The organism is Acinetobacter sp. NigerLNRRAM0016 (assembly GCF_054112845.1).
Genome location: NZ_JBSYVT010000016.1, coordinates 1 through 57,671 on the forward strand (window position 1 = coordinate 1; position 57,671 = coordinate 57,671).

Annotated in this window: 52 protein-coding genes (1 of these 52 running past the window's edge); 26 read left to right on the forward strand and 26 right to left on the reverse strand. The window is 41.3% G+C overall.

Annotation, left to right across the window (positions count from 1 at the left end):
* Positions 1–1,024 (forward strand): YbfB/YjiJ family MFS transporter (locus ACWQ4X_RS11175; RefSeq protein ID WP_457903689.1); only part of this gene is annotated, 1,024 nt, incomplete at its 5' end.
* 194 nt (positions 1,025–1,218) lie between these two features.
* Here the strand turns inward: ACWQ4X_RS11175 and ACWQ4X_RS11180 are convergent.
* The 3 genes from ACWQ4X_RS11180 to ACWQ4X_RS11190 all read right to left on the reverse strand — a co-directional run bounded on the left by ACWQ4X_RS11180 (position 1,219) and on the right by ACWQ4X_RS11190 (position 3,591).
* Positions 1,219–1,779, reverse strand: coding sequence for a M23 family metallopeptidase (locus tag ACWQ4X_RS11180; RefSeq protein ID WP_457903690.1), 561 nt, complete (start codon positions 1,777–1,779; stop codon positions 1,219–1,221).
* A 572-nt stretch (positions 1,780–2,351) separates the two neighbouring features.
* Positions 2,352–2,792: a hypothetical protein gene (locus tag ACWQ4X_RS11185; protein WP_457903691.1), complete on the reverse strand. Its 441-nt coding sequence runs from the start codon at positions 2,790–2,792 to the stop codon at positions 2,352–2,354.
* A 460-nt stretch (positions 2,793–3,252) separates the two neighbouring features.
* The gene (locus tag ACWQ4X_RS11190) at positions 3,253–3,591 is read right to left on the reverse strand and encodes a hypothetical protein (protein WP_457903692.1); all 339 of its coding nucleotides are present in this window, start codon (positions 3,589–3,591) and stop codon (positions 3,253–3,255) included.
* Between the two features lie 618 nt (positions 3,592–4,209).
* Between ACWQ4X_RS11190 and ACWQ4X_RS11195 the strand changes: the two genes are divergently transcribed.
* The gene (locus tag ACWQ4X_RS11195) at positions 4,210–4,998 is read left to right on the forward strand and encodes an rRNA large subunit pseudouridine synthase E (RefSeq protein ID WP_100241573.1); all 789 of its coding nucleotides are present in this window, start codon (positions 4,210–4,212) and stop codon (positions 4,996–4,998) included.
* Positions 4,999–5,106: 108 nt separating this feature from the next.
* On the forward strand, positions 5,107–6,522 hold the full coding sequence (locus ACWQ4X_RS11200) for a hypothetical protein (protein WP_457903693.1): 1,416 nt from the start codon (positions 5,107–5,109) through the stop codon (positions 6,520–6,522).
* 106 nt (positions 6,523–6,628) lie between these two features.
* Here the strand turns inward: ACWQ4X_RS11200 and ACWQ4X_RS11205 are convergent, their stop codons facing one another.
* Positions 6,629–8,860 (reverse strand): NADP-dependent isocitrate dehydrogenase, encoded by a 2,232-nt coding sequence (locus ACWQ4X_RS11205; protein WP_142769082.1) that lies wholly within the window; start codon positions 8,858–8,860, stop codon positions 6,629–6,631.
* A gap of 466 nt (positions 8,861–9,326) precedes the next feature.
* Between ACWQ4X_RS11205 and paaI the strand changes: the two genes are divergently transcribed.
* Both paaI and uraH read left to right on the forward strand, forming a co-directional pair.
* Positions 9,327–9,740 carry a hydroxyphenylacetyl-CoA thioesterase PaaI gene (paaI, locus tag ACWQ4X_RS11210; RefSeq protein ID WP_457903694.1) on the forward strand — a complete coding sequence of 138 codons (414 nt, stop codon included), beginning with the start codon at positions 9,327–9,329 and terminating at the stop codon, positions 9,738–9,740.
* 131 nt (positions 9,741–9,871) lie between these two features.
* A complete protein-coding gene (uraH, locus tag ACWQ4X_RS11215) occupies positions 9,872–10,270 on the forward strand; it encodes a hydroxyisourate hydrolase (RefSeq protein WP_457903695.1) in 399 nt (132 codons plus the stop codon).
* A gap of 82 nt (positions 10,271–10,352) precedes the next feature.
* Here the strand turns inward: uraH and ACWQ4X_RS11220 are convergent, their stop codons facing one another.
* Positions 10,353–12,056, reverse strand: coding sequence for a M61 family metallopeptidase (locus ACWQ4X_RS11220; RefSeq protein WP_457903696.1), 1,704 nt, complete (start codon positions 12,054–12,056; stop codon positions 10,353–10,355).
* Between the two features lie 179 nt (positions 12,057–12,235).
* On the opposite strand from ACWQ4X_RS11220, the gene ACWQ4X_RS11225 reads away from it, so the two are divergent.
* The 5 genes from ACWQ4X_RS11225 (at position 12,236) to ACWQ4X_RS11245 (ending at position 17,847) form a co-directional block, all read left to right on the forward strand.
* A complete protein-coding gene (locus ACWQ4X_RS11225; RefSeq protein WP_457903697.1) occupies positions 12,236–13,546 on the forward strand; it encodes a D-alanyl-D-alanine carboxypeptidase PBP6B in 1,311 nt (436 codons plus the stop codon).
* 129 nt (positions 13,547–13,675) lie between these two features.
* A complete protein-coding gene (locus ACWQ4X_RS11230) occupies positions 13,676–14,959 on the forward strand; it encodes an NAD(P)/FAD-dependent oxidoreductase (protein WP_457903698.1) in 1,284 nt (427 codons plus the stop codon).
* A gap of 135 nt (positions 14,960–15,094) precedes the next feature.
* Positions 15,095–15,577: an FKBP-type peptidyl-prolyl cis-trans isomerase gene (locus tag ACWQ4X_RS11235; RefSeq protein WP_016167486.1), complete on the forward strand. Its 483-nt coding sequence runs from the start codon at positions 15,095–15,097 to the stop codon at positions 15,575–15,577.
* A gap of 138 nt (positions 15,578–15,715) precedes the next feature.
* Positions 15,716–17,131: a cryptochrome/photolyase family protein gene (locus tag ACWQ4X_RS11240; protein WP_457903699.1), complete on the forward strand. Its 1,416-nt coding sequence runs from the start codon at positions 15,716–15,718 to the stop codon at positions 17,129–17,131.
* Positions 17,132–17,721: 590 nt separating this feature from the next.
* Positions 17,722–17,847 (forward strand): hypothetical protein, encoded by a 126-nt coding sequence (locus ACWQ4X_RS11245; RefSeq protein ID WP_264757391.1) that lies wholly within the window; start codon positions 17,722–17,724, stop codon positions 17,845–17,847.
* A 53-nt stretch (positions 17,848–17,900) separates the two neighbouring features.
* Here the strand turns inward: ACWQ4X_RS11245 and yaaA are convergent, their stop codons facing one another.
* The gene (gene yaaA / locus ACWQ4X_RS11250; protein ID WP_457903700.1) at positions 17,901–18,680 is read right to left on the reverse strand and encodes a peroxide stress protein YaaA; all 780 of its coding nucleotides are present in this window, start codon (positions 18,678–18,680) and stop codon (positions 17,901–17,903) included.
* Positions 18,681–18,805: 125 nt separating this feature from the next.
* Between yaaA and ACWQ4X_RS11255 the strand changes: the two genes are divergently transcribed.
* Together ACWQ4X_RS11255 and ACWQ4X_RS11260 are read left to right on the forward strand one after the other, a co-directional pair.
* Positions 18,806–19,435, forward strand: a complete 630-nt coding sequence (locus ACWQ4X_RS11255) for an alpha/beta hydrolase (RefSeq protein ID WP_457903701.1) — start codon at positions 18,806–18,808, stop codon at positions 19,433–19,435.
* Positions 19,436–19,869: 434 nt separating this feature from the next.
* Positions 19,870–20,310 (forward strand): DUF2147 domain-containing protein, encoded by a 441-nt coding sequence (locus ACWQ4X_RS11260; RefSeq protein WP_457903702.1) that lies wholly within the window; start codon positions 19,870–19,872, stop codon positions 20,308–20,310.
* A 130-nt stretch (positions 20,311–20,440) separates the two neighbouring features.
* Here ACWQ4X_RS11260 and ACWQ4X_RS11265 read toward each other — a convergent pair whose 3' ends face one another.
* The 3 genes from ACWQ4X_RS11265 to pheA form a co-directional block, all read right to left on the reverse strand.
* On the reverse strand, positions 20,441–20,815 hold the full coding sequence (locus tag ACWQ4X_RS11265) for a hypothetical protein (protein ID WP_100241584.1): 375 nt from the start codon (positions 20,813–20,815) through the stop codon (positions 20,441–20,443).
* 116 nt (positions 20,816–20,931) lie between these two features.
* Complete coding sequence (locus tag ACWQ4X_RS11270) at positions 20,932–23,178, reverse strand: bifunctional prephenate dehydrogenase/3-phosphoshikimate 1-carboxyvinyltransferase (protein ID WP_457903703.1); 2,247 nt, start codon at positions 23,176–23,178, stop codon at positions 20,932–20,934.
* 172 nt (positions 23,179–23,350) lie between these two features.
* Positions 23,351–24,460, reverse strand: a complete 1,110-nt coding sequence (pheA, locus tag ACWQ4X_RS11275) for a prephenate dehydratase (RefSeq protein ID WP_100241586.1) — start codon at positions 24,458–24,460, stop codon at positions 23,351–23,353.
* Between the two features lie 441 nt (positions 24,461–24,901).
* Between pheA and ACWQ4X_RS11280 the strand changes: the two genes are divergently transcribed.
* Complete coding sequence (locus ACWQ4X_RS11280) at positions 24,902–25,420, forward strand: type 1 glutamine amidotransferase domain-containing protein (RefSeq protein WP_142769091.1); 519 nt, start codon at positions 24,902–24,904, stop codon at positions 25,418–25,420.
* A gap of 46 nt (positions 25,421–25,466) precedes the next feature.
* Here ACWQ4X_RS11280 and ACWQ4X_RS11285 read toward each other — a convergent pair whose 3' ends face one another.
* Positions 25,467–26,609, reverse strand: coding sequence for an acyl-CoA dehydrogenase family protein (locus ACWQ4X_RS11285; RefSeq protein ID WP_457903704.1), 1,143 nt, complete (start codon positions 26,607–26,609; stop codon positions 25,467–25,469).
* Between the two features lie 156 nt (positions 26,610–26,765).
* Complete coding sequence (locus tag ACWQ4X_RS11290; RefSeq protein WP_100241589.1) at positions 26,766–28,112, reverse strand: dicarboxylate/amino acid:cation symporter; 1,347 nt, start codon at positions 28,110–28,112, stop codon at positions 26,766–26,768.
* A gap of 446 nt (positions 28,113–28,558) precedes the next feature.
* Here ACWQ4X_RS11290 and ACWQ4X_RS11295 point away from each other — a divergent pair, with 446 nt between their 5' ends.
* A complete protein-coding gene (locus tag ACWQ4X_RS11295; RefSeq protein ID WP_457903705.1) occupies positions 28,559–29,554 on the forward strand; it encodes a glycosyl transferase family protein in 996 nt (331 codons plus the stop codon).
* A 100-nt stretch (positions 29,555–29,654) separates the two neighbouring features.
* Here ACWQ4X_RS11295 and ACWQ4X_RS11300 read toward each other — a convergent pair whose 3' ends face one another.
* Positions 29,655–29,927: a YeaC family protein gene (locus ACWQ4X_RS11300; RefSeq protein ID WP_457903706.1), complete on the reverse strand. Its 273-nt coding sequence runs from the start codon at positions 29,925–29,927 to the stop codon at positions 29,655–29,657.
* Positions 29,928–29,929: 2 nt separating this feature from the next.
* Positions 29,930–30,835, reverse strand: coding sequence for an NAD(+) kinase (locus ACWQ4X_RS11305; protein WP_100241592.1), 906 nt, complete (start codon positions 30,833–30,835; stop codon positions 29,930–29,932).
* A 189-nt stretch (positions 30,836–31,024) separates the two neighbouring features.
* Between ACWQ4X_RS11305 and mrcB the strand changes: the two genes are divergently transcribed.
* Entirely contained in the window at positions 31,025–33,424 is a 2,400-nt protein-coding gene (gene mrcB / locus ACWQ4X_RS11310) for a penicillin-binding protein 1B (RefSeq protein WP_457903707.1), read from the forward strand.
* A 16-nt stretch (positions 33,425–33,440) separates the two neighbouring features.
* The gene (locus ACWQ4X_RS11315; protein ID WP_457903708.1) at positions 33,441–33,989 is read left to right on the forward strand and encodes a tetratricopeptide repeat protein; all 549 of its coding nucleotides are present in this window, start codon (positions 33,441–33,443) and stop codon (positions 33,987–33,989) included.
* 39 nt (positions 33,990–34,028) lie between these two features.
* Here the strand turns inward: ACWQ4X_RS11315 and ACWQ4X_RS11320 are convergent, their stop codons facing one another.
* Positions 34,029–34,928: a thiamine phosphate synthase gene (locus ACWQ4X_RS11320; RefSeq protein ID WP_457903709.1), complete on the reverse strand. Its 900-nt coding sequence runs from the start codon at positions 34,926–34,928 to the stop codon at positions 34,029–34,031.
* Between the two features lie 140 nt (positions 34,929–35,068).
* Here ACWQ4X_RS11320 and hemP point away from each other — a divergent pair, with 140 nt between their 5' ends.
* Positions 35,069–35,239 carry a hemin uptake protein HemP gene (gene hemP, locus ACWQ4X_RS11325; RefSeq protein WP_100241596.1) on the forward strand — a complete coding sequence of 57 codons (171 nt, stop codon included), beginning with the start codon at positions 35,069–35,071 and terminating at the stop codon, positions 35,237–35,239.
* A gap of 111 nt (positions 35,240–35,350) precedes the next feature.
* Here the strand turns inward: hemP and ACWQ4X_RS11330 are convergent, their stop codons facing one another.
* The 4 genes from ACWQ4X_RS11330 to ACWQ4X_RS11345 form a co-directional block, all read right to left on the reverse strand.
* Complete coding sequence (locus tag ACWQ4X_RS11330; RefSeq protein WP_457903710.1) at positions 35,351–36,688, reverse strand: sensor histidine kinase; 1,338 nt, start codon at positions 36,686–36,688, stop codon at positions 35,351–35,353.
* Complete coding sequence (locus ACWQ4X_RS11335) at positions 36,689–37,354, reverse strand: response regulator transcription factor (RefSeq protein ID WP_142769099.1); 666 nt, start codon at positions 37,352–37,354, stop codon at positions 36,689–36,691. It lies immediately after the preceding gene.
* Positions 37,355–37,453: 99 nt separating this feature from the next.
* A complete protein-coding gene (locus tag ACWQ4X_RS11340) occupies positions 37,454–37,816 on the reverse strand; it encodes a NirD/YgiW/YdeI family stress tolerance protein (protein WP_457903711.1) in 363 nt (120 codons plus the stop codon).
* 190 nt (positions 37,817–38,006) lie between these two features.
* Positions 38,007–39,764, reverse strand: coding sequence for a GspE/PulE family protein (locus tag ACWQ4X_RS11345; RefSeq protein WP_142769101.1), 1,758 nt, complete (start codon positions 39,762–39,764; stop codon positions 38,007–38,009).
* A 251-nt stretch (positions 39,765–40,015) separates the two neighbouring features.
* Between ACWQ4X_RS11345 and ACWQ4X_RS11350 the strand changes: the two genes are divergently transcribed.
* Together ACWQ4X_RS11350 and ACWQ4X_RS11355 are read left to right on the forward strand one after the other, a co-directional pair.
* On the forward strand, positions 40,016–41,275 hold the full coding sequence (locus ACWQ4X_RS11350) for an MgtC/SapB family protein (protein ID WP_457903712.1): 1,260 nt from the start codon (positions 40,016–40,018) through the stop codon (positions 41,273–41,275).
* 253 nt (positions 41,276–41,528) lie between these two features.
* Entirely contained in the window at positions 41,529–42,461 is a 933-nt protein-coding gene (locus tag ACWQ4X_RS11355; RefSeq protein WP_457903713.1) for a sensor domain-containing diguanylate cyclase, read from the forward strand.
* On the opposite strand, the gene tsaA is transcribed toward ACWQ4X_RS11355, so the two are convergent.
* Positions 42,447–43,175, reverse strand: coding sequence for a tRNA (N6-threonylcarbamoyladenosine(37)-N6)-methyltransferase TrmO (gene tsaA / locus ACWQ4X_RS11360; RefSeq protein ID WP_457903714.1), 729 nt, complete (start codon positions 43,173–43,175; stop codon positions 42,447–42,449). The two genes, ACWQ4X_RS11355 and tsaA, sit on opposite strands and share 15 nt — an antisense overlap.
* Before the next feature lie 105 nt (positions 43,176–43,280).
* Between tsaA and ACWQ4X_RS11365 the strand changes: the two genes are divergently transcribed.
* Positions 43,281–44,060 carry a ferredoxin--NADP reductase gene (locus tag ACWQ4X_RS11365; RefSeq protein WP_100241604.1) on the forward strand — a complete coding sequence of 260 codons (780 nt, stop codon included), beginning with the start codon at positions 43,281–43,283 and terminating at the stop codon, positions 44,058–44,060.
* 453 nt (positions 44,061–44,513) lie between these two features.
* On the opposite strand, the gene ACWQ4X_RS11370 is transcribed toward ACWQ4X_RS11365, so the two are convergent.
* Positions 44,514–45,080 carry a TetR/AcrR family transcriptional regulator gene (locus ACWQ4X_RS11370; RefSeq protein ID WP_457903715.1) on the reverse strand — a complete coding sequence of 189 codons (567 nt, stop codon included), beginning with the start codon at positions 45,078–45,080 and terminating at the stop codon, positions 44,514–44,516.
* A 260-nt stretch (positions 45,081–45,340) separates the two neighbouring features.
* Between ACWQ4X_RS11370 and ACWQ4X_RS11375 the strand changes: the two genes are divergently transcribed.
* Complete coding sequence (locus ACWQ4X_RS11375; RefSeq protein ID WP_374529007.1) at positions 45,341–46,180, forward strand: hypothetical protein; 840 nt, start codon at positions 45,341–45,343, stop codon at positions 46,178–46,180.
* Positions 46,181–46,329: 149 nt separating this feature from the next.
* Positions 46,330–47,118, forward strand: a complete 789-nt coding sequence (locus ACWQ4X_RS11380) for a DUF2071 domain-containing protein (RefSeq protein WP_457903716.1) — start codon at positions 46,330–46,332, stop codon at positions 47,116–47,118.
* 27 nt (positions 47,119–47,145) lie between these two features.
* Here the strand turns inward: ACWQ4X_RS11380 and ACWQ4X_RS11385 are convergent, their stop codons facing one another.
* Positions 47,146–47,787 carry a cation transporter gene (locus tag ACWQ4X_RS11385; protein ID WP_457903717.1) on the reverse strand — a complete coding sequence of 214 codons (642 nt, stop codon included), beginning with the start codon at positions 47,785–47,787 and terminating at the stop codon, positions 47,146–47,148.
* A 63-nt stretch (positions 47,788–47,850) separates the two neighbouring features.
* On the opposite strand from ACWQ4X_RS11385, the gene ACWQ4X_RS11390 reads away from it, so the two are divergent.
* The 3 genes from ACWQ4X_RS11390 to ACWQ4X_RS11400 all read left to right on the forward strand — a co-directional run bounded on the left by ACWQ4X_RS11390 (position 47,851) and on the right by ACWQ4X_RS11400 (position 49,982).
* Positions 47,851–48,255 (forward strand): MerR family DNA-binding protein, encoded by a 405-nt coding sequence (locus tag ACWQ4X_RS11390; protein ID WP_457903718.1) that lies wholly within the window; start codon positions 47,851–47,853, stop codon positions 48,253–48,255.
* An 80-nt stretch (positions 48,256–48,335) separates the two neighbouring features.
* Positions 48,336–49,730 carry a prephenate-dependent tRNA uridine(34) hydroxylase TrhP gene (gene trhP, locus ACWQ4X_RS11395; RefSeq protein WP_457903719.1) on the forward strand — a complete coding sequence of 465 codons (1,395 nt, stop codon included), beginning with the start codon at positions 48,336–48,338 and terminating at the stop codon, positions 49,728–49,730.
* A 3-nt stretch (positions 49,731–49,733) separates the two neighbouring features.
* Positions 49,734–49,982, forward strand: coding sequence for a YfhL family 4Fe-4S dicluster ferredoxin (locus tag ACWQ4X_RS11400; RefSeq protein ID WP_100241610.1), 249 nt, complete (start codon positions 49,734–49,736; stop codon positions 49,980–49,982).
* Positions 49,983–50,126: 144 nt separating this feature from the next.
* Here the strand turns inward: ACWQ4X_RS11400 and ahpF are convergent, their stop codons facing one another.
* The 4 genes from ahpF to ACWQ4X_RS11420 form a co-directional block, all read right to left on the reverse strand.
* Positions 50,127–51,692, reverse strand: a complete 1,566-nt coding sequence (ahpF, locus tag ACWQ4X_RS11405; RefSeq protein WP_457903720.1) for an alkyl hydroperoxide reductase subunit F — start codon at positions 51,690–51,692, stop codon at positions 50,127–50,129.
* 140 nt (positions 51,693–51,832) lie between these two features.
* Positions 51,833–52,762, reverse strand: coding sequence for a hypothetical protein (locus ACWQ4X_RS11410; protein WP_457903721.1), 930 nt, complete (start codon positions 52,760–52,762; stop codon positions 51,833–51,835).
* 31 nt (positions 52,763–52,793) lie between these two features.
* A complete protein-coding gene (locus ACWQ4X_RS11415; RefSeq protein WP_100241613.1) occupies positions 52,794–53,912 on the reverse strand; it encodes a toxic anion resistance protein in 1,119 nt (372 codons plus the stop codon).
* Positions 53,913–53,919: 7 nt separating this feature from the next.
* Positions 53,920–54,720, reverse strand: a complete 801-nt coding sequence (locus tag ACWQ4X_RS11420; RefSeq protein WP_457903722.1) for a tellurium resistance protein — start codon at positions 54,718–54,720, stop codon at positions 53,920–53,922.
* 281 nt (positions 54,721–55,001) lie between these two features.
* Between ACWQ4X_RS11420 and ACWQ4X_RS11425 the strand changes: the two genes are divergently transcribed.
* Positions 55,002–57,053 (forward strand): TonB-dependent receptor plug domain-containing protein, encoded by a 2,052-nt coding sequence (locus ACWQ4X_RS11425; RefSeq protein ID WP_457903723.1) that lies wholly within the window; start codon positions 55,002–55,004, stop codon positions 57,051–57,053.
* 206 nt (positions 57,054–57,259) lie between these two features.
* On the opposite strand, the gene ACWQ4X_RS11430 is transcribed toward ACWQ4X_RS11425, so the two are convergent.
* On the reverse strand, positions 57,260–57,671 hold the end of the coding sequence (locus ACWQ4X_RS11430) for a beta-ketoacyl-ACP synthase III (RefSeq protein WP_457903724.1). It continues 704 nt past the right edge of the window; the window shows 412 of its 1,116 coding nt (coding positions 705–1,116); its start codon lies off the right edge, out of view; its stop codon occupies positions 57,260–57,262.

The following is a 57,671-nucleotide window of genomic DNA, read 5'->3' on the forward strand; positions in this document are numbered from 1 at the left end:
TTTGGTGGGTGCCTACTGGGCGATGAAAATCCCGCAAAATTCCAAAATGCCCATCTATATCATTAGTGCTGCTTTTGTAGGTTCCATCAGCTTGTTTGCCTGTGCCTTTTCCAGTTTTTCGGAAACGTGGTATTTAAGCTGGCGTTTCATTTCAGGCATCAGTGGTGGCTTACTGATGATTCTGTCTCCAAGTGTTGTCGCGCAATGTAGTGACTTACAGCATCGTTTTAAAATCAACTTTATTGGTTTTAGTGGTATCGGCTTGGGGGTTTTATGCGCCACGCTGTTTATGCCCTATCTGGATCGAATTGCAATTTCTACGGCATGGTTAATCTTATGTGCGTTCGCCTTTGGCATGAGTGCATTGCTCTGGCTGCTTGTACGTCCATTTCAAGCTCAACTACAAGCCATTCCAGCCACACAGTCCCAGTCAGATCAAGTCGGTTTCATTTACTACAGCTTGTTAATTGCCTATGCCTGTAGTGCTTTTGCTTATATTCCCCATTCTTTATTTTGGATTGATTATTTAAGCCATGTATTGGCACTTAATTTGTTCTGGATTAATTTCAACTGGATTCTATATGGCTTAGGCAGCGCCTTAGGTGCGTATAGTGCATATGCTTTGGCGCGCAAGCTCGGGAATTTTACTGCGCTTAAAGTGTTATACAGCATCTACATTTTTGCGGTTTTAATAGCCGTATTCAGCTTCTCACCTATTTTTACGTTCTTATCCTCCTTCTTAACAGGCTTGCTCAACCCTGCCGTGGTTTTCCTCACCTCCTATACCATTTTGCAATTGTACGGTTTGGCTTATAAAAAATTATGGAGTATGGCAACCCTCAGTTTTGCCAGTATTCAGTTGCTGGGTGGAATTAGCTTTAGCACTTTGCAGCATTTCGGGGTGTCTTACCCTCAGCAATTTAGCATCGCTTCTGCAGTTCTGTTACTTGGCACCTTACAACTGTTCTGGTTTACTCGCCCACATGCAAAAACCAGTCGTAGCAGTGAGCAAATGACGGAGTAATCGCAAAATATTCCATATACTGTTTTCAGATTTGACTATGTTGAATCGCATTGAATGTACTAAAAAACGGAAAACTTTTAAAAGCCCCAGCCTATTTCTCTTTTTCTATGGAGTATTAAAGCCTGTCCTTATGCTTTAGATGAGACAATTTGAGCAATCATTTGATTAATCTGAATAGAGAAATAAGCATGCTTTTATGAACCCTTATGACTCAAAAAAGCATAAGGGTTCACCGCCCCTTGTCCAGATAGATAAACCCCATAATGCAAATGCGGGGGTGTATTTTTCGCATTCCCCGTGTTCCCCACATAGCCTAGCACTGTTCCTTGCTCGACCCAGTCTCCAATATCTATCTGCTGCGCATAAGCATCTAAATGTGCATAATAATGTCGGCTTAAATCTGGACCAATGACCCAGACCACTTTACCACCCAAACTGTCTAAACCAACCTTAGCAACGATGCCTTGTGTTGTACTCAGTACCGCTGTGCCACGTTTAGCAAAAATATCGATACCTTCATGTTTACGCCCCTGTCCCCTTGCTGCACCCCATGTATCACTGATTTGCTTTGGCGTAATGCCTTCAACGGGCATAGGCAACTGCTGCGAAAGGTTTTGTCGTGCCAATTGAAATTGTAAGAGTGGATATTGCCAACTGGTCGATTCACCCGAGTTTGGAGGTTTACATGCCTGTAGCATCAAGCTGATTGCAAATATAAGAGAGATACGTTTAAACTTTTGATATTTGACTTTCATTCTAAAGATTTGGAACTTTTATAATGGGCTCAATTCTAACCATGAGCCATCTACTTCCCTATAGTGTTTTGGTTATTTAGGCTCATTTCAAAAGTAGAAAAAGCGCATAAAAAATGATGGCGACTACAGCACTTAGACCAGCTTTTTAGTCGCTCTAAAAAAATGATGCAAATAAAAATTTTAAGCAAAAAAAAGCCTACAAATGAGTCAAGTAGGCTTTAAAAAATTTAAAACAAGTCAGGGAACTATCAGCTTTAAATCTTGTGCTAATAGTGCCAAAGCTATAAGTCATTTACAATGCTTTGGTTAAAGATATATTTAAAATATTTGTTAAAAAGTCCACTTTTTTGTAACACAGACAAACTTGCACAAAATGAGGGCAATATGCTTCATCCATCCGCGACAACTACCATCCAAAAGCAGCCAATTTAAAGTCCCTATTTCATGAATAAAGTAGTACTTTCTAATTCACTCTCTTCAATAGTAGCCTTAAAGTAACCTCGACCCATACAGGAAAAATGAAACGATATACTATGAGATAAGCTTCCTCATCTTAAAGACTCAGCGGAACACTATTCCACTTTAATATTCTCCAGCTTGTTCACTTGAACAACTTTGATGTTTTCAATTTTTTTCATATTATCAATCAAGATCACTTGATCTGAAAATGTATCAAAGATATACAACTGTTTTGCGTCATCTTTTAACGATGCCACAGGCAAATGAGATGCCATCTTTTTTTGATAAGCACTATAACCATTCAAAAACGGAACGACAAAAAAGATTAATAATATTGAAATTAACCGCCCCAAATATTTAAAGTACATTAAGCCAAATAATGCCAACAAACCAATGAGATAAGACAGGACTTGTAGCCACTCCCGATTATCTCTCCAAATTAATAAAATTAAGATCGCAATTAAAACACCACATCCAATCAAGAAAGTACGATGCTGTTTGCCTTTCGGCTTTGAATCTGAAAAGAAGATTTCCTGTAAAAACATTAATGCCAAGATAAAACCTGCACCCAGCCTAATATTAGAAATTAAAAGCTCTTTGGTTGTCAGCAGATTGATAAGCCAGTCTGCTTTTAAGCCACCACATAATAGCCGTAGTAATAACTCACACCTGTAATAAAAAGAATTGCCGTTCCCAAACCAATGATCTGCGCTGCCCCGAGTCCTAGCTGATCTAATTTATCTTTAATCATGTTTTATCCTTATTTTTTTCTTTGGAAATTTTTATGCACGGATCAAATTTGAATGCTCAAATAGCAAGGTGTTTAGAGTTAGTTATTCTCAAGTGCTTATTACATTTGGGGAAAATTAGTTCCAAAGAATACTTAACTATATCAAACACATAAAAATCTTATTTTGTTTACGGTTACTAAAAAGGAATAACTCGGTCAGAATGCAATAATTAGATAAATTACGCTTTAACGCTAACAGGCTAAATCAACATTAACTTTAAGATTTAATCGAGCTTTGACAGACAGCTGACATAATACTTATTTGCAAACTGGTTCAGTTGAGTCTCCTGCGACATGGGTTTGGCATAAGTCGGCTGTGCATAGGCATCACGAATTACATAATCAACCAGTTGACGCATTTCGTCATTGGGATGATCTTTATATCTCGTGGCATTGGCTTGCAGTAATTTGGTTTCAGCTATACCCGCCTGCTTTTGCTTCATGATGGAACTTGCCATGTCCAAAAACTGTTTACACCCATTATCAAAGTAAGCATCTGGCTCCCCCGCATACAGAGAATATGAACTGATTGATAACAAGCTAAGCAGTAATATTTTTTTCATGTTTATTTCCTTTTTCTTATCTATAGCAATATTCGTTTTATTCATTGAGCAGCATTTAAAACAAGCGTTTAGCCATTCCCAAAGAGATTATTTTAAAAATCTAAAATGCCTTCAAATTTTGCTCTTTAACTCTTTCTTAATCTAGAGATACAGGACATTGACATAACCAAGTCTACAACGCTTTTTTCATTACATCAGCCGAACCAAGACTTTATATTCTCTGCATATATCGCTTAAAAAGCATACTGTAATATTCATGTTTTTGCATACTCAGTTACATTTTAAATTTTAGTCACATTTAAATAAGTGAACTCAATCTTCATCATCAGATTTGCTCTTAAACATTAATCTGTATTTAGTTATCCCCTAAAATTTTCTAGAGCAAGATAAATTGAGATGATTTTCAAGCATCTCTTTAGAAGGCTAAGGCAGTAGTTTTAAGCGCCAAGACGCGTATCAACAATAAAGTTGAGGAGCATCAGTCGAAATCTGATATAGTAGCCTACATCTTATGGACTTTTTCTTTACCCTTCCCGACCTACTCCCACTTATTCGGGTAACCAAACGGGCAACACAAGCAAGTCCAAACAAATTTTTTAAATTTTCTAGTAGGTTAAAGTGAAAATAGTCATTCTTAACAAGCCTTATGACGTTCTCTCTCAGTTTCGTAAAGACGAAGCGCACATGACAATGTCTGACTTTGTAGATGATCCGTCATTGCGTTTGGCTGGTCGTCTCGATATGGACTCTGAAGGCTTAGTTTTCTTAACTGACCACGGTGGTCTAAATCAATACATCACCAACCCTGCAAACAAAAAGTACAAAACATATTTAGTACAGCTTGATGGCGATGTGACCGAAGAAGCTTTAGAACAGCTTCGTAACGGTATTGAATTAAAAGATGGTATGACTTTGCCAGCGAAAGCCATCAAAGTTCAACAACCTGAATGGTTATGGGAGCGTGATCCTCCTGTTCGTTACCGTGCTTCAGTTCCGACTTCTTGGGTTGAAATTTCAATTTGTGAAGGACGGAACCGTCAAGTTCGTCGTATGACTGCTGCTGTTGGCTTCCCGACTTTACGTTTAATTCGTACTAAAATTGGCTCAATTGACTTGGTTCAACTGGGTTTACAACCGGGTGAAACCAAAGAGATTGAACCTTTACTCTACCCTGACTTTAAAGATGTACCAGCGGAAGAGCCATATCGCTCTCGTTCATATGTGAAAAAGCCAGGCGGTACAGGTGGTAAGCCAATGGTTCGTAAGAACAAAGATGGTTCTGTGAAAAAATCTGGGACTAAACGTATTTGGCAAATGGATGAAAGTGAGAAACCACGTCGTAAGACCAATGGTACAACGCGTCCAAATACCAAAGCGCCACGTGGTCGTGGACGTAGTGGTCGTTAAGATTGGATGTAAAAATAAAGCTCACGAAAGTGGGCTTTATTTTTTCTAATTGACAAAATTTAAACATAATCTATTGTTATATAAAAATTCATTATCAAAGAGATTAATATGAAAGAAAGATTTGTTGGGAGACAACAGTTTGTAAAACAAATTCAAAACTTAATCAACGATACCAACTCAAATAAAAAACTAAGAATATTAAGTATTGAAGGTTCAGGAGGTTTAGGTAAATCAACATTGCTTGATCACACCTTATCCAGTGATCTTCTTCATGAAAACCAGTACCTTATATTAAGAATTGATGGTAACGCATCAAGTGTAGGAGATATTTACGATATAATTTCGGTTTTAATTAATTCGGCCTCATCAGCAGTTACAATAAATAAAAAGCCAGGACAACTCTTTCCCAATACAACTAATGTCATCAAAGAATTTAAAAATTTTCAGAATGAATTAATCAAATCTTATTTAGCAAAAGATAACTCACTTGATACTGATGCAATATATAAATGTTTACAACCTATAGTCAATGTAGGAAAAACAATTAATACTTTATCACCTCAAACTAAGGTTTACTTAGATGCTGAAGAACTTGAAATTGTATTTGAAAGAATAAAAGAAATCACTCCCGATTTAGAAATTATGAAAAGAGAGGGTATTAATCTTATTCAAAAGCTTACTCTAAAATCTCAAAATGTTAATTTAAGAAACACTTTCAGAGAACACCCACTACTTCCATTATCTAATGCATTAATTGAAGATCTTTCAGCTATCTTGCAAAAACCTCAAAAGCAGACACGCGCTGCCCCTATGAAAATAGCCGGCATTGATCGCTTATTAATTATTATTGACGATTTTGAAGCATTACAAAATAGCATGGTTGACTTCCTAACTGAAAACTTTTTTAAAGATCTTAAACGCAGTGCATTTGAATCTTTTATCTTCATCCTAGGTAGAGATACATTATCAAATACATCTCCCAATTGGGATCAGCACTTTCAACATCACCTACTTGATCCAATCCGCTTAAAACATCTTAATAAAGAAGAAGTTTTTGAACTCGCAGAAATATATAATATTAAAGAGATTACAATAAAAGAAAAAATTTGGGCTGATACCGAAGGTTATCCATATTACATATATTTATGGACTACAGAAGCAGAACAAGGTGGAATAACAGCGACTTCTCTTAAACAATTTTATACAAGAATGACACGCTGGCTTAACCCTAAACAAAAAAATTGGTTAGAAAAAATCGTTTTTCTAGATGAAATTAGTATCTATTCTGTTCAAAAAACAAATTTCTCGAAAGAAGCAAAGGAAATAACAGAATGGTTCCAGAATGAGGCTTCGCTACGTGATACTCAATCATTAAAATTCAGATTTCGCCCTTTTGTTAGAAGTCGAATTCAAGAATATATTAAAATTTCTGATCCTCAAAACTTTAAAGATTTATACTCTGAAGCTAAATTAATTAATAAAGAGATTCACAAATTTAATAGCGAAATTGAAGCAATCTCATAAAATATCTTTTTTACTTTCTTAAAAATTAACTTTCCTTAACATAAAAAAGCCGACGCATTTGCATCGGCTTTTTCACATCATCGACTAATAGCCGATTTTGCTAAACTTAAACAGTTTCAAGCGCAGCATTAAGCGTTGCACTTGGACGCATTACAGCATTTACTTTCGCTGGATCTACAGCATAGTAACCACCGATGTCCGCAGCATTACCTTGAACAGCAGCAAGTTCTGCAACGATTTTGTCTTCGTTTTCAGCAAGTACTTTTGCAAGTGGAGCAAATTTCGCTTTCAACGCAGCATCTTCGTCCTGAGCAGCCAAAGCTTCAGCCCAGTATTTCGCTAAGTAGTAGTGGCTACCACGGTTGTCTAACTCGCCAGTACGACGTGATGGAGACTTGTCGTTGTCAAGTAATTGACCAGTTGCTTGATCTAGAGTTTTAGCAAGAAGTTTCGCCTGAGCGTTGTCTTCTTTAATGCCTAGCTCTTCTAAAGAAACCGCTAATGCAAGGAACTCACCTAAAGAATCCCAACGTAAGTGGTTTTCTTCTACAAGCTGTTGTACGTGTTTAGGCGCAGAACCACCAGCACCAGTTTCGTACATACCGCCACCTGCCATTAACGGCACGATAGACAACATTTTCGCAGAAGTACCTAATTCCATAATTGGGAACAAGTCAGTGAGGTAGTCACGTAAGATGTTACCAGTTACAGAAATAGTGTCTAAACCACGAGCTACACGCTCAAGCGTATAACGCATTGCACGTACTTGTGACATGATTTGAATATCAAGACCAGCTGTATCGTGGTCTTTCAAGTACTTTTGTACTTTCTTGATTAATTCATTTTCATGTGGACGGTACGGGTCAAGCCAGAAGATTGCAGGCATGCCAGAGTTACGTGCACGAGTTACTGCAAGTTTCACCCAGTCACGAATCGGTGCGTCTTTCACCTGACACATACGCCAGATGTCACCTTGCTCTACATTTTGAGTCATTAACACTTCACCAGTGTCAAGGTCAGTAATGTTCGCAATACCCGCTTCTGAAATTTCAAAAGTCTTGTCGTGTGAACCGTATTCTTCAGCTTTTTGCGCCATCAAACCTACGTTTGGCACAGTACCCATAGTTTTAGGGTCAAAGTTGCCATTCCACTTACAGAAATTGATCATTTCTTGGTAGATACGCGCAAATGTAGATTCTGGCATTACTGCTTTACAGTCGTACTGCTTACCATCAGCACCCCACATTTTACCGCCACTACGGATCATTGCAGGCATAGATGCATCAACAATAATGTCGTTTGGTGAGTGGAAGTTTGTGATGCCTTTAGCTGAATCCACCATTGCTAATGCAGGACGGTGTTCTTGACATGCATGTAAATCTTCGATGATTTCTTCACGTAAAGAAGTCGGTAATGTTTCGATCTTTTCATAAAGACCAGCCATACCGTTGTTTACGTTAATGCCTAGCTCATCAAATAATTTGCCATGCTTTTCAAATGCATCTTTATAATAAATCTTAACGCAGTGACCAAATACGATTGGGTGCGATACTTTCATCATGGTTGCTTTAACGTGCAACGAGAACAAAATGCCAGCTTCACGACAGTCTTCGAGTTGTTTCTCGTAGAAGTCACAAAGTGCTTTTTTGCTCATGAACATAGAATCGATAATTTCGCCATCTTGAAGCGCAACCTTTGGCTTAAGAACGATAGTTTCACCAGCGTTGGTGATCAATTCCATTTTCACGTTACGCGCACGGTCAAGCGTCATCGATTTTTCGCCATGGTAGAAGTCACCTTCTTCCATGTGTGAAACGTGAGTTTGTGACCATTGCTTCCACTCGCTCATAGAGTGCGGGTGTTTTTTAGCGTAGTTCTTTACTGCAGCAGGCGCACGGCGGTCAGAGTTACCTTCACGTAAAACTGGGTTTACAGCAGAACCAAGGCACTTACCATAACGTGCTTTAATCTCTTTTTCTTCTTCAGTCGTAGGATTTTCTGGATAGTCAGGAATCGCAAAACCTTTAGATTGAAGTTCCTTAATACATGCAGTTAACTGAGCAACTGAAGCACTAATGTTAGGAAGTTTGATGATATTCGTGTCAGGATCTTGTGTAAGACGACCTAATTCTGCGAGGTTGTTTGGAACCTTCTGCTCGTCGCTTAAATAGTCAGCGAATTCTGCAAGCACACGTGACGCTACAGAAATATCACTTTTGGTGATCTCGATGCCAGCTGGCTTAGTAAAGGTTTCAATGATCGGCAGTAGCGAATAAGTCGCCAACAATGGCGCCTCATCAGTCAGTGTGTAAATGATGTTTGACTTTCCACCAGCCATATATAGCCCCTTGTGTTAAATTGAGTTTTAGAGAACCAGACTTTTGGCCCAGCCCTACGAACCGATTGCTTAAATAAACCCTGAGAGTATCAGCCCTCAACGCTTTTCAGTCAACGATATATCTTGTGATAACGACATTTCGTAAGAAAATACCCCTCGGTTTATGTGGTTTTTTTAAACACTTTTTAAAGTCAATCATTTAGATTTCGTATAAATCATCAACAGTGCTCAAACCACCTGTAACCAAGCGCCCGATTGTAGCTTGTCTATATTAAATCCGATATATGACGATTGGATAACCAAATGAGCTTATACAGCATCCAATTTCGCCTTCGACCATGAATATTTGTTGATCTTTCAAATTTCCAAATTTTATTAAAACTGCTTGATCCCATCCTATGATGATGCTAATTATGATTCATATTAAACAATATTATTTAAATAACGTATCAAAAAGGAAAATGTCATGGAAATCGCAAAAGGACATGCGCTGTTTAATAATGACCACGTGATGCAAGAACTAGGCGCGCGCTTGGTCGACTTTAAAGACTGCTATGCCAAAGTAGAACTCTTGGTCGAAAAACGACATACCCAAGGACATGGCACTTGTCACGGTGGCATTATCTTCACCTTAGCGGATGGTGCTTTTGCCCTTGCCTGCAACACAGGTGACTACCCTGCCGTGGGACAGCACTGCAACATCAGCTACATTAAACCCGGGAAAATTGGTGACGTCCTTACTGCAACTGCGGAGTTACGCTCTCAAGCAGGCCGTTCGGAATTCTATGACATCCAAGTGGTCAATCAAAAGCAAGAAACCATTGCGGAATTTAGAGGTGTGTCACGCATGCTGGTACCCGCCAAGAAAGAACTGTCATAGATATTCAAACCATCTGAACTGATCTGAATAGCATCAACACAACCTAGCTTCTTGTTTTGGTTACATATTGAAATGTTGAAATTTTATTGATTGTTTAAACTAAATCTTTTTTAAGCTTTAGGATCAATCAGATGGTTAAATTTCTAGTACCGCTTATTGGACTTGGTTTCTCCTCTTTTTGCTTTGCGCAGAATCCACTCAGTGTACATGTCCTGAATTTAGAAAATGGCTTACCTTCCACTAACGTCAAAGTGGTACTTGAAGCACAACAAAATGATAAATGGACAGAAATCAATACAGGCACCACCGATGAACAAGGTCGGATTGCCGAACTTTATCCCAAAGATGCCCCTTTACAAAAAGGCGTATATAAAGTCACTTTTAAAACTGGGGACTGGTTCCGTCAAAAGAATGAACGCTCATTTTTTCCAGAAGTTCCTGTGGTATTCGTGATTGATGGCTCACTGGAGCATTATCATATTCCGCTACTGATCAGTCCTTATGGTTATTCGACCTATCGCGGGAATTAATTGCGCTGCATAAATCCCTATTCAAATACAAAAAAAGCCGATACTTTCTAGCATCGGCTTTTTTCATTTGCTCTGTCTCGATTTAAGCTTTTAACCAAGCATCTGCTTTCGCCTGATTTTCCACTTTTAATTCCACCGTGGTTAAGCCCGTTTCAACACCTTGAACTTCGAATTGCATCAACTCATCACGACGGAAGGCAAAAATCGTGAATGTTTCTTGGCGTTTCGCATATTGTGCTAATAGCTTTTCACTGGCTTTTAAGCCATCAATTGCAAGAATCACATCATTGGCTGATAGACCTGCTTGTGCAGCAGCACCATCACGGCGCGCTTGCTGAATCAGCACACCTTCTGGTTTGTCGACGACTTTCATGCCAAATGGTAATGACTTGTCATTTTTCAGACTATAGCTTAAGCCAAACTCAGGGAACAATTGATCAAGTGGTAGTTCATCTACGGTATTAATCAAATGATTAATCTGTTCAAGCCAGCTATCGCCAGTTAATTGCTCACAAATTTCAAAAATGCTGCGTTCATTGACCTGAATCCCGTTTTGCGCATTTTCATAGAGCTTGCGCATTAAGGCATCCAAACTCGAACCACGTAAACGCAGACCCAAGTCTAAGCATAATGCGACTAAACAGCCTTTGTTATAGTAACTGGTGCCTGCATTATTTGAGTTTTCATCCTGACGGTAAAACTTCACCCACGCATCAAAACTCGATTCCGCCACAGTTTGTACATTGCGACCAGGGTTCTGCAAATAACGATCAATCTGGGTTTTGAGTAGTTTGAGATACGACTCTTGTGACACCACGCCACTACGTAACAAAATTAGATCATCATAATAAGATGTAAAACCTTCAAACACCCAAAGCAAAGTCGTGTAGCTTTCTTTATTCAGGTCATAATTGACCAAATTTTCAGGGCGAATAAACTTCACCAACCATGAGTGGAAATATTCATGGCTACACAAGCCCAAGAAGCGTTGATAATCTTCCGAAGGCTCTACAGGTTCATCAGCTTTTGGCAAATCACTGCGTGGTGTAATTAAACTGGTGCTGTTAGGATGCTCTAAACCACCATAGCTGTTGCCCGTGGCCATGGTCATAAAGGTATAGTTGGCAAACGGCGCAGAACCGAACATCTTAATTTCAGTGACACAGATTTTTTCAATGTCTTGCTGCATACGTTCTGCATTCATGGCGTGTTGCCCTGAAACCACAAACTCATGTGCAATGCCTTCGGCTTCAAAACCAAAGCGAGTTTGTTCTGCCAATTCAAACGGCGCATCAATTAATTCTGCATAATTTTGTGCTTTTAAGGTATAACGCCCTTTCACCAAGCTTTTAGACGCCAAACCTGTTGCCAATTGAAAATGCTTTAATTCGTCTGGCAAGAACAGTTCAACTTCAACTTCTTTTTCTTCCTGACCTTCCAAGCCCAAACACGCGCAAGCTGGATTGACATATAGACGGTTTTGATCGACATAAGCGCCACGCACCGACAAATCGTAAGCGTAGACATCATATTCAACCGTAATAAATTCATGGTCGGTATTGAACAAGCGCCATTTATTCTTTTCAAATTTCTGAATTTTTAAAATACGTCCTGCTTCATCATAGGCACGCACCGATTCAATGTGCTTGGAAAATTCACGAATGAGATAGCTACCTGGAATCCAAGTTGGGAGTGAAAGGACTTGAGTTGGGTTTGCCAAAAAACGCAGTGTGACATGTACAAGATGCTGACGATAATCGTCAAATTCGATTTGATAATGCAACATAATAGGCAGTTCAAAATAAAAATAATTAATCTTGGCAGCTAGCTTAGCACTTTTTTTCCAGCCGATGCAGAACTGTGTTATTTGTCTGCAACACAGACTAGCCATCCGTTCAAAAAAGGCATAGCATGCCCTTAGTTTTGTCAGTTTTTTGCTGATGGATTAGCTTGATAGGAATACCTTTGAAACGTTTCACTTACCTCCTCGCTTTATTTGCTTTGCTCTGGACTTCTTTAGCCAATGCAACACTGCTTAACTTGGTTCCAGAAAGTGTCCAAGCCGAATCATGGACGATTTTAGACACTCAATCAGGACAAGTGATTGCAGAACATAATAGTCATGCACAACGTGCACCTGCCTCATTAACCAAAATGATGGTGGGCTATATTGCCTTAAAAGAAATTCAGGCAGGACATTTACGTAAAGATGAGGTTCTCACGGCAACCCCAGTGGTAAAAACCGTGATGTGGGATGAATCGCAAATGTACTTAAAAGAAGGTGAGCAAATCTCAGTTGATCAACTTCTTGCAGGCTTAATTGTGATGTCTGCCAATGATGCAGCAGTGACGCTGGCGGAACGTATTTCGGGCAGTATTCCAAAGTTTGTTGAACGCATGAATCAGGAAGCGAAAGCGTTGGGCATGAAAGACACCCACTTTCAAAACCCAGCAGGTATTACCATGCCTGAGCATTATTCTTCTGCCAATGATTTAGCACACTTGGGACAAGCAATTACCAAACAAACTCCTGACTATTTGTATTATTCCAAGCAACAGAGCTTTAGCTATAACCAACGCTTTCACCGCGCGACCAATTTGGTGCTGAAAATGGATGCGACTGTAGACGGGTTAAAAACAGGTTATACCAAGGCGGCAGGTTACAATCTCGCCTTAACTGCAAATCGCCCGACCATGAATCCTGATGCGCCAAATCGACGTTTAGTTGTAGTGGTGATGGGAACCAAAAGTGCAGCCAAACGTGCTGAAGTGGCCTATGACCTGATGAATTTGGCATACACCTATACCCGCAATGAAGTCGCGATTAAAGACAAACAATTGATTGCGGAATTGCCTGTGGTGAAATCCACACTGAAAATGTTTAAAGTGCAAACACAGACACCTGAACTGATCACGACATCCTTGTATGACCAACCCTATGCGATTGACTTAAGCACTTATGACAAGGTCAATCAACGCATTATGCTTAACACAGGTGATGGCACAATCCGTCCAGTAGAGCCATTGCTAGAAACACGCACGCATATGAATGTTGAAATGCAAGAACATGCCTTGACTGCGCCATTGGCAAAAGTGATGCAGCTTGCTACCGTACAGGTCTATCAAAACAATCAGCTTCTACGCAGCATTGCCATTCAAGACGATGTACAAATTGATGAAGCCAATATTTTTCAGCGCTTCTACATCTGGCTTAAACACATTCTGCCATTTTTCAGCAGTGAAGAACTCAAAGTAAAAATTTACCCCCTCCATTAAAATGAAATGCTTTGGTCTGGTTTATGTAAGTTGTTGTAACTTGTAAAACAATTCCAACACATCCCCTGTAAGAAGATGGCATGTTAAGCCATCTTCTTTTTTTTTTAATAATAAATAGGTCCGTCGAATATGAACGAACTGCATAACATTGTAATTGTGGGTGGTGGTGCTGGAGGGCTAGAGCTTGCCACTTTATTGGGCGCACATTTGGGTAAGCCCGCAAAAGCCAAAATCACGTTGGTTGATCAAAACCTGACGCATATTTGGAAACCGTTACTGCATGAAATTGCCGTCGGTGCACTCAACGCACATACCGAAGAACTAAATTATTTTGCACATGCTGCCCAACATGACTACACCTTTGTCTTGGGTCGCTTTATCCAATTAGATCGCGCCAATAAAAGCATTTTATTAGAACATCCCTTTGCGGGTGTCAGTGAAGAACATCGCCACTATTCTCTAAACTATGACACATTAATCTTTGCCATTGGCTCCACCTCCAATGATTTCAATACCGAAGGGGTACGTGAACATTGTCATTTTCTGGACAATCGAGCTCAAGCCGAGCAATTTCAGCAACAACTGTTACGCCTGTATCTGACTGCCCAAACGCAAACCACTACTCCCGATTTAAACATCGCAATTATTGGAGCAGGTGCCACAGGCGTCGAACTGGCGGCAGAGCTGGTTCAAAGCACGCAAAGTTTTCAAAAATACGGGCTGAATAAGATTGATCCGAAGAGCATCAAAATTTCATTGATCGAAGCCGCTGACCGCATTTTGCCTGCATTGTCTGAAGATATGGCACAGCACACATCCCGCGAATTACATGCAGCGAATATTCAAATCTTGACCCACAAACGTGTTAGTAAAATTGATGCGCAACAGATTTATTTCAGCCAAGGCAGCAGCATACCAGCGGACTTGAAAGTCTGGTGCGCAGGCATTCAAGCACCGAAAGTGTTTCAGCAACTGGCTGAATTTGAAAAAGATCATCTGAATCGTCTTAAAGTATATGCCACGCTCCAGACCAAAACCGATCCCAATATTTTTGCCTTTGGCGATTGTGCACATTGCCAACCTGTTGCCAACGAACCGGTACTCGGTCCACGTGCGCAAGTGGCAAGTCAGCAAGCCCACTTCTTGGTCAACGCCATGTCGGCGCGTATAAAAAACAAGGCACTCCCCATGTTTAAGTTTTCAGATAAAGGCTCACTGGTGTCATTAAGTCATCATAAAGCTGTAGGAGAATTGCTCGGACAAGTCAATGTGCAAGGTTGGGTGGCAAAATCACTGTATGTCTCTTTATATCGCATGCATCAGACCACTTTACATGGCTATACCCACACTGCATATTTGATGGTAAAGGATGCAATGAACAAAAAAATCGCACCTAAAATAAAATTGCATTGAAATTTTTTGAACTGCCCCTATTAACTTTAAAATGTCGTAAAAAAGTACAAAATGCAGAATTTTTGATGAAATATAGTCAACAAAATCTGCTTTTCACTTTATGATGTACCCTTAAAAATTGAATGGATCAATAACATGACTGCTATTGCAAATAACCACGTGGTTTCTTTCCACTACACATTGACTAACGCAGAGGGTGAAACTCTCGACCAATCTCAAGGTGAACCACTTGCATATTTGCACGGTGCGGGCAACATTATCCCAGGTTTAGAAAAAGCGCTTCTTGGTAAAACTGTAGGCGAAAAATTCACTGTAAACGTTCCTGCTGCTGAAGGTTATGGCGAATACAACCCAGACCTAGTTCAAGAAGTTCCAGCGCAAATGTTCCAAGGCGTTGACAACATCCAAGCAGGTATGCAATTCCAAGCGCAAACTGATGATGGCGTTCAAATCGTAACTGTTAAAGCGGTTGAAGGCGACAACGTAATCGTTGATGCAAACTTCCCACTTGCTGGTCAAGACTTAACTTTCGAAGTTGAAATCGTTGAAATCCGTGAAGCTTCTCAAGAAGAATTAGATCACGGTCACGTACACGGTGCGGGTGGTCATCACCACTAAGATCGCAAGATCAAAAAGGGCAAATTTATTTTTGCCTTTTTTTTGCCTATTTTTTCCAATTTTATCTATCGCCTTGTGCTGATCATAGCAAAATCGTTTTAGAATCATTTTAAGTTGTTTATTCAAAACATTAAGCTCATGCAATTGATTTGGTTCCGACAAGATTTACGTACTCAAGACCACGCTGCACTTTGGTATGCGACGCAATCAGGTCCGTGTTTGGCCGTGGTGATCTTATCTCCTGAACAATGGAGTCTCCACCATGAAGCGCCAGTGAAAATAGATTTTTATCTGCGCCAACTGCATGCCCTAAAACAGCAACTTGAACAGTTGAATATTCCCCTCATTATTCGCACTGTAGGTTTATGGAAAGATGTTCCAGCGACCTTACTGCATTTGACCCAAGAATTTTCGATAGAAAGCATTCATGCCAATATTGAATTTGGCGTCAATGAATTAAAACGTGATCGCGAAGTACAAGCGCTGTTGCAGCAACATAATAAACGCTTAGAATTGTACCAAGACCGCACCCTTTTCCCGATTGGTTCAATTCGAAATAAATCACAACATCCTTATCAAGTGTTTGGTGCATTTAAAAAAGCCTGTTACGAAGCCCTCAGTATCAGCCTTCCGCAGTGTTATCCAACGCCTAAGGCTCAAGCACCAGTCCAGATAAAGCTGAATGACCCTGTTCCTAAACTTGCCGAACTTTACAGCAAAACTCTGGCTTCAGACTATGCCAAACAATGGCCTGTGGGGGAATACTATGCTTTGACACTACTGGATGAGTTTATCGAAAACAAGGTAAGTCACTATCAAAATGAAAGGGACTTTCCAAATTCACAGGGTACCAGTCAACTTTCACCTTATCTCAATATTGGTATCGTCTCTATTCGCCAATGTATTCAAGCCCTGTTCAGAGCACAACAAGGACATTTCCATCCAGAGAATATCGGTCAACAAACATGGCTAGATGAACTGCTCTGGCGAGAGTTTTACCAACATATCTTGTTTGATTTTCCGAAAGTCTCTAAACATCAACCTTTCAAAGCTAGCACCCAATATTTAAATTGGCGTGAAGCACCTGAAGATTTAACCGCATGGAAACAAGGACGTACAGGTATTCCGATTGTCGATGCAGGTATGCGGCAATTGCTTGCCACAGGCTGGATGCATAATCGCGTGCGCATGATTACCGCCATGTTCTTGTGCAAAAACTTGCTGATTGACTGGCGGCGGGGTGAACAATGGTTTATGCAGCATTTGATTGATGGTGATTTGGCCGCCAATAATGGTGGTTGGCAATGGTGTGCATCTACAGGTACAGATGCTGTGCCTTATTTCCGCATCTTCAACCCGATTAACCAATCACAGAAATTCGATGCCAATGGTGATTATATTCGGACATGGGTACCTGAGTTGGCACATCTGGATGCTAAGACCATTCATGAACCTTTTGCAAAAAATCCCAACTTAAAACTGGATTATCCGCATCCAATGGTTGACTTAAAGTCGAGTCGCCAGCGTGCCATTGAAGCCTTCAAAGGAGTTTAATCGCCCTACCAATTTTTCTTCATATTTATTTGCAATACTTTCAGCGTCTTGCAAATAAATATCTAAAAATATTCACTCCGATGTGAACAATTGAGCAAATACTATACTTTTCATGTTAAACTTCACTCATTCATCTACCTTGCTGTATTCTTTCCGACACAGGCGTTCTCCTACCCATGGTCGTAAGCTAATCACTCGATTAGACAATTTTATCTCTCTCAAGACTGAAATTCAGTTCTGATAAGATCTGCAAATCTGCATAGATTAAATCTAGCTTTAGATATTGATCTTGACGTCGCTTAAACTTGGTTTTCTCCCAAAACCAAGATTGAAAGTGTGATTTAGCACGTGAAGGATACTCGATACTTTGATTGCTACGTTATGTAACTGGCTTGGTTGAGTTTGCTCTTGCCTACTCCATTTAGGTGTAAAATTAATCATATCTGCTATGACTAAATACGTAGCATCAATATGGATACAATATCTAAAAATCAGACCGATCCATTCGGTATGACTTGAGAGAAAGCATCTAAAGATCGAAGCAGTGAATATGGTAGTTGAAATATCATTTTTTTTCATATGAGGTGCTTATGCGTACATTTCTTGTTGTCTTACTAACGTCTTATTACTTAGTCGGCTGTCAAGGAGCTGTGACTCCGCCTCCTCCTTCCACACAACCCTTGATTCAAGACACACCAAGTGGTTGGGTCGGATAAATAAAAAAAGCCCCTGTTTAGGGGCTTTTTAGCAATTCAGCAATTAAAGATGTTTAAGCCGCTTGTTCATCACACTTAAAGACCAGCTCTCCTTTCATCGAGCTTGCAGCATCAAAATAATAACCATCCGTATTAAAAGATTTTAAATCTTCTGCATCATTCAGTTGATTTTGAATGATATAGCGCGCCATTAAACCACGGGCTTTTTTCGCATAAAAACTAATGACTTTGTATTTGCCATTTTTCTGATCCAAGAAAACAGGCTTAATAATTTCAGCTTTCACTTTGCTTTCTTTAACCGATTTATAGTATTCATCTGAAGCTAAATTTACCAACAGCTCAGAATTCGCCTGAGCCAAATCAGCATTCACCAATTGGGTAATTTGATCTCCCCAAAACTCATATAAGTTATGACCACGTGCATTGGCAAGTTTGGTTCCCATTTCCAAACGATACGGCATCATCAAGTCCAAAGGACGCAATAAACCGTATAGCCCCGACAACATGCGCAAATGGGTTTGTGCAAATTCCAAATCTTGTGCACTTAAATCATAGGCATCTAAACCCGTGTAAACATCGCCTTTAAAGGCAAAAATGGCTTGACGTGCATTGGAAAAATTAAACTCTGGTTGCCAGTCACGGAAGCGTGCTACGTTTAATTGTGCAATTTTTTCACTGACACTCATTAAACTGGCGATTTCTGAAGCAGATAGCTTACGACTTACGTCTATAAGTTGTTGTGAATGCTCTAACAGTCTTGGTAAAGTGTGCTGGTCGGTTGGAAGTGCAGATTCATAATCTAAAGTCTTAGCAGGAGAAATTAAGGCGAGCATATACAATCTGATTAAAAAATAATTAAACAAACTATATCAGTAGACTTATTTTTTTTCCAATCTGTGTTTTTACTAAGCATAATCGGTAAAATAGCCGATTCTCCTGCTATTAATCCATTTATCTTATGTCCGAGCAAATTTTCATTCCCGGTCCTGTGGGTCAAATTGAAGTTTTCGTTGATTACCCACAAGGCGAAGTGAAAGGATTCGCGGTAATTTGCCACCCCCATCCATTGCAAGGCGGCACGCCTCAACATAAAGTTCCAGCACTTCTTGCCCAAATTTTAGTTGAAAATGGCTGTGTGGTTTATCGTCCTAGCTTCCGTGGTTCAGGTCAAAGTGAAGGTGTCCATGATGAAGGACACGGCGAAACTGACGATGTGTTAAAAGTCATTCATCATGCACGTTTGCAACATGTAGGCTTACCTTTTTATGCAGGTGGCTTCAGCTTTGGCGCGCACGTAATGGCGAAATGCTACGATGCTTTACCAAGCGAACTCAGATCGATTCAAACGATTTTATGTGGTTTACCAACTGCGACGGTTGCAGGTGTTCGTCACTATCAAACACCTGAAATTAAAGGTGATATTCTATTCATTCATGGTGAAGCTGATGATGTAACAACATTATCCGACATGATTACATGGGCAAAGCCTCAACGTCATTTGGTTACTGTTTTACCAGGTGCTAACCACTTCTTCACAGGTTATTTAAAACAGTTACGTATCGCGATTGCACGTTTCTTGTTGATTTAAGCTGCAATGCAATCAGGAAAGAAATCATGATTTGAGAAAATGGTTTCTTTCTTGAATTTCTATTCAAACAGTGTATTTACCACTCATTTTAAGCTACTGATTAATTTTTTTATTCGGTTCTAATTAGCGCCATCTTCTCGATTTATTTAGATTTAGCTATTCAAACTTATTTTCTTCCTTGAATGAGCAAACAGACCTTTCATTTATACCCAAATACATCACTCTGGCTGTTTAATTGATACATGCTTGAACTTCCCTCTATTGTCGACATTGCATGTGATGTGAAGGAACACTTTGTTCAGATTTACAAGCTTATTTAGTGACGTTTTTTGGCATTTTCTGCACATCCGTATTTTAATAATTAATTATACAATCAATATCTTAGCTCGTTATAGCTTTCCACTTTCAAATTTCAATACTGCGGTCAGGTTTCTATGAAAACATTTTTCGGAGCAATGTTACTTGCTTTAGCCACTACATCAACTTTTGCACAGGACATTACTGGTACTTGGCGCTATATTGATGATAAAACAGGCGAGCCTAAAGCTCTGGTGAAAATTGAAAAGCAAAGTAATGACACTTATGCAGGTACCGTGCTTAAGCTCACTCCACGCCCTGGTTATACAGCCAAAGAATTTTGTACCCATTGTCCTGTACCGTACACCAACAAACCAATTGTCGGTATGCAAGTTATTTCTGGTCTAAAGACACAAGATCATGTTAATTACAGTAACGGTAAAATTATTGATCCCGTTTCTGGAAAAATTTACAGCTTAAAAGGAAAGGTTAGCGCGAATAACAAAAAACTGTTTCTACGCGGCTATTTTGGCGTTTCCGCAGTAGGTCGTAGTCAAACTTGGTTACGTGTCGATTAAAAGTCTGAACTATATTCGTTAAGTTACTCAGCGTTTAAACTCGGTATTTAAAATAATTAAGTGTCAATCTGCTGAATCCAAGCAAACCTATTCAGTAGATGATTTTTAAGAAAAGATGCTCGCTCAGTTTTTATAACCATTCAAATCCACTAAAACTCTCATCAGTTTTCAATGTATTTTCAACCGCTTGTGCCAATTGGTTTAATAAACTTCGCTCATTAATACGATCTAACCAGTCCTGATCTTCCGTTGGATATGAGGTAATTTCACAAACCAAATGTCCTTCCTGATCTGAACCTTGACAGGTAATCGACAAGGGCAAGGCATGGTTGTCGACACTCACGGCAACATGATCACCACTTTGTGGCAAGGTATGGAAGCCATATTGACTGAGTTTGCCGACCAATAAGTCCGCTACATATTCTTGTGTAATATGGCACTGGTTCTCTGCAACTGCCTGATGTTGATGCTGTTCGCAATTGGCAGTGAATTGTAGTTTTCGCATAATGCTACCCAAAGGCATTTTTGTTATATGGGTTTAGCATAAGCAATAAAAGCAAAACAGCCAAGCATTTGCTTGGCTGTTCAATCATAAATACATGACTTGTAGAGTCACAAGGTTTATTCAGTGACCTCAATCGCTAAACCTGCTTGATTTGCAAGTTCAGTAAAGGTCGGGAAACTGGTTGCCACAGTTTCTGTACCCACAATTTTAATCTCGCCTGAACAACGTAAACCCGCCATACTAAAGCTCATGGCAATACGATGATCATGGTGTGATTCAATTTCACCACCTGCAAAGATTGCAGACCAATCTCCAGATTGACCTTTACCTTCAATAATGATGCCATCTTCAGTAGGCGTACAATCAATACCCATGGTTTTTAAACCATCTGCCATGACTTGAATACGATCCGATTCTTTCACGCGTAATTCAGCAGCACCCGTCAGGACAGTCTGCCCTTCGGCACATGCCGCAGCAATAAACAATGCTGGGAATTCATCAATCGCTAAAGGCACTTGGTCTTCAGGCATATGAATACCCTTTAAGGTACGACTACCACGAATACGAATATCCGCAATCGGTTCACCACCAGCAATACGTTCGTTTTCCACGCTAAGGTCTGCACCCATTTGTTTCAGGATTTCAATCACACCTGTACGCGTTGGGTTAATCCCGACCGCTTCAAGGGTCACGTCTGAACCTTCGGTAATCGCAGCACCCACCATAAAGAATGCAGCAGAAGAAATGTCAGATGGCACCTGAATGTCAGTACCGACTAACTTACCACCACCTTGTAGCGAAATGCGATTACCTTCAGTTTTCACGTCATAATCAAAAGCACGTAGCATACGCTCAGTATGATCACGTGTCGGCTCAGGTTCAGTTACAGACGTTTCACCCGCTGCCCACAAACCCGCCAATAGAATGCCTGATTTCACTTGCGCAGAAGCCATTGGCAAATCGTAGTGAATACCTTTTAGCGGCTGACCACCAGTAATTGATACTGGTGGTGTACCACGCTCACCTGTGGTTTGGATTTGCGCACCCATTTCACGCAATGGTTTGGCAATACGCTCCATTGGACGCTTTGACAACGAAGCATCACCCGTCATCACAGAATCAAATTTTTGTGCAGATAATATGCCTGATAGTAAACGCATAGACGTCCCAGAGTTCCCCATATACAACGCGCTTGCAGGTGCTTTTAAACCCTGCATACCCACGCCATGAATGGTCACTTCACCATTTTTAGGACCTTCAATGCTTACGCCCATATCACGGAAGGCCTGTAAAGTTGCCAATGCATCTTCACCTTCAAGGAACCCTGTAACATGAGTTGTACCTTCAGCAATCGCACCAAACATGATAGAGCGGTGAGACACAGACTTGTCTCCAGGCACGGTAAATTTACCTTGGAACGTCTTAGGGCCTGGCAAAATGGTAAATTGTTGTGTCACCTTATTTTTCTCCATCAGGGGTTTCTTGGCTAACATATGATTAAAATGTTGTCGCGCCGCTTGAGCATTGCCAAGCAAGCCCATTAAGGCTGGCGAATCTTCATTTTCAATCAGTTTTCTAAGTACAGCGAGTTGTTGTTCAAAACCATCTACAGCATTCAAAATGGCTTTTTTATTGGCAAAGAAGATGTCATGCCACATTTGCGGATCACTGGCCGCAATACGCGAAAAATCTCGAAAACCACCCGCAGCATAACGGAAAATATCCAGATTATCAGCACGGTTTGCCAGTTGTTCGACCAAGTTGAACGCCATTAAATGCGGTAAATGACTGGTGTGTGCCAACACTTCATCATGCTTTTCCACATCCATGCAAATGACTTCTGCTTTCGCGGCTTGCCACAGGGTAATTAGCTTTTCAACTGCCCAAGGTGCACTACTTGGCAATGGTGTGAGAATGACTTTATGGTGTGCAAATAAATCGACTTTACCTGCATGCACGCCTGTATGTTCAGCCCCTGCAATCGGATGACCGGGTACAAAACCCGCAGGAAGTGTTTCACCATACACTGCCTTGGCTGCATCGACCACATTGCCTTTGGTACTACCCACATCGGTAATAATGCAGTTTTCCGACAAATAAGGCTTAATAGTGGCTAAGACTTTTTCTGTGGCACGCACAGGTAAAGCCAGTACGACCAAATCGGCACCTTGTACAGCATCAACTGGATTACTATAGCCTTGCTCAATTAAACCCAATGCTTTTGCATCTTCTAGCGTTTTCGCTGTACGTGTCGATGCAACAATTTCAGTTGCCAATTTTTCAGCAATCATTACACGAGCCAGACTTGAACCAATCAGTCCGAGTCCAATAAATGCAACTTTTTTAAACAACGGCTGTGTCATCTTTTATGCTTTCGCCTCTAAACCCCACACTTTAGCAAGTGCTTTTCAACGGTATCTTTATGCTTAAGTTTGTTTAAAACTCGAAGTGTATGCCTGCTATCTCGATGTCACTGGCTTTCGTCTAGACTCATGCAGCGAGACAACAGAGCCACCTTGCGATGGCAAATGTCTTTTATAACACAGCGATTGGATAAGAGCCCAATACACGCACTTCTTTGACTAAAGGACGAATTTCTTCAATCGCCGCTTTCACATTGTCTTGCTCAATATGCCCTTCAAGGTCAATAAAGAACACATACGCCCATTTTTCTGGAAGCGCAGGACGCGTTTCAATACTGGTCAAACTAATTTGATGTTTCGCAAAAGGCGCCAAGATTTCAAGTAAAGCACCCGCACGGTCATGCGCCGAAATCAACAAAGAGGTTTTATCATTGCCACTTTGTGGAACCTTCTCACGACCAATCACCAAGAAACGTGTGGTGTTTTCTGGATTATCTTCAATATTGCTGTGCAGAATTTCTAATTCATAAATGCTTGCAGCCACATCCGATGCAATGGCAGCCGAATGCCACTCATTACGAATACGACGTGCCGCTTCAGCATTCGAGTTTAATGCCACACGTTCCACTCCTGGATAATGTGCATCTAACCATTTACGGCACTGCGCCAAGGTTTGTTGGTGTGCATAAATCTGCTTAATACTGTCTTTACGGGTATTTTCAGAAATCAAGAATTGATGATGGATACGCAGTTCCACCTCACCAATTACATTCAAGGTCGATGATTTAAAACAATCTAAAGTATGGTTCACAACCCCTTCAGATGAGTTTTCGACAGGCACTAAACCATAATGTGCACTGCCCGCTTCAACTTCACGGAACACTTCATCAATAGTTGGTAAAGGACGTACCACTGCATCCTGACCAAAATGCTTCAATACAGCTGAATGGGTAAAAGTTCCGACTGGACCTAAGAACGCAATACTTTGTGGCGCTTCTAGTGCGAGACAAGCCGACATAATTTCACGGAATAAACGCGCCATCGTCACATCTGACAATGGACCTTCATTACGCTCCATCACATTACGTAAGACTTGCGCTTCACGTTCAGGACGGTAAAACATTGGATTCTCTTCAGAAGCAAATTTTGCTTTTGCTACTGCTTCTGCCAAGCGCGCGCGACGGTTAATCAGTTGTTGAATCTGCTGATCGACAGAATCAATATCTTCGCGAATCTTGGTCAAGTCTAGAGAAGTCGTAGTGTTTTGATCGTCGTTGATCATTGTTATTTCGCCCTGCAAAAACGTGAATGCCGACAGTATATCAAGAGTTCAATTAAATGGTATGCAATAAAATCTGGATTCATCCTGATTTCAAGCCACTAGCCCCTAATATTTGCCAAAATCGAACTAAAGTTTTGGATTATAGAATCGATATAAACCTCAACTTCAAGATTTAGAGGATTGGGCCATGTAAATAACACAGCCGCTAAGGGTTAAAATTGTCTCATAAAAATGTAATGACAAATACAATACAACATTGAAATTTGATGAATCACGTTATCTTTATTATTTATTTAAAACATAAGACTAGAAAGTTTCATTAACAATATGACATGATCAAGGCATATTACTTTTCGATCACAATTTAACCACAATTTAATATGACGTATTTCACAATTTGTCTGTTATTTTAATTTTAAAAATGCTATTCGGAGAATAAAAATGCCAAAAAGAATTGCAGTTTTAGTCACGCATGACTTCGAAGACATGGAATATGTCGAACCTGTGGAAGCCTTCCGAGCAGCAAGTCATAGTGTGGTCAATATAGAAAACAAAGCAGGGAATATTGTTTATGGAAAAAAACGCCGCTATTCCGTCACGATTGATGAAAGTATCGACAATGTCAGTGTGCAAGAATTTGATGCCCTGCTCATTCCAGGTGGCTATTCGCCAGATACCTTAAGAGCAGATGAACGCTATGTAGACTTTGTGCGCAGATTTGCCAATGCACAAAAACCCATTATGAGTATTTGTCATGGTCCGCAATTGTTAATTAATGCAGGCGTGGTCAAGGGACGACGCATGACCACCATGAAATCGGTGATTATTGATTTACTCAATGCAGGCGCTGTGTTTTATGATCAAGCGGTAGTGAATGACAATAACCTGTATATTTCATCTCGCGCGCCTGAAGACCTACCTGACTTCATACGTGAAAGCTTAAATGTACTCAAGCTTTAAAGTAAAAAGAGCCTGAGGGCTCTTTTTACAATGCTATCTTTTATAGTTAGCGACCCAGTAACCCACGGGCGACAATTTCTTTCATAATTTCATTTGTACCACCATAAATTCGTTGAATTCGTGCATCGAGGAAGAAACGGGAAATTGGATATTCCGTCATGTAGCCATAGCCCCCAAACAATTGTAGCAATTGATCCGCGACTTTCATTTGCATATCGGTCGAAAAGCTTTTCAGTGCGGCTGATGTTTCAACATCCAGTTTGCCCTGCATATATAACTCAACATTTTGGTTATAAAAAGCAGCTGTCGCGAGTTCATCAATTTTTGCCTGTGCCAAGACAAAGCGGGTATTTTGGAATTGTCCAATCTTTTGCCCAAAAGCCTGACGTTCTTGGACATATTGCGTAGTGACATCAATCGCGCCACGAATTGCACCTAATGCTGTTGCCGCAATTGCAGTACGTTCACGCGGTAACTCTTGCATTAAATAGTGAAAGCCTTGTCCAGCTTGCCCTAACAATTGATCCTTGGGCACTTTCACATTATCAAAGAAAAGTTCCGAGGTATCTTGCGAATGTAAACCAATCTTGTCTAAGTTGGTGCCCTTTTTAAAGCCATCTAAATGGGTATTCAATAAAAGCAACGACACCCCTTTGGCACGTGCTTGTGGATCTGTTTTCACCGCGAGCACCACTAAATCAGCATGCTGCCCATTCGAAATAAAAGTTTTTGATCCATTCAGAAGATAATGTTCATCCTGCAAAATTGCAGTTGTACGTATTGCCTGCAAATCTGAACCAGCACCAGGCTCGGTCATCCCGATTGCCCCAACCACTTCACCTGTGACCATTTTCGGCAACCAATACTGCTTCTGAGCCTCAGTACCGATATGTAGAATATAAGGCGCAGCAATTTCAGAATGGCACGAGATGGCTGTAGAAAGTGCGCCATATCCAGCTCGTGCAGACTCTTCAACCAACATGAGCGAGTAATGCGTAGGAACCCCATAGCCACCATATTGCTCAGGCACATCTACACACAAAAAGCCATTTTCACCCAACTTATTCCATACGGCGCGCGGCATAATCCCTTGGCGTTCCCATTGTTCGTACTCTGGGGCAATATGCTCTTGCATAAAACGCTTAAAATTATCTTTGAAAAGTTCCAAATCTGCATCATGAGCTAACATTATTCTTCCTGAGTTGTTTTAATCTTCAGCAGACATGCTAGGCAATTTCATTGCTTCTGTCATGTGCAGCTTGTGTCTTATTTAAGGCAACTTCAGGTCAATTCGAATCAATAAAAAAAAAGGAAACCGAAGCTTCCTTTTTTCAATCACATCGCATTAAGCGTGTGCTTGATTACCTTCATCCATCATTTGCTTGTCTACCTCTTCAGGGTTAGCCAAAGCAAAATCTAGTTTTTCCTTGTCGAGCTGACCAACCCACTTTGCAACCACGATCGTTGCCAATGAGTTACCCACCAAGTTAGTCAAAGCACGAGCTTCAGACATGAAACGGTCAATACCTAAAATCAGTGCTAAACCAGCAACAGGAATATGACCTACAGCAGACAATGTCGCCGCCATTACAATGAAGCCTGAACCTGTCACACCCGCAGCACCCTTAGAAGAAATTAACAACACCAACAACAATGTGATTTGGTGTGAGATATCTAATTGAGTATTGGTTGCTTGAGCAATAAAGACCGCAGCCATCGTCAGGTAAATAGAAGTACCATCTAAGTTAAATGAATAACCTGTAGGAATAACCAGACCCACCACAGATTTTTCACAACCTGCAATTTCAAGTTTCTTCAACATACGTGGCAATACCGATTCTGAAGAAGAAGTCCCTAAAACGATTAATAATTCTTCGCGAATCATACGAATCATTTTCAGGATACTGAAACCACAGATACGGCTGATTGAACCCAATACAATAAAGATGAACAACAAACAGGTGATATAGAAACAGATAATCAACTGGAATAATTGCGCTAAGCTACCAATACCATATTTACCAATGGTAAATGCCATCGCACCGAATGCACCAATTGGCGCAAGCTTCATGATCATATTTACGATATTGAAGAATACATGCGAAATTTGGTCAATCAGTTTCAGTACAGGCTTGCCAGAATCACCTAATTTATGCAGGGCAAAACCGAACAAAATAGCGAATAGCAAGACTTGAAGAATTTCGCCTTCAGCAAATGCACCCACCACGGTATGCGGGATGATATTCATTAAGAAATCGACAGTGCTTTGTGACTGACCAGATTCTACGTATTTAGAAATACCCGATACATCTAAAGATGCAGGGTCAATGTTCATGCCTACACCTGGTTTAGCAATGTTAATTACCAATAAACCAATCAGTAAGGCAACCGTAGAAACGATTTCAAAATAAAGGAGAGCGATACCACCCGTTTTACCCACAGATTTCATGCTTTCCATGCCAGCGATACCGCTAACAACTGTACAGAAAATCACTGGGGCGATGATCATTTTAATCAAACGAATAAATGCATCACCTAAAGGTTTGAGCTGTTCGCCTAAACCAGGAACATATTGTTCAGCACCATTTACAATCTGGGTTCCACTTGGAGAGAAATGACCTACCAGAATACCTGCAATGATAGCTACAATCACTTGAAAATACAGTGATTTATAGATGGGTTTTTTAGCCATAGCGTTACTTCTACACATGTTTCTAGAACTAGAAACATCCAATATTCGTCTATTCCTAAGAATACACAGCCCTTAAAAATTCCTTTTATAATCACTACAAAAGGCCATAGGTATTAAGTTAGGCTTAATACCTTCTAATTGAACTAAATAATAATATCCACGATTCCATCGCAGAGAGACTCTTGAAAACTTCTATTTTTCAAGATGATAGAGAGTTTTAACTGATAAGCAAAACTTAATTCTGACGTATCACTGTTAATTTTACCTAATTTTTAATCAATAAAACTACAAAGAACCCCACGAAAGATCAAAATATAAACACTTTATTATTAGACATTAGTCTTACACCCACCACTCTGTTTTTCTTTCTTTTCTGCTGAAATCTTTCTATGATCAGATGAAACCTTTCTCCCCAGATCCACTAAATTACACAGTGACCAAATCGAATGAACACCAAAAGAAATTTATATAAAGATTTTGAGCACCCCTTTGCTCAATTCGTCCGTATTGTCGGCAAAGGAAAAAATGGTGCGCGTTCACTCACTTATGATGAAGCCTATCAGGCTTTTAAAATGATTTTGAATAATGAAGTGCTAGATGTGCAATTGGGCGCCTTCTTAATGTTGTTACGTGTTAAAGAAGAATCCGTCGATGAATTGGCTGGTTTTGTACAAGCAACACGCGACTCTCTCAATTTCCTCCCCCTTCAGGTCGATCTAGATTGGTCATCTTATGCGGGTAAACGGAAACATTATCCGTGGTTTTTATTGGCTGCCCTGACCTTGGCACATCATGGCTATCGCATTGTGATGCATGGTGCAGCGGGACATACCCTAAACCGTGTCTACACCGAACAGGTCTTGGAATATCTCGGTTATCCAATCTGTCAAAACCAAGCTGATGTCGAGCAACAACTACAACAATGTCAGTTCGCCTATATGCCCTTAGAGGTGATTTCACCTGTACTAAGTGAACTGATCTCGCTGCGTAATGTCATGGGCTTACGTTCACCTATTCATACACTGGCTCGCCTGATTAATCCGTTTAATGCCCCTGCCACCTTACAAGCCATTTTCCATCCTGCTTATCGCAGTTCACATCAACAAGCTGCCTTTAAATTAGGTTACTTAAATAGTGCCGTGATTAAAGGTGAAGGTGGAGAATTTGAGCGCAATCCAGATGCCAAAACCCTGATTTGTGGCATCAAAAATGGGGAGTTGTATGAACATGAACTCCCGAAACTCACGGACAACCGCAGCCCTGTGGAAGAAGAACTCGATTTAGCTGTATTTAAGTCGGTATGGGAAGGTCAACAGGCACATGAATATGGTGAAATTGCAGTGGTCGAAACCATGGGCATTGCGCTATATACCATGGGCGTGTGTGATAGCTATCCTGCTGCAATGCGAAAGGCTAAAGAACTCTGGCTGAATCGCTTTTAATTTCAATCTCAACGTTGCAATAACAAAATGAGATAACAAATAAAAAGGACTCCTATGAGTCCTTTTGTTTCCTTCCCGTCGAGAAGAATACTTTGTGTTCTTAAACGAAACGGATTGGTTTAAATTCTGGTTCATTTTTGTGATGATCATCATCACACTCTTCGCCTTCTTCTTTAGTGCCGCGATCGATATAACCACTGCGCTCAGTTTCAGGTAGGTTTTTCATTTCCCATGCATACACTGCCTGCATGCAGATTTCGCGCTGTTCTTTGGTCAATGCTACACCATTTGGCCATTTACCAATTTCAACTGCAGTTTTTAAACGACCAACAATTTCAGGATCGAGTACAGCCAGCATTTGTTCAATATTCATAGTTAATCCTGTTGTTGCAATGAATCAAAATCTTGGTTCCAACCCAGTTTGGTACGGCACGCCATATAGAAGTCATAACCAGGTGGATGCAATAGGTTTAATTTAAATGGATGTTTGCGGATATGCAAACTATCACCCACATTCAGTGAAATACTATGTTGACCATCGGCACTGACCATTGGCAAAACGCGATTTTCACGAATCAAAATCTTAATTTCACTGTGTCCACCGACCACAATTGGGCGCGAAGACAAGGTATGTGGATGCATTGGAACCAAGGCAATCGCATCCATACTCGGATGAACAATCGGTCCGCCACCCGATAGCGCATAAGCGGTTGAACCTGTCGGCGTCGAAACAATCAGACCATCACTGTGTTGACGATAGACATATTGACCGTCGATATTCAACTCGAAGTCAATCATATGTACTGATTTACCCGAATGCAGCACCACATCGTTCAGTGCAATGGCATCATGAATGGTTTCGCCTTTAGAGCGCACTTCCATTTCCAGTAGGAAGCGACGATCTTGCTGGAACTCGCCCTGCAAAACTTGATCGAGCTTAAAAATAACTTCAGTCGGTTTAATGTCTGTTAAAAAGCCCAAACGACCACGGTTCACGCCAATCACGGGGGTATTGTATTTCACTAATGAGCGAGCAGCATGTAATAACGAACCATCCCCCCCAACGACAATAACCAAATCCACAACCTCACCCAATAATGCACGGCTGACAGTCTGTGTATTTTTATAAGGAACAAGCTCGGCTGTTTCTGCATCAAAAACAGGATGTAAACCTATGCTCATAAGATGATCGTGAATGAGGCTTAAGGTTTCAACGACTGAAGATTTGTCTGGTCGACCAATTAATCCAATATTCCGAAATGACTTGTGTGAAAGTTGCACCTATGTGATCGCTCCGCTAGGATTCTGGCCTATCATACCATTAAACCCGATTGAAATAAAAAACCTTAAAAATAACCTGATTAGCCCATTCAAATGTATGGCTTTTTGCTTCTGTGACAGATTTATTATTGCAAATTAAGAAAAAGCTTCGCATGATTAGCAAAATTTATCAGGATCTTATCACCTTTTATGAAGTTTGAACGTGGCATAGGATTATTCGCCCTTATTTTCTCCATATTGGTCATTGGTACTTTTCTCGCATTTAGTTTCTACTTGATTCGACTAGACAATATCGTGAGAGAAAAATTTGAAGGTAAGCGTTGGGATATTCCTGCGAAGGTTTTTGCTCGCCCACTAGAAATTTATACCAATGCTCCTGTGAGTCAAAAAGACTTTAATCAGGAACTCAAGCTTTTGGGTTATAAAAGTGCGGATAGCTATGCAAAATCAGGCAGCTATGTCAGCTCAGGCGATACTTTATATGTCCATACCCGTGGCTTCGACTTCGGTGATAGTGCTGAACCTGAACAAGTTTTAAAAGTCAGTTTTGCCAATGACCAAATTAGTGAAGTGAGTGCAACCAAGCCTTCATCAACGGGCATTGCACGTTTAGAACCTTTATTGATTGGCGGGATTTACCCGCAACACAATGAAGACCGCGTGCTGATTAAACTTTCTAATGTGCCAAAGCCATTGATTGAAGCCTTAATTGCTACGGAAGACCGTAACTTCTATAAGCATCATGGTATTTCGGTACGAGGGACTGCGCGTGCAGTGGTCAGTAATATCACAGGTGGTAAGCGTCAAGGTGGTTCAACTTTAACGCAACAGTTGGTGAAAAACTTCTACTTAAGCCCAGAACGCACTCTAAAACGTAAAGTCAATGAAGCCCTAATGGCATTATTGGTCGAACTTCATTACGACAAAGATGAAATTCTTGAAGCATATTTAAATGAAGTGAACTTAGGACAAAACGGTAACTATTCAATTAATGGCTATGGTTTGGCTTCACAGTTCTATTTTGGCTTACCACTACGTGAATTGAATATTTCGCAACAAGCCTATTTGGTTGGCTTGGTTCAAGGTCCATCCTTATTCAACCCTTGGCGCAACCCTGAAGGTGCAAAAAAGCGTCGCGATATCGTATTGAACAACATGTTGGTGATGGGTTATTTAACTCAGGAACAATATGAACGCGAAATTGCACGACCACTGAATGTGTTAGCCAAACCAACTCTAGGTCCTGCACGTTTCCCAGATTTCCTTGATATTGTGCGTCGTCAATTACGCACAGAATATCAAGAATCTGATTTAACCAACCAAGGGTTAAAAATCTTCACCACCCTTAATCCAGTGGCGCAAACCAATATTCAGACTGCATTTAAGAGTTCAGTTGAGCGCTTAACGAAGAATAATCCAAAGCGCTTAACTGATTTACAAGGTGCTGTACTGGTTTCGCATCCTGAAAATGGTGAATTGGTTGCGGCGGTTGGTTCAACTCAAGACTTTACTGGCTTTAACCGCGCGATTGATGCTAAACGCCAAGTTGGTTCATTGCTGAAACCAGTTATTTATCTCAGTGCGATTGAGTCTGGACGATATAACTGGGCAAGCCCGATCCAAGACAGTTACATCAGCATTCCTAGTGATGGCAAATCTTGGACACCGAAAAACTATAGTGGTGGCGAACATGGTGTCGTCCCAATGGTACAAGCTTTATCCAACTCCTATAACCTGTCTGCGGTGCGCCTAGGACAAGAATTTGGTGTTTCGACTTTTAGCAACCATCTGAAAAAATTTGGTGTGACTTCTAACATTCCGACCTACCCTTCCATTTTCTTGGGCGCGGTCGATATGTCCCCAATGGAAGTCATGAGTATTTACGGTAACTTTGCGACAGGTGGTTTTAAATACCCAATCAAGTCGATCCGTTCTGTGGTTGGTTCAAATGGTCGTGTGCTCGAACGTTATAGTTTAACCGTTCAACAAACCATTGACCCTGCTGCTGCCTATATTGTGAATTATGGTTTACAACAGGTGATGAATTCAGGTACAGGGCGTTCTGCTTACAATACCTTGCCAAGTTCACTCAAACTTGCGGGTAAATCAGGAACCACCAATGATACCCGCGACTCATGGTTCGCTGGTTACTCAGGTAATTATCTCAGTGTTGTTTGGCTGGGTCTGGATGACAACAAAGTCACAGGACTCACAGGTTCTTCGGGTGCATTGCCTGTATGGACCAACGTAATGAGCCAATTACGTCAAAAGCCTGTCAATTTACGTCAAACCGACGATGTGCAGTGGCAATGGATCGATAGTGGCTCAGGCAACCTATCGGCTCAGGGTTGTGAAGGTGCATTGTATATACCGTTATTAAGGAGTGCTGTACCACGTCGTGCTACAGCATGCGGCTTTCCTCACTACCAAGTGGAACCAGTTTACACACCTGATACGGAAATGAATCAGAACCCATCGGCTCAACCCGATAGTATGGACAACTATATTCGCGAAAGTGAAAATGACATGCAAAATGACTTGGATCAAAATTCAGGGCGTGTCATTTCCAGCGGAAGTTATGCCAACTAAGGACGATTGATTGCTTATGCTGAGACCCTTTCTATTTTCTGCTGCTGTTCTGGCTTTGGTCGGCTGTCAAAGCCTACCAAAACCTGAAAGTGCTGAACCTGCCGAAACAACAGAGAAGCCTAAAGCAGAACCCTCAAAATCTTCTGGTGTGGTGATTACCCCGTATGAACAAGCCGAGATTAAGCGGCAGAAATTGCAAGTGGTTGTGCCTGAGCAAAAACCACAGCAAAAATTTGAAGATGGACGTTCACTTCCAGCCTTTAAACAACTGATGCAACAAACTCAAACAGCGTATCAACAGGGACGCTGGAACGATGCTGAAGCCGCTGCGTTACGTGCGCAACGTATCGCACCTCAAGCGGCTGAAACCTATTTGTTTTTGGCTCTCGTTGCCAATCAGAAAAATCAGCCTGCCAATGCAGAAGCCTTGGCACGGCGTGGTTTAAGCTATGCGCAAACCCCAGCCATGAAAAAGCAACTCTGGCTCGCTATTGCCAAAGCTGGTCAAAAGCAAAATAACCCGAAAACCGTTCAACAAGCACAGCAGGCATTAAAGTCACTTTAATGCACTGCCCCACCAACTTTGACTGCTTACTGCATTGCATTAAATAAATCGAATGCCTGCAATCCCATAAGCATGATGTGATTGTGCCTCGTGTAAACACGCTGCCTGCATGCCACCTAAGGCAAACACGGGAATCTCGACCTGCTGTGCATATTCTTGAAAACGTGCCCAGCCTAGGGGAACTACGTCTGGGTGAGTTGCAGTTGCCAATACAGGACTTAATATCATCGCATCACAACCAATGTCCTGTGCATGTTGCATGGCCACCAAATCATGACACGCGGCGATAACGCGCACACCTACGGGCAAATCGCCTCGCTTGAATGCCATCAACTGCTGCTGCTTTAAATGCACAGCCGCCACCTTCTTCTGCATTGGAACAGTCAGTTGTTGCCATGCTTTAAAGTTGATAATTAAATTGGCAGCAAGCTCGGTTGGTAATTGTTCCAAAGTTTCTACATCAGCCGCCTGATGCTCCACTCTCCAATACAATAACTGTTGCGGTTTAAGTTGCTCAAGATCAGCCAAATGCTCAGAAATTTTAATTTGAGTCGGCCAATACAGACGTTGCAAAATACTATAATTAGCTTTGGGAAAGTTCAGATTCAGCAATTCTGCTCTGCTGTACCATGTCCACGGTTGCTGGATTTCATTTAATAACTCTGCGGGTACAACCGAATGAAATAAATGCAGATTGACCACCACATCATCATATTCATGACAAATCACATCAAAGGCATGCCAGTCTTTAAGTCCAACGCCAACTTCTTCAAAAACCTCACGGCGGCAAGCCTCTAAAGGCGTTTCATTTTCTTCAACCTTGCCGCCTGGAAACTCGTGTTTATTGCCCTGATGTTGTTCGGCACCACGCCATCCCACCAAGACTTTATTTTGATGCAGTAATAAGGCAATTGCGACATGAATGTTCGGCTTGGACATAGAGAGTTCCATCACTTTAAAGTGGTATCAGTGTAAGTAAATTTAGTTTTTTTATAAATTGCAAAAATTCCCGTTGACAGATCCATTCGATAATGATTATCATTTAAATCACTCAAGAATACACCACGGAGCCAACAAAAATGAACGCACCTTTTAGCCTTTTTACCCGTAATACTGAATCAGCACATGCACTGCCAATGCTACATTCGAATAATCTTTTTGCCCTTGGACGCGAAATTCGCATCATGCATGCAGGTGAAGAATACCGTCTGCGTTTAACTCGGAATAATCGCCTTATTCTCACGAAATAAAAATAAAACCAAGCGATAATAACAAACGTGGGAACTAGCAGTATGTCAGCGCGTACTGCTTTTTTAACTGAAGCAGAAATAAAATGAAGATACTTGAGTGAGCGAATATCGCTATTTCCCAAAATAAAGTTCGACTTTTAAACCACCATAACTAGAAGCTAAAAACTGCATGTCTGCCTGATGTAATTGCACAATCTTTTTACAAATGGATAAGCCTAGTCCCGAACCCGTGGTTTGACTGCCCAAAGCCCGATAAAAACGCTCGCCTAGACGCGAGATTAATGCTTGATCCAATCCCTGCCCTTGATTTTCTATGCACAGATAGATCTGCTGTTGTCTTATTCCAACAGTTAAATATACCGTTCCATATGATGGGCTATAACGAATTGCATTGTCCAACAGATTACGTAAACAGGTTGCCATCAGTTCAGGATTGACCTCAATCTGTGCTGATTCCAATTGAGTCTGAAGCATAACCTGCTTTTGCTGCCTGAAGATTTCCAAACTCTGCCATACCTGCATCACCAATTCGCTTAAATCCAGTCGGGATTTCGGTAACTCTGCGGTTTCCGTTGGGTCCAGTCGGGCCAGTAATAGTAAATTCTCCAGCACTTGCGTACCACGACTCACATCTTGCTGAATCAATTGTAATTCTTGGGTAAATTGTGGCTGATCTTGATATTTTCGTTGTAACACCTGCAAGCGCAATTGAATTGCCGACAGTGGTGAACGTAATTCATGAGAAGCGTCTGCGGTAAAACGCTGTTCTGCCAGCAATGACTGTTGTAAACGATTTAATAATTGATTCAGCTGCGAAACAATCGGCTGTAACTCTTTAATCTCAGGCTGATTGCTCTGAATCGGGCTTAAATCTTGCGCACTTTTATTGGATATTTTCTGTGACAAAATCTGCATGACTTTAAACTGACGCCCAATGGCAAAATAAGCAAACAGCCACTGCAACAACCACAGCGCAATTAACAACACTGCATAAATCAGAAAACTGCTCAGCACCTCTTCAAAGCGAACTTTCAGCGGTTGATAGATCACCACCTGCATTCCTGTTTCTGAATTTGAGGTCTGGTAACTGCGCCAAAACTGCTGCTGATACCAGACATAATCAAAATGATCATGCTGTTGCTGTGTCACATCAACCACAGGTGCTAGGTCAAAGTTTTCCGACTGTGCCAGTAGTTGCTGTTGATGCAGCAACTGATATTGCAGATCAAACTCTTCACTCAATTGCGTAATTTGCGACTGATTTGAGGCTTGCTGATCTCCGATCAGTAATGCATCGGCAATTTCATCCATCAGCTCATCTTGCAAATTCATGCTTTGATACAGGGCAATGCCGACCAGTAAAATAAAAGCAATTAAACCTGCTGCCACTGAACTGAGTACCGAAGTTTTCACTAACTTCTGTTGGAGTGAAATCGCCTTGCTCGACATTTACGGCTCCTGATTCATTCGGTAGCCCAGCCCCCGAACGGTTTTAATATATTGAGCCCCAATCTTCTTACGCAGTTGATAAATAAACACCTCGATGGCATTACTTTCAATTTCCTCGCCCCATGCATAAAGAGATTCTTCCAACTGCTCGCGTGTCACAATATGTTCAGGCTTTTGCATTAATTTAAATAAAATCTGGAATTCTTTGGCAGTCAGATGGATGAGTTGTCCATCTTGATGCACCACTTTGGCTTGCGGGTCGAGCTGCAAATTGGCAAAAGTTAAATACGGTCCTATCGACACCTGTTGCTGTAAGCGCAATTGCGCCCGCACCCGTGCAGACAACTCTTCCAGACTAAAAGGTTTAACCAAATAATCATTGGCGCCTAAATCCAGCCCTTCAACACGGTCATGAATACTGTCGCGTGCGGTAATAAAAATGACAGGCACACCCTGCTGATTTGTTCTGATCGATTTTAAGATGTCATCGCCAGTGGCTTGCGGTAAACCACGATCCAGCAAAATACAATCATAGTGATGCTGCGCCACGGCATGGATCGCATAATCACCACGATCAACCCAATCGACACTATACCCATCCATTTCTAACCAAGCCTTTATACTCTCAGCTTGAGAAGCATCATCTTCGGCTAATAATATTCGCATCAGCTATTCTCATCGTATAGGCGTATTCGACATGCCTTGATCTGGTTCCAAATACAAAAGCCACATGATGTATGTGGCTTTTAGAAATTCACGAATCACTTAAAACTTGACGCTGTCCACATCAATTTCAACCCGCTTTGCTGGACGATAATCGATATCGACCTCACCCGTGATAGTGACAGGTGTTTTGGCAGAGATTGGTTGACCACGCCAGAGTTCATCATCAATATCAACAGTGATTGATCCAGTCGCATCTTGGAACTGATATTTCTCATCCCCCAGTGCTTTGACCACAAAACCTTTCAATTGCACGGGTGTATCATCTTTTAAACTCAGTGCATGCTTGACTGTGGTCTGGGTAGGTGCAATGGCTTGCTGATTCACAGCGGTATTGGCAATCGCAAAACTACTCAAGCTACCGAGTAGCAATGTCATGGCTGTTGTTTTCGCAAGTTGTTTCATTACTTCGCCCTCATATTCAAGTCTTGATTTACTTAAAGTGATTAAAACAGAACTACATGAGTTGAATCTTATGATAAGATGCGTCCAATTCAGAAAATTTAAAGTCCTGATGAAGATCAAGTTTATTGGCTAACTTGGCTGATGCATCCCACTGAATGCATCACGTTGATACTTGTCGTTGAAGCTGGAATTAATTTAAAGGAACCACTCTTAGTACTTCTTCAAGTGTGGTCATGCCTGCAATCACCTTACGTGCGCCTGCAATTCTTAAAGGTTCAATACCCTCTTTTTTCGCCTGCTGGCGTAATTCAGTCAGATTGGCATTGGCGCCAATCAATTGCTTGGTGCTTAAGCTGAGTGGCATGAATTCGTAGATTCCGACACGCCCTTTATAACCTGTATGACGACAGGCTTCACAGCCGACAGCGCTATACACTTTTTCAGGCATCTCCATAATGTAGTCAAATGTAAGGTGTTCCCACTCATTTTCATTAATCTGGCTTTCTTGCTTACAATGCGGACAAAGTTTACGTACCAAACGCTGTGCCAGTACCCCCAGAATAGTCGCTGCCGTTAAAAACGGTTGCACGCCAAGATCATGCAAACGGGTTAAACTCGAAGGTGCATCATTGGTATGCAATGTCGAGAGCACCAAGTGACCCGTCAGCGCAGCCTGAATTGCCATGTTTGCCGTATCGTGGTCACGGATTTCCCCGACCATAATAATGTCAGGGTCTTGACGCATTAAGGCACGCACCCCATCAGCGAAACCCAAATCAATGGCAGTATTCACCTGCATTTGGTTAAAGCTCGGTTCGAGCATTTCAATCGGGTCTTCAATGGTACAAACATTGACTTGGTCGGTTGCCAATTGTTTCATGGAAGAATATAAGGTTGTGGTTTTACCTGAACCTGTTGGTCCTGTAACCAGAATAATACCGTGACTATGTGCGGTCAGGTTTTGCCACTCATTGAATAAATTGCCTTCAAAACCCAGTTGTTCGAAACTGCGAACCAATACCTCTGGGTCAAAAATACGCATCACCAGTTTTTCACCAAAAGCCGTCGGCAAGGTGGATAAACGCAATTCTGTTTCCTGACCTTTCGGTGTGCGGGTTTTTAAACGACCATCTTGTGGCTTACGTTTTTCAGCGACATTCATACGCCCCAAAATTTTGATTCGTGAAATAACCGCAGTGAGCGTATTGGCAGGCATGTTATAAATGGTATGCAGCACACCATCGATACGAAAGCGTACCTTGCCTGTATCTTTACGTGGTTCCATATGAATGTCACTGGCACCTTGCTCAAAGGCGAACTGTAAAATCCAGTCCACCAGTTTCACAATATGCTGATCATTGGCATCGGGGTTTTGGGTATCCCCCAATTGCAATAAGGCTTCTACCCCTTTATTTTCACGGTCATATGCGCTCGACTTCAGCGAGTTTGAAACGGCACGACTAACCTGATAGTACTCAAGCAAATACCGCTGTAATTGATCAGGACTCAGCAATACCCGTTGAATTTTTTTAGGCAGTAGACTGCGTTCTAAATTGCTTACCCATTCGGTTTTGTAAGGTTGATCGGTGGCAATTAAAACTTCATCAGGTTTCACTTCGACTGCAAGAATTCGGTTACGCACCGCAAATTCTTGAGACATGACATTGGTTAAAGCGGCAACATCAGCTTTAAGCGGGTCAATCACATATAAAGGCAATGTCGATTTATCTGCAAGCCATTGCATTAATCGATTGAGAGACAAGGTTGCTTGAGGATAGAGCTGATCTTTTAAATTAAAATTTGCAATCCACTGTAGAGGATGCCATTTCAGTTGCTCTCTTTGGCGATGAGTGGTTTGAACCAATAATTTCTCGCGTTCATCAATGCGTCCATCTTTAAATAATTGGTCTAAACACCATGTGGTATCAATTTCAAAATTAAAATTCATTGTTCTAAGCCTCAATGTCTAGCGACACTATAACAGACTTTATTTGCCCATTGTTTATTGGCTTTTCGTCGTTTAAACATGGATTAACACCCTAATATCCTTATATTTAAATCTCAGCATGAACTTTTGTGATCACAGTGTTTTTACATGAAATGTGGTATAAAGTAGAAAATATATTCAATATACGCATCATAAAAAATAATCCACATATTCAATAAAACCACACGGGCTTTAAAAGGTTTTTATACAGTATGCCAAATTCACTTTTTGATCTGACCATCCTTCAAGCTTCCTTTCAGGAACTGCTGACCATTATGGGAGCAGCTTTAGGTTGCGGCTTGCTGATTGGATTAGAGCGTGAACGCAGCAAACAACGTGAAAATCCGCGTAGCTTTGCAGGAGTACGTTCGTTTGTCATTTGTGCCTTGATGGGTGCGTTGTGTTTTGCTTTTGGCACTGCGCTGGGCATTGTCGGTGCTCTGATTATTGGCGCAATTACCGTGTTTTCAATTAGAAACCAAGTTGATGATTTAGGTATAACCACCGAACTGGCATTTGTGATGACCTATTTCATTGGCGCATTGTGTTTGTGGCATGCAGCATTTGCCGCAGGTCTATCCGTGATCTTAACCATCATTTTAATGTTGAAACATCCCATTCATGGTTTTGCCAGTCAATGGATCACGGAACGTGAATTTCGAGATGGCTTGTTCTTGCTCGCGCTTATTTTAATAGCCTTACCCCTCACTCCAAATATTCCACTGTGGGGAACCGTTCTTAATCCGCATGTCATTCTTAAACTGCTGGCTTTAATCCTTGCCGTACAAGCACTTGCACATATCGCAAAACGACTACTGTCCTCTCAAAATGCCCTGATTCTGTCAGCACTGGCGTCAGGCTTTGTATCAAGTACAGCCACCATTGCCAGCTTGGGCATGGAAGTTCGTGCAGGACGTGCTGAAGCTGTTCCCAATGCAGGTGCGGCCTTATTGTCTTGCGTAGCAACCCTGTTACAACTTTTATTGATTGTCGCAGGCATCAGTTTAACCTGGTTAAAACTGATTATTTTCCCTGCATTTGCAGCCATGACCATTTTAGTGCTCTGGGCACTTTGGTTAATGCGAAAGACCAAACCCTCAGCACCAACTGAGCATCCTGATGGACGTATGTTTAGCTTAAAAGAAGCCGCAATTATTGCTGCCACCCTAACCATTATTCAGGCGGCTGTTTATGGTTTAGGCTTGGTCTTGGGCGATGCAGGCTTGATTATTGGCACATTACTGGCTTCATTATTTGAACTGCATGCCGCTATGGCAGCCATCGTGGTGCAAGGTGGACCTGACAATTCAACCCTTGTCTATGCCCTAATTTTAGGGATGGCTGCACATGCGATTGCCAAATCGGTCAATGCCGCTCTCACAGGGGGCAGCAAATATGCATTCGCGTTTGCTCCTGCGCAAATTTTACATATGCTGGTGTTTGTCGCTTCATTATGGTGGCTCATCCGTTAGCACTGAATAAAACCTTAACAAGACATCCTTTTTAAAAATTTGTTCTCATGTAGAGCATCAGCAAGCTGCTTTATTTCATCAAAATGACACCATAATCAACTAAGCTGCATTAATTCTTATAAATATGATTTAAATCACATTAGATACAAAATTATTTGTGAGTTATTCAGTTCTATCACCAATTAATAATTAAGAATCATTTAGAATAACAACCTAATTCCATCCTCAATTTCTGTAGTCAAAGGTTCGTGCAATGACCGACATGGGTTTCAAAAGTTTTCATGATGCAGGACAAGCGGTCTTAAAATTTTTACATCAGCGCTTTGGTTTTGATTTATGGATGATTACCCGTGTTGAGGGTGAAGACTGGATTATCTTGCAAACAGAAAGCCATGGTTATGACGTCCATGCAGGTCAAGTCTTTCACTGGACAGATTCATTTTGCTCACAGATGGTACTGGGCAATGGACCTAAAATTGCGCCTATTTCTGAAGACATCCCTGCTTATTGCCAAGCCCCAATTGCACAACAACTTCAAATTAAAGCTTATATTGGTCAAGCACTGACCAAAGAAGATGGCAGTTTATTTGGCACACTCTGTGCCATAAATCCCGAACCTAAATCAGAAAGCTTAAAAGACGAACAAAACCTCATTGAACTGTTGGGCGATTTACTCAGTCAAATTTTACAGACTGAACTACGCGAAATTGAACAAACCCGTAAAAATGAGCGTTTACAAGCCGAAGCGCTTCGTGACCCCTTAACAGGGCTATATAACCGCCGCGCGTGGGATCAGTTTGTACTGGCCGAAGAAGAACGCTGTCAGTTGTATGGGCATCATGCCAGCGTATTTATGCTCGATCTCAACGATTTAAAATTCATGAATGATGTACATGGTCATGCTGCGGGTGATCAATTGATTCGACAGACCGCTACGACATTGACAGAAAGCTGCCGCAATACCGACATTATTGCTCGCCTTGGCGGTGACGAGTTTGCCATTTTAACGGTTGAAAATGACCTCGAAGCATCCGAAGCTCACCTCGCCCGCATCATAGAAAATTTAAACGCCAAGCAAATTAGTGCCGCAATTGGTTTTGCCTTGCGTGATCCTAGCGATGGCATTGTTGCAGCATGTTTGCAAGCCGACAAGAATATGTACCAAGACAAATTACAGCGTATTTAGGATCGGCTCTAAGGCAATCACTTCTAGCGTCTGAGCATGAATCACAAAACTGACATCTAAACTTGCAAATTTCATTTTATAAATACGTTCACTGTCTTCCTGATATGCAGGACGCGGGTCCAGTGACAGCACCTGCTCCAGTTCTTGAATACTCTGCAAAGTCGTTTGCTGCTTTGCGAACAACTGTTGCTGGTCTACCATTGCCTGTTCTGACCACTGTACCGTCATCCGCTGCGGTTCTTGCTGTGCATAACCACTTTCTGCATCTGTAACGGCATCTGAATACTGAATATAGGGCTTAATATCCAAAATTGGTGTGCCATTGAGCAAATCACTGCCAGTGACATATACCCGTACCGACTTGCCCTCTTTTTTTACCGCTTTGAGTTGCACCACCGACAGACCAATCGGTGCAGGACGATACATACTGCGTGTCGCAAACACCCCTATTTTTTTATTTCCGCCTAAACGCGGTGGACGAACTTGGGCACGAAACTGATCTTTTTTCTGCTGATTTTTATTGTCATGAAATTGCCACACCAACCAGAGATGACTGAATTCCTCAATCCCCTCAAATGCAGCTAAATCATTGTATGGGGGCTGCATTTCTATATAGGACTGCACCTGAACCAGATTGGGTTGTCGAGGAATTCCAAATTTTTCCTGATACGGCGAGTGCATAATTCCAATAATTGGCAGCTGAATTTCAGACATAATCACTTTTTCTGATAAGTTCAATTAAATATATTCAGTTTATCGAGAATGATTTTAGATTAGAATAGCAAGCTGTTCTAATTTGATAATTTATTGAGACCTTTCATGGCTGCTTTTAACGTCGAAAAGATTACTCACGTACACCACTGGAATGACACACTGTTCAGTTTTAAGACGACGCGTGATACCGCATTACGTTTTAAAAATGGTCAATTTGTGATGATTGGTCTTGAAGTCAATGGTAAGCCACTCATGCGTGCTTATTCTATTGCCAGTGCAAATTACGAAGAAGAACTCGAGTTTTTCTCAATTAAGGTGCCAGATGGTCCTTTAACTTCTATCTTACAAAAAGTAAAAGTGGGTGATGAACTTCTTGTTTCTAAAAAACCTACAGGTACTTTAGTACTTGATGACTTGAACCCAGGTAAAAACCTATACCTACTTTCTTCTGGTACTGGTCTTGCTCCATTCTTGGCAACCATTCGTGATCCAGAAACGTATGAACGCTTTGAAAAAGTAATCGTTGTGCATGGTACACGTTTCATCTCTGAATTGGCTTACCAAGACCTCATTTTAGATGAACTTCCAAACAATGAATTCTTCGAAGAATTAGGGATTAAAGACAAGTTGGTGTACTACCCAACTGTAACGCGTGAAGAATATCCAAACCAAGGTCGTGTTACGACAGCAATTGAGTCTGGTGAGATCTTCGAAAAAATCGGCTTGCCACGTTTCAACCCTGAAAATGACCGTGCAATGCTTTGCGGTAGCCCTGCATTCTTGAAAGATGTTGCTGCTCTACTTGACCAGCATGGCTTAAAAGAATCACCACGTATGGGTGAGCTCGGCGATTACGTGATTGAACGTGCTTTTGTTGAGAAGTAATTTGCAAAAGTAGATTAAAACCGAGGGATTCCCTCGGTTTTTTTTATATTTCAACTATTTAATTTTCCCTTAATTTGCTTATTTTTTAACCTAAAGAGCAAGGATTTGTCAGAAAATACGACAAAGCGACTTAAAAGAGTTGTACCAAACAACAAAAAAACCTATAATCGATCTCACAAACAGACAGGTCTGTCTAGTTTTAAAGTCCGTCTTTATTGAGCTGATGTTATTTATAATCAATCCAGAGGGTACTTTATAATAATTATAATAAATGACACAAGAAGGAGTTTAAGCTCCTCTAAAACATTAATATTTTAGACAGCTTCTGCTCGGGGCCGGCTAAAATATTAATATCAGGGAACTATCAGCGAGGCGTGAATACCATTATTGGTATTCACGCTTTTTTATTTGTCATGCGATTCAATTGATACAACCTAAACCGCATGGCAAATATTAATCGCCCATTAACTCTAACTGGATCAGTTTGTACACACGCTTCCAGTATTCATCAATTTTGACCATGCCCTTGTCCATCTGCGCCTGAATGGTCATGCCATCTAAAATGCTGGCTAACATTGTGGCTAATTGCAATGGCTGAGACACTCCCAACTTTTCTAACGCAAAACGCATACGTTCAGTTAACCATTCTTTATATTCCATCGCTGGCTGCATGGTCGAAGGATAAACCTTTGACACTTCCTCAACGGCTTTCTGGAACATACATCCATTGAAGTCGTCCATTTGGAACCAAGCGTGATACCAGTAAAAAATAGTTTTTATATGGTCTAAATATTCCTCAGCTGGACACTGAGCTATTGCTGCATCTAAAGATTCTTGTAAGTTCATATTTCTACGGTGTAAGCACTCTTCAATGAGTTTCGCCTTGGACGGAAAATATTTGTAGAATGTCATTTTAGCGACACCCGACTCACTAATAATTCGATCGATTCCAATCGAGTTATAGCTATAAGAATTAAAAAGATGAAGCGCAGTACTAATAATGTCGTCTTTTTTGGACATGCTATTTACCTACCAAACTTATCTTTAAGCAGAAGTGGGTCAAAATGGAGTAAAAAAGGGGCATCTTTTTTAAAAAATGAAACTGTTGAGTAATATTATATCATTATTTGAATCCGATGATTAAACTCATACACAATGTTTCGTATGTACCTATTATATAATAAAAAAATGATATTAGTGAAGCTGTACTCATAAATCTTTATAGCGTATTTAATTTTTTTTTAATATGATTAAATTTATTAAAATCTGAACTCTCTCTCATGAGTACACTTGCTTTTACCCAATCTGAAAATGCACGGTTGGAAGCTTTAAATTTTATCCGACAATCTGTTGAACACGCATCATGGGTGCAGCATGTCGAGCAAGTGAGTGCACTCAAACAACAAAGTATTCAGCATGCACTGTTCCAGCTTCCTATAATGGAACGTTTACACCAACAAGCACTGTCACTCGAACAGCTCAAGCTGATTCATATCAACTATTTTGCTGCCATTGTGAAAGTCTTTACCGATGCTTTGAGCATGCTGATTTATCAAACGCATCAACTGGAACAACATCCCAATATTCATCAACATCAACGCGTCCATGCCAAAGCACATGCGCGCTACTTACTCTCGCTGAATTTGATTGATGAATTGGGTTTTAATACTTTTGAGTTAGCCTTAAGTTCACCCAGCAAATCACACCTCGTGTATTTTATGGATTTACTGCAAGCATTAGAGATTGATCCGTTAAATGAACAAGCGGTATGCCCTGAGGCGTATGCCCTCAATCAATTTATTCAGTCACATTTAGACTCATACGATAATTTACTGTTAATTTTGGCGTGTGCAGAATTACAAGTAATTCACTATAGCGAAGCGCTGCGTATTAATTTGGAAAAATACGATCCACGTTTTAGCGAAGGCTATTATGCTTGCCACGGCATCGTCGATCACTCCGACAAACTAGCCAATGACGACAATCATGAAGATGATATCTGGGCTCTATTAACGCAAAGCTATCAAACTCAGCATAGAAAAGACTATCAAGCACTGGTGCAAGAATACCTCGATCTTTGGATGCAATTCTGGCAAAAAATGAATACTTTAAACGCTTAATCTCAAGCCAATATTTTTGAATAGAGCATAAGCGCTATTTCTCGCCTCGCCTTATAAGTGATTCATTTCTTTTCACAATTCTGTTCTATACGAATTCTGTGGCTTTACGTACTATAAGATTCAGAATTAAAAACTTAGCCCAAGACTCAATGACTTTCCCACAATTAAAATTTGAAGATTTTTTACATCCACGCCCACAACCAACAGGCATTGATGTGCAATGTAAATTACAACATTTCGCGTTAATTACTTATACACTTGACCCTGAACGCTTTGCACAGATTATTCCGCCAAGATTTAAATTAGACACGATTCAATATCAAGGTAAAGAACAGGCGCTGATGTCTGTAGTGCCTTTTATTGATGTGGATTTTACTTCTGCAGTCTACCCTTTTCCCAAGTTCACCATGGGACAAACCAATTATCGTGTCTATGTCATTGATCAGCAGACACAGGAACGTTGCGTTTGGTTTTTAGGCACAACCTTGGATTCATGGACGTTAATTGTGCCGAGATTACTGTGGCAATTGCCTTGGCATGCTGCTGTGTTCAATTTTGATTGCCAGCAAGATGCTGAAGGTTACTATCAACGCTATAAGATGCAAACCCAATCGGCATGGGCAAATGCGGAGTTAGAGCTTCGCCAATCCAAGCAGGATGCATGGCAATATACAGGCTTCCCAGATTTAGAAAGTTATTTAGTGTTTTTAACACATCCTTTGGCAGGCTTTTATCACCGTCGAGATGGGCAACTGGGCACCTATCGAGTTTGGCATGACCAATTACAGCTCAAACCAGCACAACTACTACACGCCAAATTTGACTTGCTGGATCGACTGAATTTAGTTTCCTTCAAAGATCAGTTGAACCCGTATAGTGTACTGGTTGAGCCCATGAATGAATTTACGATCTATCTTCCACCACAAGTCATTCGGTAAAAAAGAGAGCATTTTGCTCTCTTGTCTTTATTGGCATTCTTCCATTTTATCTATGGTTTTAGTGCTGTTTCGCTCAGCCAATGCCTGTTTAATGACTCGATAGCCGCCTGTTAAACCAAGTACAGACATAATCAATGCCACGAATAAATCTGGCAGTAAGCTGCCTGTACCAAAGACCCCAATCGCAGCAATTATCACAGCAATATTACCAATCGCATCATTACGGCTACACAGCCACACCGATTGCATATTGGCATCCCCATCTCTAAAGGCATATAAAATCACGGCTGCTATGACATTCGCGATTAATGCCAAGACCCCAATCGTACCCATGGTAATCGCTTCAGGCGGTATCCCCTGCAAGTAGCTATACCCTGTTTTGGCAATCACCACCAACCCAAAGCTTGCCATGGTGATGCCTTTTAGCAATGCGACGGTGGCACGCCAATATAAACTCGCTCCCAAGACCGCCAAGGAAATGGCATAGTTGACTGCATCCCCAAAGAAATCCAATGAATCTGCCCACAACGCAGATGAATGCGCATAAGCACCACCAATCAGTTCAACCACGAACATGGTCAAATTAATAATCAGTGCAATCCACAAAGCTGTTCTAAACTTACTATTCGGTTTAATTGGTGCGGGTTCATGACTACAGCTACACGCCATTTCCATACTCCTCATTCTGTATTATGCTTATTAAAAACTATGGACTCGCTCTAAGGTCAAGCCATGCAGCATTATTTAATCCATCAACTCGCAAAAAAAACTCAGTTGCCTGTAGATACGGTACGTTTTTACGAAAAAAGGCAGCTGATTACGCCAAGCTATCGCGCTGAAAATAACTATAAATATTATGATGAAGCAACCTTAAAACGCCTGCAATTCATTAAGCAATGCCGTGCTTTAGATATGTCACTGGCTGAAATTCAGCAACTGATTGAATTGATTAAACAACCGCAGCAAGGCTGCCAGATTGTCGATCAAATGATCGAACAACACATCCAGCAAGTTGAAAAACACATTGCCGAATTGATCTCATTTCAAAGCCAGTTACAGGAACTACGTCAATCCTGTTCCAGCAATACCACCATTGATCACTGCCAAATCTTAAAAAATCTAGGATTATCAGAATAAAACCGACCAATTTACTAGGTTGAATCCTTTTTTTATATCCATACAATAAAGCCATATTTTCTGTATGCCTTTATTCTGTCATGAGCATTCAACACGTTACCGAACTTCTCTCTCCTGCTGGTTCTCTCAAAAACATGCGCTATGCATTTGCCTACGGTGCCGATGCAGTCTATGCAGGACAACCGCGCTATAGCTTGCGGGTACGGAATAATGAATTTGACCATGACAATCTCGCCATTGGCATTCAGGAAGCACATGCTTTAGGCAAAAAATTCTATGTGGTGGTGAATATTCAACCACACAACACTAAGCTCAAAAACTTCCTTCGTGATTTATCCCCTGTGATTGCCATGCAACCAGATGCCTTGATTATGTCGGATCCTGGCTTAATTATGATGGTGCGTGAGCAATTCCCAGACATGCCTGTGCATCTTTCGGTACAAGCCAATGCCGTGAACTGGGCAACCGTAAAGTTCTGGAAAAACATGGGGCTGACCCGCGTGATTTTGTCGCGTGAACTCTCACTCGAAGAAATTGAAGAAATTAAAAACCATGTGCCTGACATGGAAATTGAAGTTTTTGTACACGGTGCATTGTGCATGGCCTACTCTGGACGCTGCTTGCTTTCAGGCTATATGAATAAACGTGACGCCAACCAAGGTGCTTGCACCAATGCCTGCCGTTGGGATTACAAACTGCATCAAGCGCAAGAAAATGAAACGGGTGATGTCATTCCCGTTCATCAAGTACAAGAAACCCAGTGCTGTAATAGTGATGTAGATGAACAACATGCTATTGCTCAAAACCAATGCGCTGAACCAGTCCTGCTACAACGCAATGAAGAAGACATGTTTGCTGCCGAAGAAGATGAACATGGCACGTATTTCATGAATTCTAAAGACTTGCGTGCCGTTCAGCATGTTGAGCGTTTGACCCAAATGGGGATTCACTCACTCAAAATTGAAGGTCGCACCAAATCTTATTTCTACTGTGCCCGTACCGCACAAATTTATCGTAAAGCCTTTGATGATGCGCTAGCAGGTAAACCTTTCGATCCTTCATTGATGTTACAGCTAGAAGGCTTGGCAAACCGCGGTTATACCGAAGGTTTTTTACGTCGCCATGTGCATAGCGAATACCAAAATTATGAAACAGGTTCTTCACGTTTTGATCATCAGCAGTTCTGCGGTGAAGTATTAGAGCGTCAGGGTGACTACATTAAAATTGATGTGAAAAACCGTTTTGTGGTGGGTGATACTCTCGAGTTGATGACCCCACAAGGTAATATTCAGTTTGTCCTGAGCGAAATCTTGGATAAAAAAGGCAATTCCATTCCTGATGCCAAAGGCTCAGGTCATATTGTCGATATTCCTGTGCCTGCCGATGTCGATATGCAATATGCCCTGCTAATTCGTAATCTGCCTAATTCAGAAATCGATATTTCAGCGTCTTCACTGGCGTATGTGGCTGGTTAAGTCATGGCTTTAAGAATCACGGATGCCTGCATCAATTGCGACATGTGCTTAGCAGAATGTCCGAATGATGCCATTTATGAAGGTCAGAAAATCTACGAAATCGATGTAGCACGCTGTACAGAATGTGTGGGTTTTTACGAACATCAAACTTGTATGGCGGTCTGCCCAATCGATTGTATTGAAGTTCATCCTGAACACATTGAAAGTAAAGCGGCATTAGAGGAGAAATTTAAAGCGCTGAATATTATTTAAAAATAAAACTGTTTTAACCAAATCTTGGGGGAAAACAATAAACAATAAAAAAAGGAACATCGGTGTTAGCGTCCTCAGTTCCTATAAAAAGTAAAAAGTTTAATAGCAAGCCAACATAACACAGTGTATGTTGGCTCTTTTTTATTACTGACCTGAACGGATCATGTAATCAAAAGCAGAGAGTGACGCTTTTGCACCTTCACCTGTCGCAATAATAATTTGCTTATACGGTACAGTGGTACAGTCACCTGCAGCAAATACACCTTTGACATTGGTTTCATTGCGTTCATTGATCACAATTTCACCACGTGGCGTAAGTTCAACGGCACTTTCTTTTAAGAAATCCGTATTTGGCAATAAACCAATTTGTACGAAAATCCCAGCCAATTCAACAGTATGCTCTACATCAGTTGCACGGTCTTTGTATTTCAAGCCTGTCACTTGAGCACCGTCACCCACCACTTCAGTAGATAATGCATTCATGATCACTGTGGCATTTGGCAAGCTGTTTAACTTATCTTGTAACACTTGGTCGGCACGCAGTTTAGTATCAAACTCAACCAAAGTCACGTGTTCAACAATACCTGCCAAGTCAATTGCCGCTTCTACACCCGAGTTACCACCACCAATCACGGCTACACGTTTGCCTTTGAACAACGGACCATCACAGTGTGGACAGTAGGCAACACCACGGGTACGGTATTCTTTTTCGCCTGGTACATTCATTTCTCTCCAACGTGCACCTGTTGAAAGAATGACGGTTTTCGATTCAAGTTTTGCACCATTTTCAAGCTCAACGGCCACCAAGCCATTCGCAGTTTGATCTGCACCAGTGATTTTATTCACACATTGCAAATTCATGATGTCTACGCCATATTCACGAACATGCGCTTCCATATCTTGAGCAAACTTAGGACCGACAGTTTTTTGCACCGTGGTAAAGTTTTCAATGTCCATGGTGTCCATGACCTGACCACCAAAACGTTCTGCCACAATACCCGTTTTAATGCCTTTACGTGCTGCATAAATTGCCGCAGTACCGCCAGCAGGTCCACCACCAATCACCAATACATCAAACGCATCTTTGGCATTTAATTTCGCTGCTTCTTTCTCTGCAGAGTTGGTATCCAGTTTGGCAATAATTTCTTCCAAAGTCATACGACCTTGACCAATGTGTAGCTCATCTTGGAATACCATCGGTACTGCCATGATTTTGCGTTGTTCCACTTCTTCCTGGAAGAATGCACCATCAATCATGGTTGCCGTCGAACCTGGGTTATAAATGGCAATCAGGTTCAAAGCTTGTACCACGTCAGGACAGTTATGGCAGCTTAAGGATACGAACACATCAAAATTTGATTTGATGTTTAAATCTTTAATTTGGTTGAGCACTTCTTCAGAAACTTTAGGTGCATAGCCAGATACTTGTAACAATGCAAGAATGAGTGAGGTAAACTCATGTCCCATTGGCAAACCCGCGAAGTGGACACGTGGTTGCTCTCCTGCTTTGGCAATCGCAAAGCTTGGACGACGACTATGTTCACCATCGAAGCGTGCTGTCACTTGGTCTGATAACACCGCAATTTCAGTGACCAACTCTTTAATTTTTTCAGATTTCTCTGAAGCATCTAAAGATGCAATAATTTCGATTGGGCTTTCAAGACGTTCTAAAAGTGTTTTTAATTGAGCAGAAGTATTTTGATCTAACATTGCTAACGACTCCAGTGGAGAGATAATTTAGTTGATGAATGCATCATAGTAAAAAACATGAAATTGGTAAAACAGTTTGTATTCATAAATACAATCGAAATATTAGATTAAAAGAAAAAATAGTGCATAACTTGAATCACTTAGCCCACATTTTTTAAATTATGCTCAATTCTACGCGTACGCGCCAGAAAGTAGCGCGATAATCCATATAGTATTAAGCTGAGAATTACATTCAGAATAAACACTGAAATAATAACACCTTGCAGTATACCCGCCCACTTTTGCACTTGCATGAACTGTGGTGAAATAGACTGTGCTGTCGGGGTAATCGCTTTACCATAGAGTTGTTGTTGCATCGCCCAGAGCTGCGAGGGACTAAAACCGTATTGAATAAAATCGGGATCATTTTCTTCAGCATCGACCAGTGTCAACACATACGGTATCGCAGCATTTTCATCAGCAGGTGAATGCAATAGTGCAATTTGCGCCAGTATATAAGCTTTTACAGGTGCTGCCAGTTGGGTTTGCTCTAACTGTTGTACCAATTCACTTTCATGCAAGCGGTTTTCATATTGAATCGCCTCAGCGTAGGGATGCTCCGCCTCATCTTTCCAATCATATTGCACATAAGTCAGTGCTGACCAAATACAGATAAATGCAATTAACCAGCCAACGAACTTCATTACAAAAGATTGAAAGCGAATGTAGAAGAAACGAATTTTCTTGAGAAAATGAATCACAAAAAACGCGCCAATAAAGGCACTAATCATTTTGAACAACAACCAGCCAAACCAAGACAGTAAATTAAAAAAATAGTCAGGTGCTTTGCCAAACTGTGCCAAGGCACTGTCTGCACTTACAGGGATATGCAATTGTTTCACTTCGGAACTTAGTCCAAACCAACTGTACAGCATATCCTGCTGGAAAAAATAGCTCAGCAAAGCCACCAGTGCCAAACTGGAAGTGAATATACACCACCACATCAGATGGGTTTGCCGGCGTTTTAGCGCCTGCACGCCTTGCTGAATCTGGCTGGCATTGATTGCATATTCATCTTCTAAATGGGACAAGTGACCTCCTGCAAAATACTATAAGAAAGATTTAGCGTTGATTTGACTCTAATACCAACTGACTTAAATTGCTTTGTAAGTTACGTAAACGCTGTGTCGCCTCTTCACGCTTCTGCATGCCTTCCTTTTGAACTTGTAGCACGTCATTCACCGTTTGAATCAAGGTATTTTGTACATGCTCAAGGGTTTCAATATCAATTACAGAACGCTGATTGGCACGCGCAGTATCGACCGAATTTTGATGCAACAAATCTGCATTACGGCGCAATAAATCATTGGTGGCATCATCAATGGTATTTGCCAGTTGTACACTGTTCTTTTGCTCTTGCAGGGAAATGGCAAGGCTGATTTGGTTTTTCCACGCGGGCAACGTAATGTTTTTGATGGCATAGAACTTATCTACCAACATTAAATTATTCGACTGAATAATCCGAATCATGGGTAAAGTCTGCATGGCAGATTGTTGCAATACCTGTAAATCGCTGACTCGCTTCTCCAGATTGTTAGAGAGATGATTCAGATCATAAATTTTCTGGGTCGTGGTCTGATCCTGCTCCTGTGTGGTTAAGCTGGCAATTTGCTGCTGAACTTCATGCTGCTTGATCTTTCCCGCAGCCACATAAATGCCCAATTGCTTATATTCATCCTGCACCGAATCAAACATCTGTTCCAGTGTCTTGACCCTGTCTTTCAGCCCCGACTGTGAAGCCTCAATTTCTTTGACCAAAGCATCAATCTGTTCTTTAGTGGTATTAAAATGCTGATCAAAACTCTGCTTCGCCCCTTTAAACTTACTTAAGATATTGCCCAAAAAGCCTGAGCTTTTAGACTGATTCAGAATGCTGCTGCCATTTAACTGCTGTGCCACCTGCACCACTTGGTTCAGCTTTTGCCCTGTGGTATCTAAATCTTTGTTTTGCACTAAATCTAACAACTCATCGGTATAAGTCGAGGTTTGCGTGGCAATATGCTTGCCGTACTCGGCAACACTCTGATGGTTCATATCTTGCAATTCTTTGGTTGCGGTCAATACCTCAGCCAAGTCGGAGCTTTGCAAACCCAGCTCTTTTAAATTGAGTTGCTGAAACTGCTGTTCTGCCATTTCTTCCGTCAGGATTACAGCAACGTTGTTCTGTTCTGAATTGGTCATAATTCACCTAATTTTGAGTTGAGTTCCCAGAAGGCTTCTCTAATGATTTTCTTAAAGTTTTAATCAGTTTTTCGCGGCTATTATCGAGCTTTAATAGCTCAGAAGTCGAGTCTGTCTGTTGACTTTGTTTAACATGATATTGCCAAGCAGGAATCAACACCTGTTGAGCTTCCGTAAAACGATCCAGCAAGCCCAATGAGAGTTGCTGCGAAAGCTGCATTTGCTGCAAGGCAATATCATTACTGGCCTGTACGGTTTGCAGGCTATGAATCTTGTGGGATAAGCGTTCGGAAAATTGATCTAAGGGATGCTGCGTGCGTAGCATCTTGGGATACTCGTGCATAAACTCCTGCGCGGCAACCACATAATTTGCCATTCTTAAACGCAAACCCAGTAATTGCTGTACCCGAGATTGTGACTTTTGTATTTCCAAGCGCAGTTTTTGACTTAAATGTTGACTACGATCGAGCAACACATCCAAATTTTTATAGTAGTCAATTTGCCCTGAGCTATGTTCAATATCAATGCCGAGCCATTTCTGCAAAGCATTAAATTTACGTTTCTTTAGATATTTATTGGATTGGCTCAAGGCTTGAATCAGTGCCTCTATACTTTGTCTGAATTGCTGCGTCAGCAGCGGATCTACCCCCTGCAACAACACTGCCTGCGCTTGAACAAGCTGTTCCGCATAATGATGTAGCAATGCCGCATTATTAAAAATGGGCACCAATTCATTCCGTTGAATCGCCAAAACGTCCTGTCGATTGACCTCTATTTCAGATAAAGGAATCAGTTCAGTAACTTGCATTGCAATTTAGATCATGACCAGTACTCCTCTGTTTTAACATAGCCATTAAAATTATCAACTCTGTATTTTTGATATAAAGGTAAAGCACGAACTGGTCGGGATCTTGAATAAACAATAAATAAAATACAACCAGTTAAAAAATGATCCTCCATGGAATCATGCACAACCATCAGACAGATGAATTATTTTTATCAAGAACCAGAATAAATGAGGAGCTCCACAATTTTTCTACACAATTTTAGTTTAATCTTACGCGAAATTACATTTGGAAACATAAAGTCATGGATGCGTTACAGCCTTCTTGGAAATTCAGTGCACTGACTTGTGCACTTTTAGGTATCTCTATTACAGGCTGGGCTACCGAAACCACGCAAGCCGTGACTGAAGAACCTGTCCAAACACTCAAAACCTTAAAGCTTCAAGCTGATGCAACTGCCAATAAAAATAACGACATCAGTGCAATTGCCAAAACCATTATCAACCGTGAAGAAATGCTGAAATATGGTGATCAATCGGTCAGCGATGCCTTAAGACGAGCCGCAGGTTTTCAAATGCCATCCGGTTCTGGTCCGCGTGGTCCAGGAGGTGCATCAGGCATGCGCTTTCGCGGTGGTGGTGCCCCCATCTTTATGATCAATGGTGAACCCGTGCAAGGCGGTCCACGCGGGGGCATGTCGATTATTGATACACTCACGCCTGACATGATTGAACGGATTGAAATTACCAAGCAGCCGAGTGTGACTCAAGCATCGGTCGCGGCATCTGCTGTGATTAATATTATTTTAAAAGAACCGCTTCAAAGCACACGCCTAAGTGGTACTGCGCGTGCTGGTTATGGTCTTTATAGCTCTGGCGCTGCGGAAGAAGAGCGTAAAAACCTCACCCTACAAATGGATGGACGTGATAGTCCTTGGCTATATAGTGTGTCTGCCAACCAGAGTTGGGACGACACCACCTCCATTACAGAAACGCAAACATCAAGCCAAACTCGGGTGCAGAAAAATGTCTCCGAGCGCAAAGCATCCATGATCAGTCCACGTGTGGAATACGAAATTGATGATGAAAACAAAGTTGTAGCGGAACTGTTTTACCGGAACCATGAACGTGATAGCACCCGTTCCGACCAAGTGCAACAGGACAAAAATGATAGCCTGCGTCTCTACACTCGCTATGAACGCCAAGTCGATAAAAACTCCGACAAAGTCCGTCTGTCTTATGAAAAACAGAATGAAACCGAACTCACCCGCTCTTCACAAGCATCACAGTATATTGATCAGCAGATTGAAGAACTCGGTTTGGCGTATGATGCTGTGCGTCAGTTTGATGCAGATCGTCAAATTAAATTTGGGCTAGACACCCGCTCAAATACCCTCGAAAGCAATACCGCTGACACCTTGGATGAGCAACGTTATGCCTTATATAGTGAAGGCAGCTGGCGCTTTACCGATCAGCAGACTGTAACACTGGGGCTACGTCAGGAATGGATTCAGCGTTCAGGCTTAGTGGATTATAATGATCAGCACCTTAGTCCTGTACTGGCACATCTCTATAAGTTTGATGATCAATGGTCACTACAAACCAATATCAGTCAGGCATTCCGTAGTCCGAAAGCTGATAATTTATTACCGACAGTATCTATCTCAACCGACAGTGATGCAGGCAGCCTCAACAACCCTGACCGTGGTGGGAATCCATTTTTGCGTCCTGAAAAAATTCAGGCTTATGAATCAACACTGGGCTATAACACCGCTGCGGGTGGGGTAAATTTAACCGGCTTCTATCGTCAAATTGATGACTATATTGAATCGGTCATTCGTCTGGAAAATGGTCGCTACGTGCAACGTCCACAAAACCAACCGCATGCAACCACTTATGGCGTAGAGCTTTCAGGTCGTTATGCCTTAAAACAAAATGAGCAAGGTCATTCTTGGATGTTGAACAGCCAACTCTCCACCATTCGTGCCAAAGTGGAAGATGACACACAACAAGAACGCCTTGTCAGTGATGTAGCACCTTATACCGCCAGTATGGGACTTTCTTATAGTTATCAACCTTGGCGAGTTTCGACCAGTGTCAATTTAAGTTATACCCCTGAATTTACCCGTGCATTGGAAAATCAGCCCTATAACCGTACCAGCAATGAACGCGTGAACCTAGACATCAGCGCGACCAAACGCTTTAAGCAAGGCTGGTCTACCAGCTTAAGTGCCCGCAATCTGCTCAGCACCGACTATAAAGAGCGCTTGAATAATCAATCTGATGGCAGTTTATATCAAGCGCGAATTAGCCAAGCCATTCCAAGTTTATTGCTCAATATAGAAAAGAAATTCTAAGACCAAGCACCTTCCAAAAAAGACCAAGGTACTTCATGTGAATGCTTCCTGAAGTACCTTGATTCAGTGTTACACACTTGAAAGATGTATCGCACAATGTATTCAGCCTTAGACGTAAAAAAGCACCACTCACTTGATTCAAATGAGTGGTGCTTTTATTTCACTGTAATCAATTAGATTGAAAACAGCGATACAATCTTGAGGGATTAAGCAACGTGCTTTTGTACCAAGATTGATCCTACAGAATAGCCTGCACCGAATGAGCACAATACGCCATATTCGCCATCATTCACTTCATGTGCAGAACGATGTAAGGCAATAATCACACCCGCAGATGAGGTATTTGCAAACTCATCCAGAATGATTGGCACGAGGCTTGGATCTGCTTCAGCTGCTTCCTTACCCACCACCAATTTCAAAATCAGTTCATTCATATTCTGATTGGCTTGATGTAACCAGAAACGCTTCACCTGTTCAGGTTTAATCTGATTCTTTTCCAACTGATTTGAAATCATTTTTGCCACAAGTGGACAAACTTCTTTAAACACTTTACGACCATCTTGACGGAATTGCTTGTCGTCACGTGAAGTCAGTTCAGAACCGTTTAAGAAGCCAAAA

Coding starts and splice junctions, on each gene's coding strand:
- ACWQ4X_RS11180 (WP_457903690.1), bottom strand. CDS start 1,779: ATGAAAGTCAAATATCAAAAGTTTAAACGTATCTCTCTTATATTTGCA.
- ACWQ4X_RS11190 (WP_457903692.1), bottom strand. CDS start 3,591: ATGAAAAAAATATTACTGCTTAGCTTGTTATCAATCAGTTCATATTCT.
- ACWQ4X_RS11200 (WP_457903693.1), top strand. CDS start 5,107: ATGAAAGAAAGATTTGTTGGGAGACAACAGTTTGTAAAACAAATTCAA.
- ACWQ4X_RS11205 (WP_142769082.1), bottom strand. CDS start 8,860: ATGGCTGGTGGAAAGTCAAACATCATTTACACACTGACTGATGAGGCG.
- paaI (WP_457903694.1), top strand. CDS start 9,327: ATGGAAATCGCAAAAGGACATGCGCTGTTTAATAATGACCACGTGATG.
- uraH (WP_457903695.1), top strand. CDS start 9,872: ATGGTTAAATTTCTAGTACCGCTTATTGGACTTGGTTTCTCCTCTTTT.
- ACWQ4X_RS11220 (WP_457903696.1), bottom strand. CDS start 12,056: ATGTTGCATTATCAAATCGAATTTGACGATTATCGTCAGCATCTTGTA.
- ACWQ4X_RS11230 (WP_457903698.1), top strand. CDS start 13,676: ATGAACGAACTGCATAACATTGTAATTGTGGGTGGTGGTGCTGGAGGG.
- ACWQ4X_RS11235 (WP_016167486.1), top strand. CDS start 15,095: ATGACTGCTATTGCAAATAACCACGTGGTTTCTTTCCACTACACATTG.
- ACWQ4X_RS11240 (WP_457903699.1), top strand. CDS start 15,716: ATGCAATTGATTTGGTTCCGACAAGATTTACGTACTCAAGACCACGCT.
- ACWQ4X_RS11245 (WP_264757391.1), top strand. CDS start 17,722: ATGCGTACATTTCTTGTTGTCTTACTAACGTCTTATTACTTAGTCGGC.
- yaaA (WP_457903700.1), bottom strand. CDS start 18,680: ATGCTCGCCTTAATTTCTCCTGCTAAGACTTTAGATTATGAATCTGCA.
- ACWQ4X_RS11255 (WP_457903701.1), top strand. CDS start 18,806: ATGTCCGAGCAAATTTTCATTCCCGGTCCTGTGGGTCAAATTGAAGTT.
- ACWQ4X_RS11260 (WP_457903702.1), top strand. CDS start 19,870: ATGAAAACATTTTTCGGAGCAATGTTACTTGCTTTAGCCACTACATCA.
- ACWQ4X_RS11265 (WP_100241584.1), bottom strand. CDS start 20,815: ATGCGAAAACTACAATTCACTGCCAATTGCGAACAGCATCAACATCAG.
- ACWQ4X_RS11270 (WP_457903703.1), bottom strand. CDS start 23,178: ATGACACAGCCGTTGTTTAAAAAAGTTGCATTTATTGGACTCGGACTG.
- pheA (WP_100241586.1), bottom strand. CDS start 24,460: ATGATCAACGACGATCAAAACACTACGACTTCTCTAGACTTGACCAAG.
- ACWQ4X_RS11280 (WP_142769091.1), top strand. CDS start 24,902: ATGCCAAAAAGAATTGCAGTTTTAGTCACGCATGACTTCGAAGACATG.
- ACWQ4X_RS11285 (WP_457903704.1), bottom strand. CDS start 26,609: ATGTTAGCTCATGATGCAGATTTGGAACTTTTCAAAGATAATTTTAAG.
- ACWQ4X_RS11290 (WP_100241589.1), bottom strand. CDS start 28,112: ATGGCTAAAAAACCCATCTATAAATCACTGTATTTTCAAGTGATTGTA.
- ACWQ4X_RS11295 (WP_457903705.1), top strand. CDS start 28,559: ATGAACACCAAAAGAAATTTATATAAAGATTTTGAGCACCCCTTTGCT.
- ACWQ4X_RS11300 (WP_457903706.1), bottom strand. CDS start 29,927: ATGAATATTGAACAAATGCTGGCTGTACTCGATCCTGAAATTGTTGGT.
- mrcB (WP_457903707.1), top strand. CDS start 31,025: ATGAAGTTTGAACGTGGCATAGGATTATTCGCCCTTATTTTCTCCATA.
- ACWQ4X_RS11315 (WP_457903708.1), top strand. CDS start 33,441: ATGCTGAGACCCTTTCTATTTTCTGCTGCTGTTCTGGCTTTGGTCGGC.
- ACWQ4X_RS11320 (WP_457903709.1), bottom strand. CDS start 34,928: ATGTCCAAGCCGAACATTCATGTCGCAATTGCCTTATTACTGCATCAA.
- hemP (WP_100241596.1), top strand. CDS start 35,069: ATGAACGCACCTTTTAGCCTTTTTACCCGTAATACTGAATCAGCACAT.
- ACWQ4X_RS11330 (WP_457903710.1), bottom strand. CDS start 36,688: ATGTCGAGCAAGGCGATTTCACTCCAACAGAAGTTAGTGAAAACTTCG.
- ACWQ4X_RS11335 (WP_142769099.1), bottom strand. CDS start 37,354: ATGCGAATATTATTAGCCGAAGATGATGCTTCTCAAGCTGAGAGTATA.
- ACWQ4X_RS11340 (WP_457903711.1), bottom strand. CDS start 37,816: ATGAAACAACTTGCGAAAACAACAGCCATGACATTGCTACTCGGTAGC.
- ACWQ4X_RS11345 (WP_142769101.1), bottom strand. CDS start 39,764: ATGAATTTTAATTTTGAAATTGATACCACATGGTGTTTAGACCAATTA.
- ACWQ4X_RS11350 (WP_457903712.1), top strand. CDS start 40,016: ATGCCAAATTCACTTTTTGATCTGACCATCCTTCAAGCTTCCTTTCAG.
- ACWQ4X_RS11355 (WP_457903713.1), top strand. CDS start 41,529: ATGACCGACATGGGTTTCAAAAGTTTTCATGATGCAGGACAAGCGGTC.
- tsaA (WP_457903714.1), bottom strand. CDS start 43,175: ATGTCTGAAATTCAGCTGCCAATTATTGGAATTATGCACTCGCCGTAT.
- ACWQ4X_RS11365 (WP_100241604.1), top strand. CDS start 43,281: ATGGCTGCTTTTAACGTCGAAAAGATTACTCACGTACACCACTGGAAT.
- ACWQ4X_RS11370 (WP_457903715.1), bottom strand. CDS start 45,080: ATGTCCAAAAAAGACGACATTATTAGTACTGCGCTTCATCTTTTTAAT.
- ACWQ4X_RS11375 (WP_374529007.1), top strand. CDS start 45,341: ATGAGTACACTTGCTTTTACCCAATCTGAAAATGCACGGTTGGAAGCT.
- ACWQ4X_RS11380 (WP_457903716.1), top strand. CDS start 46,330: ATGACTTTCCCACAATTAAAATTTGAAGATTTTTTACATCCACGCCCA.
- ACWQ4X_RS11385 (WP_457903717.1), bottom strand. CDS start 47,787: ATGGCGTGTAGCTGTAGTCATGAACCCGCACCAATTAAACCGAATAGT.
- ACWQ4X_RS11390 (WP_457903718.1), top strand. CDS start 47,851: ATGCAGCATTATTTAATCCATCAACTCGCAAAAAAAACTCAGTTGCCT.
- trhP (WP_457903719.1), top strand. CDS start 48,336: ATGAGCATTCAACACGTTACCGAACTTCTCTCTCCTGCTGGTTCTCTC.
- ACWQ4X_RS11400 (WP_100241610.1), top strand. CDS start 49,734: ATGGCTTTAAGAATCACGGATGCCTGCATCAATTGCGACATGTGCTTA.
- ahpF (WP_457903720.1), bottom strand. CDS start 51,692: ATGTTAGATCAAAATACTTCTGCTCAATTAAAAACACTTTTAGAACGT.
- ACWQ4X_RS11415 (WP_100241613.1), bottom strand. CDS start 53,912: ATGACCAATTCAGAACAGAACAACGTTGCTGTAATCCTGACGGAAGAA.
- ACWQ4X_RS11420 (WP_457903722.1), bottom strand. CDS start 54,720: ATGCAAGTTACTGAACTGATTCCTTTATCTGAAATAGAGGTCAATCGA.
- ACWQ4X_RS11425 (WP_457903723.1), top strand. CDS start 55,002: ATGGATGCGTTACAGCCTTCTTGGAAATTCAGTGCACTGACTTGTGCA.